The organism is Microvirga aerilata (assembly GCF_016743775.1).
Taxonomy (GTDB): Bacteria; Pseudomonadota; Alphaproteobacteria; order Rhizobiales; family Beijerinckiaceae; genus Microvirga; species Microvirga aerilata.
On record NZ_JAEQMY010000034.1, the window covers coordinates 1 to 55,443 of the forward strand.

A 55,443-nucleotide genomic window follows, 5' to 3' on the forward strand; every position below is an offset into this window, starting at 1 on the left:
GCGCGCGCCAACGAGGTGCTGCGCAACATGGTGGAGGCCGGGTTCCTCACCGAAGGGCAGATCCAGATCGCCCGGCGCAACCCCGCCACCCCGATCAACCGGGAGCGGGAGACCACCCCGGACTTCTACCTCGACTGGGCCTTTGAGCAGGTCAAGGCGCTCGCGTCGCAGAAGAAGTTCGGCAGCGAGCGGGTGCTGATCGTCAAGACGCCGCTGGACACGGCCCTGCAGCGCCACTCCGAGCAAACCCTGGAGAACATGCTGCGCCAGCACGGGCGCCAGTACAAGGTGGGCCAGGGGGCCTTGGTGGTGATGGACGTGGACGGGGCGGTGCGCACCATTGTGGGCGGGCGCGACTACGGCCAGAGCCAGTTCAACCGCGCCACCGGGGGCCTGCGCCAGCCGGGCTCGTCGTTCAAGCCGTTCGTGTATGCGGCGGCCCTGACCACCAACCCGAAGCTGCGGCCGACCTCCACCGTGGTGGACCAGCCGATCTGCCTCGGCAACTGGTGTCCGCAGAACTACGGCCGCTCCTTCTCGGGTTCGATGTCCCTGACGGCGGCGCTGGCGCGCTCGATCAACTCCATCCCGGTGCGCATGTCGCTGGAGATCGGCAAGGGCAACGCCAAGGCGGGACGCGCCGTGATCGTCGACACGGCCAAGCGCATGGGCCTGACCCACCCGCTCACGGATTCGAGCTCTCTGCCGATCGGGGCTGCCGAGGTGACGGCCATCGACATGACGGCGGCGTATGCGGTGTTTGCCAACGGCGGCAAGCGTGCCGATCCCTATGCCGCCTGGGAGGTGCGCAACTCGTCGGGCGAGGTGATCTACCGGCACGACCGGGACACGCCGCCCAAGCAGGTGCTGGACACGCGTGTGGTCCATGACATGAACTTCATGCTGAACAAGGTTGTCGAGGAAGGCACCGGCAAGCGCGCGGCACTGGAAGGAATTCCGGTAGCGGGCAAGACCGGCACCACCAACGGCTACAAGGACGCCTGGTTCGCAGGCTTCACGGGCAATCTCGTGGCCAGCGTCTGGTACGGCAACGACGATTCCACCTCCATGAACGACATGACCGGCGGCACCCTTCCGGCCCTCACATGGCATGCTGTGATGGCGGTTGCCCACCAGAACCTTGAGATCCGTCCGATCCCCGGCGCGAGCCCGGCCAATGCGAACCGTGTCGCCTCCGGCAAGGGTCCGGCGGCGGATCAGGCGCAGGCTCCGGCCCAGGCTTACCTCGCGGGTACGCTGTCGCGCAGGTCCTACGAGGTGCTCGGCGACATCGGCTCCCTGTTCCAGACGGTCGAGCGCCCCATCTGGACCGGAAAGGCCCCTGAAGCCCAGAGCAGCTCGGCTTCTGCGGATGCTCGCCGCCAAGTGGCCATGCCCTGAACATGGACACAGAGGTTACCTTGACGAACGCCCCGGCGGCCGCCTCGATGCACGCTTCATCGACCCCACAGGCAACTGTGAAATCGAGATTCGTTCCGACCGTTTTCCTGGTGGTTTATGCGCTTCTGCTCGCCCTGGGTCTGGGGCTTGGCTCGGCCTACTGGGTCATGAACGGCAATCCGCCCTTCGGCAGCCTCCGCCTGGGACCATGGCAGGCTTGGCCCAGTCTGGGCTCCCCGGAGGCCGATCCCTACATGCGGGCCATCATTGCCCGCCGGGGGGACGTGCCGCTGGCCACGGGCGAAGGCTTAGGGTTCACGGCGAGCGCGGATAGCGAAGGGCGGGCGCTCGACGCAGGCTGCTCCTACAGCATCGGCACGGTTGCTCCCAGCGCCCGGCTGTGGACTCTGACCCTCTACGATGGGGATGGGCGCCTGCCGGTCACCGAACTCGGACGAAGGAGCTTCACCTCGGCGGAGGTGGTCAGAGACGCGCAGGACCGGTTCACCATTGCCCTGTCGCGGGATGTCCAGGCCGGCAACTGGCTTCAGCTTCCCCCTTCGGGTCCCTTTTCGGTCACCTTGCGCCTCTACGATCCTCCAGGTGCCGCCGGCGCCAATCTCGAAGAGAGCGACTTCCCCGTCATCCAGCGTCTGGGGTGTGGAGCATGAGAGGGTTCAGCCGTTTCCTGGTCGCCACGCTCTGCGGCCTCGTGATCGCAGCCGGTGTCCACATCGCCGCCATCTTCGCCAGCCCCTACCTGGCCGAGCAGGATGCCTTCGCCAAGATCCAGCCGACGCTCACGGCCGACAAGGCGCAGATCATCAGCGCTCCAGGCGGTGAGAATACATGGCTTCCCAAGCCCGACCCGGCCGTTGCGGTCGCCGCCTGCGCCTTCGATCTGCGCAATGGGCCCATGCGCGTTGCGGCCCGGACCGGATCGCTGTTCCTGTCCTTCTCGTTCCACAAGGAAACGGGCGGCGTGTTCTTTGCCGTCACGGACCGTGCCGCCGTGCGCGGCGAACTCGAGATCGTCGCCATGACGGCCCGCCAGCTCGACGAGGCCCGCGCCACGGAGGACGAAAACGAGCCCTCGCGCGACGTGAGGATCGTCGCCCCGGAGCAGCAGGGCTTCGTCATCGTGCGCGTGACCGCGCCCGCGCCAAGCCTGCGCCCGCAAGCCGAAGAGGCAGCCAAGGCCGTTTCCTGCACGGCCGAACAGGACGCATAGAGCCGATGCCCTGGCGCCCCATGACGCCGCAGGACCTGGCGCAGGTGCAGGTCCTGGCGGACGCGATACATGTGGATCATCCGGAGGATGCCGCGGTCATTGCCGAGCGCCAGCATCTCTACCCGCAAGGCTGCCTCGTGCTGGCCGAGGGGGAGAGCCTGGGTGGCTATGCGCTCACCCATCCCTGGCGGTTCGGGGAGCCGCCGCCCCTGAATACGCGGCTCGGCGCGCTTCCAGGGAGTGCGACGACCTATTACGTCCATGATGTTGCGATACTGCCGAGCGCGCGGGGCAAAGGCCATGCGGCGCAAGCCGCCAGCATGCTGATCGAGCACGCCCGTAAGGCGGGTTTCGGCAATCTGTCACTGGTGGCGGTGAACCACTCCCAGGCATTCTGGGAGGCTATGGGCTTTCGCCGGGTGGCCGTTCCGGGCATTGAGGCGAAGCTCTCGAGCTATGGGCCGGATGCGGCGCTGATGGTGCGCGATCTGGCAAGCCCTCAGGTTGACGCCTAACGGCGTCTCATCGTCATTGAAACAGCGATCGTCTACGAGCGGCGGCGTCCAGGGCCGCTCGAGGCGAGCGGTCGGGAGGGTCCTGGATTGGGAGACGGTCTCTCGTAACGGACGCCGGTGAAGAGAAGGATTTCGCCTCTGGGCTCGTTGGCGGACAATAGCGGGCGCTGCGGCCGCTCCGTACTATCCGGAAAGGCGATCACCACTCCTGGCGATCTGGTCCAGATGTCCTGCATTGTGTCCTCCTCTAACGTGCCACTGGCTGCCTCGTAGCTGACTCACAAAAAAGAGATCTATGGTTAACAGTTCGTTTCCGTCCGGCTGCGGCTGACCGAAAAAAGCTTTGCCTGACATGAAAACAACACTTACGGCCGCGCTTCTGTTCCCCATGGCCGAAGCCCGAAATCCGTGCGGATCGGGCGCATTAAAGATGCGCTAAGGAACCGGCCCTAGGCTTCGGTGCCGTTGCGTTGAAAACGAGCTGAGCATGGCGTCCTCTGCAAATCCGGATCTCTGGTCGGACCTCTCAGGTCTGGGGTCGTCGGGCGTCAACGATTCCGATGCGCGCGCCGCTCTCCTCAAGGTGAACGCTGATATGTTCGTCGCCGCGCCCGTCCGGGATCGCGACAGCATAGAGACCTTCGAAGCGCTCATGATGGGTCTTCTGCCGAGGGCGGATCACGATACCCTTGTCGATCTCGCCCGTATCCTTGCGCCCTGCCAGGACACGCCGGGATCCATTCTCGATTACCTGGTGCGGCACTCGCCGGAAGCGCGGGAGACTGTGCTGCGTCACCCTGCAAGGCAGCCGCGCCCGAATCCGCCGAGCCTCCTTGCGACCCCGGACGGGCGGCTGAAGCTCGCGTCGCAGCCGGACCTGGATTCCGGCACGATCGAGCGACTCCTGGTGCTGCACGAGAGCGCCGTCGAGGACGCGCTTGCGGCCAATCCCTCCCTGCCTCAGGCAACTGCAAGCTTCGAGGAACTCTTGCGGCGCGCCCGCCGCCGCCCTGCCCTCGCGCGTGTTTTTCTCGAACGCGCCGATCTTGCGGCAGCTGACGCAGCATCGCTTTACCTGGCGGCTGATGACAGGCGCCGCCAACACATCCGTGAACAGCTCGCCTCATCGCTCGCGCACCGGCGGGCGACCTTGTCGTTTCAACTGACGGAAAGGGATCTTGCCGGGCTCCTGGAGGCTGGCGAGGATGGCAGCGTCGGGCGTCTGGAGGCCCTGCTGACGGCGATCTTCGGGTTCCCGGCCGCAACGGAATGGCGGGCCCTCGAAATCGGCCGGCATCGGCTCCTGGCGCTTGCCTTCAAGGCTTTGGGCGTTGCCAGGCAGGATGCGATCCGGATCCTTCTCACCCTTCACCCTGCCCTTGCCTATCCTCTCTGTGCCATCAAGGAGCTGGTGCGGGAAATGCGCGACGCTCCCGGTCCCGTGGCTCTTGCCCTCGTCGAAGCGATCCTGGGCGCGCGGGCTCTCTCCGGAGAGTCGGAGAGGTCTTAAACCTCCGGGGCGACGTCGAGAAAGTGCCGGCCCGCCCGATCGTCGACCTCGACGAGCCAGAGGTCGGAGTCGAAGCGGAGTTCCCGGGTCATACGCTCCTCCACGTCGAGCGGCATCACGCCCTGCAGGATCGGGGAAAACAAGCGCTCTCCGCTGTCGTCGAGAAAGAGCTGCGGCGCGGGGCCGTAGAGATCGGCCGTGCCGTCAAGGCGGTCCACCTTCACGAAGACGGCTCCCGCCTCCGCCGCACCGCGTTTGCGCAAGGCAGCATCCACCCCTTCCACCGAGCAGCGGCGGAGATAGGCGGACACCCAGAAGTCTGAGCGGAGGCGGGACACTATGGGACAGCTATTCCTGAATGGGACGACAGCTCGCGAACGGTGCGTGCGCTGAACTCGCCCGTCACTGGCAAACGCCGGTCCTGCTCGAAGCGTTCGATGGCCTGGCGCGTGCCGGATCCCATGACGCCATCCACCTTCACGCCGTAGCCCAGCCGCGCGAGCGCGCGCTGGCCCGACAGGACGATGTCTCCCGGGTCGGGCCGGCCTACATTGGCAGGCGGCACCGGAACGGGTCCGCCCATGCGGATCATCTCCGCAATCGGATCGCGCGCGGCGGTTTTGGCTTGAGGCGGTGCGGCGGGAGCGGCCGCCTGCGGGGGCCGGGTCGTCTCCTGCGCAGGCCGGGCGGGCTGCACTGGAGCAGGTGCGGGCTGCCCCCCATTGCGGATCATCTCCGCAATCGGGCTGCGCGAAGGAGCCTTGGGCACGGCTGCAACAGGGGCAGCCCCTGTTGCAGGAGCCGGAGAAGGATGGGCCGGTGCCTCGGGATGAGCCGTCATGGACGCCTGCTCCCCCTGAGGCTGGGCCTCAGGACGCGCGGGAGGCAAGGGTTGGGCCTCGTCGGTCGCCGCTGCCGGCTCTGGCGCAAGCACGATCTCGCGGGTGTTGAACAGCGGCGCGGGATGGCGGGAGCTCTGCAGCGCCAGCGCATTCCAAGCGATGGCGCCCCCGCAGCCGGTCAGGAAGAGAGCGGCCAGAATCTGGCGCGGGTGGCTGAAGACGAAAGCCAGAGCCCGCTCGCCGGCGCCGGGCGTCCGCTGGGGCTTGGCCGGGCGCTTTTGCGTCTTTGCCGGAGACTTCCGCCGCACGACGGCAGGCAGATCGAAGTCATCGTCAGGCTGATCAACAAGAGCTTCACGCAAGAGGATCGTTCCGTGTTCGGAGGATGATGTCGTTTGGGGCCGCGCAGTCATCAAGACAAGCCCGTGGCCGGAGCACCGCTTCTTGTCTTTGTTGCGGCAAAGCCTGACAGAGGCCGCTTAAGCGAAACCTAATTGCCCGGGTCCTGGGTCGAGGCTGGGGCCAGCTGGACTGACGATCCCTCGCCGCAGCCCCGGCGCCTCTCGGATTTCCCTTTATTCCGCCGCGACTTGGCCATACCGAAGAGCAGCAAGGTTTCGTTCATCCTGTTTGCAGATTTCGCCAGGACCTTGCTACGCGCTGCGGCTTGGGCACGTTATGGTGATGCACTTCGCCACCCGTTTGGGCAAGCAACGGCCGCCATATGTTTTCGATCATTCGTTTCATTCTCATCGTCGGTGCAATTTTCTACTACTCGCCGGTTCGGCAGGGGGGCGAAGGAACGGCCGCCGTCGAGGCGTTCTTCACCCCGAAGAAGAGCGAACCGGCCGCCGCGGCGCCCCTCCCGGCCCCGGAAGGCCCAGGCCATCTGGAAACCGTGTGGAAGGCCCTTCCCGACAGCGCCAAGCAAGCGGTCGTCGACAAGATCCTCACCACGTCGGGCCTCAATCCCGTGGGCTCCGCCAAGCCGGCGGACACCCTGCGCCCGGAAGACCGGGAGCTGCCATCGTCCAAGCCGCGCAGCTGAGAAGAAGCGCGCAGCTAAAAAACGCTGCCCCCGTCGCCAAACGTCCACCCGATGGCTATATGACCGGCAGACAACGCGGGACCGCCATGCTGCCGACCATCGACGAGATCGTCTCCAATTTCGAACTGCTCGACGATTGGGAGGAGCGCTATCGCTATCTCATCGAACTCGGGCGCCTCATGGAGCCTTTGCCTGACGAGGCGCATAGCGACGCCAACAAGGTGCAGGGCTGCGCCAGTCAGGTGTGGCTCCAGACCGGCCTTGACTCCTCCAAGGGCAAGCCCGTGCTCCATCTGCTCGGCGACAGCGACGCCCACATCGTGCGCGGTCTCGTGGCGCTCCTGATCTCCCTTTACGACGGCAAGACCGCATCGGAGGCCCTGTCGACGGACGCTCTTGCCCTTTTCAAGGAACTCGGCTTATCGGAGCATCTGACGCCGCAACGGTCGAACGGCGTCAGATCCATGGTCGAGCGCATCCGCCGTGATGCGCAGATGGCTCTGGCGGCGTCCTAAACCCGCCCGCCCTCGATCACCACCGCCTTCCAGGCCAGGATGCCTCGCGAAGCCGCAGGACCGCGGGCCGCGGCCTCGATGACGTAATGCTCGGCAAGCCGTGCGAGGGCGAGCCGCACCACGATTTTTGCGGAACGGGCGGGCCATTGGCGTTCGCGCTCGATCAGCTCCAGTCCCTTCAGGAAGCCGCAAAGGTCCATCAGGAGGTCGCTGAAGTCGGCCCCCACCGCATCGAAGGCGTTTCGTAGCCGCTGGCGGGCGGCGATCATGCGATCCGTCGCGTCGGCGGGTGAGACCGGACCGCCGCTTTTCGGCATCCCATCCCAGCGCGCCGTCACGCCCGGCAGAAGGCCCGCCAGCATGATATCCGTCCGGAGCCGCTCGCCGGCCTGATAGGAGGCTTCGTCGATCATCGGCTCGCCGTTGCGGTCCCTGCGGCGGCGAAGCCAGTCTAGGGGGCTCTCATCCGCGTCGATGCGCACGCGGCTTGCTCCTGTTTCGGTCTCGACCGATGCAACGCTCGTTTCCCGGTGCTGGTGGAAAAAGGCCATGCTCGCATCCGGCGCTGCGGCCCTGCGCAGGTGCGCTTGGCCGGCTTCGGTCGGCAGCAGGCTCATGCGACCGGATGAAGGCTGTTGCCAGCGGGCAAGATCCTGGCGCACGAGAGCCTCGGCCACCGGCCGTGCGAACCGCCCCGCCCCAACCGAGATACCGGAGCGGCGCTTGTGAATAAGCACGCTCTCCTCATCGGTCGGATCGATGAAAGCCCATGTTTCCGGCAGAGCGAGCGCCGCGAGAAGACGCCGTGCGTCCTTGGGCAGGGAATCGCCGGAAGGCTGCTTCACCCCGGCTCCGGCACGCCTGCCTCTGGCCTTTGCGCGCCCTCTCGAATTCGCTTGCCCGGAGGATGATTTGCTTGCTGCGGCAATACTTTGCTGAACCGCATCGCCGTCCTCAATGTTCATGTTTTGTTCCCATAAATAAAACAACGGAGACCCAGGCCTCCATGTTCGATAGTGGGGTGATATTCCTAGTTGTCAACGAGATTCAAAACTGTTGATAACAGTGAGGATAACTCGGGTTGCGCGCGCAGCACCCGCATAAAGGCCGCAATGAATCCCCCGCCTTCGAAGGCGGGGCCGGGGCAGCCATCAGGCCGCCGAAGTCACCAATGTGCCGGGCTCCGAGCCCTGAGCGAAGGAAAAGCCCTCATCGGCCCAGCCTGTCATTCCGCCGAGCATGAGCTTGACCGGACGGCCGAGCTGCGAAAGCCTCAAGGCGGCCCGGTCCGCTCCGTTGCAATGAGGACCGGCGCAGTAGACCACGAAGAGGGTGTTCACAGGCCAAGTAGCGATGCGGTCCGCGCTGATGTCCCGGTGGGGAAGATTGAGAGCGCCCGGCACATGGCTTCGCGCATAGGCGTTCGGACCCCGTGCGTCGAGGAGCACGAAGTCCACAGGGCCGTTCAGCATGGATGCGTGAACGTCCGCACAGTCGGTCTCAAACGAGAGGCGGCTGGGGAAATGCCTGGCGGCCTCAGGGGACGCGGCGGCCGGGACGGCGGCGACGGAACTGGCTGGCATGGGAAACCTCCTTGTAGAAACCGTTGCTAAGCTTTCACCAAGGCGGCATGGTGAAAAGTGGCACTGTCGCCAACAGTCGTAAACATTATGCCAAACCGTCTTGTCGTCGCCCTCGCCTATGATCGCCTGAGCACCTTCGAATTCGGCACCGCCATCGAGGTCTTCGGCCTGCCCCGTCCCGAGATGGGGCAGGACTGGTATCGCTTCGCGGTCTGCGCCATCGAACCGGGCCCCTTGAGAGCCACCGGCGGCTTTCGCATCATGGTCGACGGCGGAATCGAGCTCCTCGAGGAGGCTGACACCATCGTCATTCCAGGCTGGCGAGGCGCCTCCGCCGAGCCGGTTCCGCCGGTGCTGATCGAGGCGCTGAGACGAGCCCATGGTCGCGGCGCGCGCCTGATGTCCATCTGCTCCGGCGTGTTCGTGCTTGCCGCAACGGGGCTGCTGTCGGGCAAGCGGGCGACCACCCACTGGCATTATGCGGAACAGCTGTCCGCAGCCTATCCCGACATCGAGGTGGAGCCCGACGTTCTCTACGTGGACGAAGGCAGGGTGCTGACCTCGGCCGGCAGCGCTGCGGGCATCGATCTGTGCCTGCATGTGGTGCGCGCTGATTTCGGCCCGGATGTTGCCAATCGACTGGCTCGCCGTCTTGTCGTGCCGCCCCATCGCGAGGGCGGGCAGGCGCAGTTCATCGAGCGGCCCGTGCCCCCGGCGCGGGAAGGTGTGCGGTTCGCGCCCCTGTTCGACCGCATGCGCGCCCGCCTTGCGGAGGAGCAGCCGATCGCGGAGCTTGCCGGGGAAGCAGGCATGAGCGTCCGCACGTTTCTCCGGCGCTTCAAGGCCGCGACAGGAATGCCTCCGGGCGAGTGGCTGCTCGCCGAGCGCCTGATCCGCGCCCGCGAGCTGCTGGAGACCACATCCTGCTCCATCGAGAGCATCGCCGGCGCGACCGGGTTCGGCTCCTCGGCCACCCTTCGCCACCACTTCCGCACCCGCCTTGGTACCAGCCCTGCTGCCTACCGAGCCCGGTTTGCACAAGGAGCGAGCCGCGATGCCGGTGGGGCCAGACAACAAAAAGCCGCCCCGGGGGGCGGCTGATGCGATCGACGGATTGCCGGGCTTAGCCGCGGGCGGAACGGCGCTTGCGGCGCTGCTGGCCGAGGCCCATTTCCTTGGCAAGCTCGGAGCGCGCCTTGGCGTAGTTGGGAGCCACCATCGGGTAATCGACGGGCAGAGCCCACTTTTCGCGGTATTGCTCGGGGGTCATGTTGTACTGCGTGCGCAGGTGGCGCTTCAGCGACTTGAACTTCTTCCCGTCTTCGAGGCAGACGATGTAGTCCGGCGTGACGGACTTCTTCACCGGAATGGCAGGCTTGGGCGCCTCGACAGGCGCTTCCACGGTGCCGCCCCCGACACGCAGAAGAGCGGAATGGATTTCGTTGATCAGGGTCGGAAGTTCGCCCGAAGGAACGGAGTTATTGCTCACGTACGCTGAAACGATATCCGCAGCCAGCTCGATGTAATTTGAAGCAGCGATGTTGTCGCTCATTTTGATTTTCTTCCTTTCCGGCCCTTCAGAACAGCTCAAAAAAGCTTTTCAACCTATATTTGAACATTCTTGTCTGAAGCAATGCTTACTTCATCCTGGAGCCGCACCGTAATTGCACAGAAATCGTGCTCGTTTGTCAGGTATGTCAAATTTTACCCCATTGCAAGATGTTCAAAAGGAAAACTTTGGAAAACTTCGTATCAACTTTCACTTTGCAATAAACCTACGCTCAAAATTTAATGGCTTGGGCCACAGGTTAAGGCTTTGGTCACACAATAATCGCGGCTGCAGCCTGAAGAAGTAGTCTGAAAGGCCCCTCTTCTTAACGCTGGCGACCTTTGCGTGCCCATTTCGGACCTGCCGTGGGAAAATCGAGTTATCTGTGCATAATCGCCCCTCCTCGCCGATCTGATCCGGATGATTTCATGACACTTGAGCGCCTCCCCTTCTCGAACTTGCCTGCTGCCCCGTCGATTCCCGCCAAACCGCATGTTTTCGACGTTCATGGCGTTCGCATTCAGGACGATTACGCTTGGCTGAAGGACGAGAACTGGAAAGAGGTGCTTAAGAACCCGGAAGTGCTGGACCCCTCCATTCGCGGCTGCCTTGAGCACGAGAACGCCTATGCGGCCGCAGCCTTCGCCGGCACGGAGGAGTTTCAGGCCCGGCTCGTCGCCGAGATGCGGGGACGCATCAAGGAGGACGATTCCTCCGTTCCCGATCCCGACGGTCCCTTCGCCTACTTCACCCGCTACCGGGAAGGCGGGCAGCATCCTCTCGTCTGCCGCCAGCCCAGGGACGGCGGGGCGGAGACGATCATGCTGGACGGGGACAAGGAGGCGCAAGGCCACCCCTTCTTCGATCTCGGCGGCGCGGAGCACTCGCCGGACCATCGCCTCATGGCCTGGGGCGCAGACATCAAAGGCTCCGAATACTTCACGATCCGGGTGCGGGATCTCGAAAGCGGCGCCGACCTCCCCGACGAGGTTCCCCATGCCTCCGGCAGCATGGTGTGGCTCAACGATTCATCGGGCTTCTACTACGTGGAACTCGACGAGAACCATCGCCCCGTCCGCGTCAGGCGCCACCTCCTCGGCTCGGGCCCCGAACAGGACCAGGTGATCTATGAAGAGAAGGATCCCGGCTTCTTCGTGAAGCTCGGGACCACCCAGTCGGATGCTTTCGTGCTCATCGAGGCGAGCGACCATGAAACATCCGAGATCTGGCTGCTCGACCGGACAGATCCGTCGGCCGCGCCGAGGGTCGTCGAGCCCCGCACGCTCCAGCTCAAATACGACGTGGAGCATCATGGAAGCAGCCTGATCATCCTCACCAACGCGGACGGCTCCGAGGACTTCAAGATCGTATCGGCTCCCGTGGCGACGCCCGGGCGGGCGCATTGGCAGGATCTTGTGCCCTACAGGCCCGGCACCATGATCCTGTCGGCCGTGGCGCTTGCCCGCTATCTCGTGCGCCTCGAGCGCGAGGATGCAAACCCGCGAATCGTGTTGCGGGAGTTCGCCACGGGGCGCGAGAAAACGGTCGCCTTCGACGAGGAGGCGTACTCCCTCGGCTTCTCTGCGGGCTACGAGTTCGACACGGATGTGATCCGCTACCACTACTCCTCCCTGACCACGCCGAGCGAAGTCATCGACTACAACCTGCGCACCGGGGAGCGCACCCTTCGCAAGCGGCAGGAGGTGCCGAGCGGCCATAACCCGGCCGACTACGTCACCCGGCGCGTGTTCGCCACGGCCCCGGACGGGGAGCAGGTTCCCGTCTCGCTCATCCACCGCAAGGAGGTCGCCCTCGACGGGTCCGCACCCTGCCTGCTGTACGGCTACGGCTCCTACGGCATGTCCATGCCGGCAAGCTTCCGCACAGGGATCCTCTCCCTGGTTGACCGGGGCTTCGTCTACGCCATCGCCCATATTCGGGGCGGCACCGAAAAGGGCTGGCGCTGGTACATGGACGGCAAGCGCGAGAAGAAGACGAACACGTTCACCGACTTCATCGCCTGCGGCGAGGCGCTCATCCAGGCAGGCTATACGTCCCGCGGGCGCATCGTGGCGCACGGGGGCAGCGCGGGCGGCATGCTCATGGGAGCCGTGGCCAATCTGGCGCCGGATCTGTTTGCGGGCATCATCTCCGAGGTGCCCTTCGTCGATGTGCTCAACACCATGCTCGACAGCAGCCTGCCTCTCACCCCGCCCGAATGGCCGGAATGGGGCAATCCGGCTGCCGACGAGGCCGCCTTCCGCACGATCCTGTCCTATTCGCCCTACGACAACGTGAAGCCGCAAGCCTATCCGGCGATCCTGGCGCTTGCGGGTCTCACCGACCCGCGGGTCACCTATTGGGAGCCCGCCAAGTGGGTTGCACGGCTCCGGGCGACGAAGACGGGCGGCGGACCGATCCTGCTCCGGCTCAACATGGAGGCGGGCCATGGGGGCGCTGCCGGCCGGTTCGACCGCCTCGAGGAGGTGGCCCTCGCCTATACTTTCGCTCTCAAGTGCATAGGGGGCTTTCAGACTTGACGCGAAGCCCTATGTCCCGTTGTACCGTATCCTGCCGCAGAAGTTGCGGCGGCGATGGGGCGTTGGGGATTTCGAGAGTAAGCGTCAATGACCGAAAGGGGCCCTTCAGAGCCGGCCGCCGATGTTGCTTCCTATGGGGAAGGCGATAAGCAGCGCCTTGCGGATCTGGAGCGCCGCGTTCGCGAGGCGGAGGATGCCCTGCGCCTGAGCAACGGCAAGTTGCGGATGGCGCTCGACATCGGCAGGATCGGCGCCTGGGAGCGCAACCTGGACACCGGCGAGATTACCGGGACTCCAACGTTCAAGGCCAATCTCGGCCTCCCGCCGGATGCATCGCTGACCTATGACGCGTTCCAGAAGCTCGTTCATCCGGGCGACGTCGAGCGGATGAACCAAGCCATGGTCTTCGCCCTCAAGACGAAGACTGATTTCAACGTCGAGTATCGCGTCATCCGCCCGGACGGTCGCATCGGGCGCGTCCTGGTGCGAGGGGGCGCGATCTTCGAAGGCGACAGGCCCGTGCGTCTCATGGGGATCACCCAGGATGTGACGGCCCGCGAGAAGGCAAAGGAGGACATGCACTCGGCCCAGCGCCGGCAGGAATTCCTCCTGAACCTCAACGATCAGCTGCGCAGCCTCGAGAGTCCTGACGCCATCATGGAGGCCACGGCCCAAAGCCTCGGGCGTTTCCTGAAGGTGGATTGCGCCGGGTATGGCGAGGTGGACGAGGAGCGCGGCATCATCCTGGTGGAACGGGAATGGTCCAAGGGCGCCATCGGCAACGAGGGCCGGGCTTACCGCCTCTACGATTTCCTTCCCACCATGATGGCGGAGCTCAAGCAGGGTCGGCCGATCTTCGTCGAGGACATCAAGACCGATCCACGCGCCGACAGCTCCGACGTCCAGGCGGCATACAGCACGATCAACGCCCGCTCGGCGCTTGCCGTCCCCCTTCTCAAGAACCAGAAGCTGACCGCCGTGCTCTACATGCATTCGTCGGAGCCCCGCGCCTGGTTCGGGGACGAGCTGTCCCTGGTCGAGGACGTGGCGGAGCGGACCTGGACGGCTGTCGAAAAGGCGCGAGCGGAGATCGAGCTGCGCGAAACCGACGCCCGCTTCCGCCTGATTGCGGAGTCGCTTCCCGCGCTCGTGTGGATCCTCAATCCCAAGACCGAGCTGCTTTATACGAACGAACGGTGGGTGACCTATTCGGGCCTTTCTCCCGAAGAGGCGCTCGGCCATAGCTGGACGCGGGCCATTCATCCCGACGACATGGCCAGGATGAGCCAGGAGCTGGTGCCGGTCGTGACCCTGCACACCCCTTACGTGACCGAGGCGCGCTACCGATCGCATGAAGGCGTCTACCGATGGCACCTGATCCAGGGCGCCACGATCCATTCCCCGACCGGAGAGTTCAAGGGCTGGGTCGGCACCAGCGTGGATATCCACGACCTCAAGGTGACGGAGGAAGCGCTCAGGGCCAGCGAAGAGCAGCTGCGCATCGCGCTGCAGGCTGCCAGGATGGGCGATTGGACCTGGCATACAGCCACCAACACCTGCACGCTCTCGCAGAGGGCCGCAGAAATTTTCGGGCTTCCCCACGGCATGATCGCGAAGGAGGAGGTGGAAAAGAGAATACATCCGTCCGACCTGCCTCGAGTGCTCGAGGAAAAGGCAAGCGCCATCCGGAACCGGACGGATTTCAGCATCGAGCTCAGGGTCAGGCGCCTGCACGACGACGCGCTCGTCTGGGTCGCGTCTCAGGGTAAGGTCACCTATAACCAGGACGGCACCGTGAGCCGTGTGACCGGCATCGTTCAGGACGTCACGGATCGCAAGCATGCGGAGGAGGGCCAGCAGCTGCTGATCCGCGAGCTGCACCACCGGGTCAAGAACACGCTTGCCACCGTGCAGGCCATCGTCGGCTCCACCGCCCGCACCGCGTCAAGCATCGACGAGTTCTACCAGGGCTTCGTCGGCCGCATCGTGTCCCTGGCCCGCACCCACAACCTGCTCACCGAGGACCTCTGGCAAAAGGCGGCGCTCGAGGATCTCGTTCAGACCGAGCTCGGCCCCTACGAGGACGAGGCGCGCAACCGCATCGCCATCGACGGCCCGCACGTGGAGCTGCCCTCGGAGGCGGCCGTGCCCATCGGCATGGCCATTCACGAGCTGACCACCAACGCGGCCAAGCACGGGGCGCTGTCCACCTTTGGCGGGCAGGTGGAGGTCAGCTGGCGCATCGTGCAGGCAGAGCGGGCGATGCTGCAGTTCACCTGGGTGGAGCGTGGCGGGCCGCGGGTGAGCACGCCCACGCGCCAGGGCTTTGTCTCGCGTCTGCTGCAGCGGGTTCTGGCCACGCAGCTTCAGGCGGATGTGGCCATGGAGTTCCCGGAGGAGGGCCTGTGCTTTTCCATGACCATGCCCATCCCAGGCGATCCGCCACTCTTCAATCCCGGCTGAGGAATGAACTAACCTTGCATTGAACCGTCACTGGCTCGAATGCTTTATTGTAGCCTGCATCTGCTGGCATTGCGGCACGAGGTGACGTAGCCTCCATAAAGGCCTAGAAAGCAGCAGAGGCAGCTCAAGAGCATCATTCATGACCAACAGGGTCGAAGTCCCGAACTTTCCAAGAGCCCTGACGCCGCAAGCCGCAGCGGAGCGGCAACCGGACCAGCAGGACAGTGGCCCGGATGCAGCCGCCCGCGAAGCCCGCTGCAACGGCGCCGCGCTGCGGCTGGCGCTCGAGATCGGAAAGCTGGGATCCTTCGAACGCGATCTCGTCACGAACGAGATGACCGCCAACGCAACCTGCAAAGCGCATCTGGGACTTGCGCCCAATGAGCCCCTGACCTTCGAGTTGCTGAAGAGGCTGCAGCATCCCGGCGACACCGAACGAATCAACCAGGCCGTTACCTATGCGCTGGCGACGAAGTCCGACTTCAACGTGGAACACCGCGTGGTGCGCCCCGACGGCTATATCGGCCGCATCCTCGTGAGAGGCACGCCGATCTTCGAAGGCGGCAGGCCGGTTCGCCTGGTGGGCGTCACGCAGGATGTGACGGAGCGGGAGCGCGCCAGGGAAGAACTCAAGGATGCCCAGCGCCGCCAGGACTTTCTCCTGAAGCTCAGCGATCAGCTTCGGAACGCCCAGGACCCCTTCGCCATCATGGAGGCGACGGCCCAGAGCATCGGCCAGCTCCTGAAGGCGGACTGCGTCGGCTATGGGGAGGTGGACGACGATCGCGGGATTGTGCTCGTCGAGCGGGAATGGTCCAGGGGGGCGATCAGCAATGAGGGCCGCGCCTACCGCCTCCAGGAATTCCTGCATGGCATGATCGACGATTCGAAGGACGGCCAGACCTTAGCCATCGCGGATATCGCGACCGATCCGAGAACGGGCTCCCCTGCCCTTCAGAGCTTCTACAGCACCATCAATGCCAGGGCGGTTCTCACGGTGCCGCTGCTCAAGAACGGCCACATCACGGCGATCCTTTACGTCACCTCGTCTGCGCCCCGCGCCTGGTCCCATGAGGATCTGTCCTTGGTGGAGGATGTGGCCGAGCGCACCTGGACGGCCGTCGAGAAGCTGCGGGCGCAACGGAACCTGCACGAGACCGAGTTTCGCTTTCACACCTTCACCCGCGCCCTCCCGGGCTTCGCATGGATCGCCACGCCGGACCTTGAGCTGATCTATTATGTAAACGAGCAGAGCTGGTTCGAATTTTCGGGTCTGTCGAGAGAGCAGACCCTGGGTCACGGCTGGCTGTCCATCATCCATCCCGAAGATCTCGCCCGGGTGATGGAGGACTCCAAGAACGCCACCGATGACGTTATCGAAGGGGAGATGCGCTATCGCTCGGCTGACGGCACCTACCACTGGCATGCGGTGCGGGTCGGCTCCCTCTGCGACTCGGATGGTACGTTCAAGGGCAAGATCGGGACGAGCATCAACATCCACAACCTCAAGGAGACGGAAGCCGCCCTGCGCAAGAGCGAGGAGCGCTTGGCCTTGGCCCAGCGCGCCGCCAGGATCGGCGTCTTCGATTGGGACGTCGCCAGCGGGGCGATCAGCTGGACGGCCGAGCAGGAACACATGTTCGGGATTGAGCTCGGCAGCTTCGAGGGAAACTACGAAGGCTGGAGCTCCCGCGTGCACCCGGCCGATGTCGCCGCGTTCGAGAAGAATTTCCGCGAGGCCATTGCCCGTAACGAACAGGAGCTGCCTTTCGCGTACCGGGTTCCTCTGGCCGATCGTTCGTTCCGCCACATCGAAGGCAGGATGATGATCCTGTATGGCCCGGACGGCAGCCCTGCGCGCATCATCGGCGTCAACATCGACGTGACGAAGCACAAGCATGCGGAGGAGCGCCAGCAGCTGCTGATCCGCGAGCTGCACCACCGGGTCAAGAACACGCTTGCCACCGTGCAGGCCATCGTCGGCTCCACCGCCCGCACCGCGTCAAGCATCGACGAGTTCTACCAGGGCTTCGTCGGCCGCATCGTGTCCCTGGCCCGCACCCACAACCTGCTCACCGAGGACCTCTGGCAAAAGGCGGCGCTCGAGGATCTCGTTCAGACCGAGCTCGGCCCCTACGAGGACGAGGCGCGCAACCGCATCGCCATCGACGGCCCGCACGTGGAGCTGCCCTCGGAGGCGGCCGTGCCCATCGGCATGGCCATTCACGAGCTGACCACCAACGCGGCCAAGCACGGGGCGCTGTCCACCTTTGGCGGGCAGGTGGAGGTCAGCTGGCGCATCGTGCAGGCAGAGCGGGCGATGCTGCAGTTCACCTGGGTGGAGCGTGGCGGGCCGCGGGTGAGCACGCCCACGCGCCAGGGCTTTGGCTCGCGTCTGCTGCAGCGGGTTCTGGCCACGCAGCTTCAGGCGGATGTGGCCATGGAGTTCCCGGAGGAGGGCCTGCGCTTTTCCATGACCATGCCCATCCCAGGCGATCCGCCACTCTTCAATCCGGACAAGTAGGTTCCCATGCTGCTCAACGCCAACCGCTCGCATCTAATCGTCGTCGATCTCCAGGCGCGCCTCATGCCGGCGATCCACGAAGGAGACAGCGTCATACGCCATGTGAACGTCCTACTTGCGGCCGCAAAGCAACTCGGCGTTCCCGTGACCGTGACGGAACAGTACCCCAAGGGGCTCGGCCCAACCGTGCCGCCGGTGCAGGAGGCTCTTCCGGGCGATGCCGTCATCCTGCCGAAAACCAGCTTTTCAGCCGTGCGCGAGCCGGCCGTCGTGGAGCGGCTTGCGTCTTTGAGGGGCAGCGGCCGGGATCAGGTGGTGGTCTGCGGAACCGAGGCGCATATCTGCGTGCTGCAGACCGTCCTGGAGCTGAGGAGCAACGGCCTGAATGTCTTCGTGGTTGCGGATGCGGTCTCGAGCCGCTCGCCCCATAGCGTCAGCGCCGCCTGCGCACGGCTGCTCCATGCGGGCTGCCACTGGGTGACGACTGAGATGGCTGTTTTCGAGTGGATGGAAAAGGCCGCGACGGACGATTTCAGGGCGCTTGCGCCGCTGTTCAAGTAGAAGCGTTCGCGCTTCCCTCGCCGCCTGCGGCGATGAACTCCTTCAGCTCCTCGAGGGATTGGAAGCGGAAGACGCCGCTTGGCGTCTGCGCCTCGATGGAGCCGTCCGAGAACATCACATATCGGTTGTCGCCGGAATTATAGGTGCCGACCACCGTGGCGGGACGCGCCTCGTCGAAAGCAGCCTCATCCTCCGGCGCCTGATCGTTCTGAATGACGGCAGGCTCCGGTTCCGGCTCACGGTCGGAAGCGGTCTCGACCGCAGGCTCCGGCCGCTCATCCACCAGGTCTGTCTCTTGGGGCTCGGGCTCGGGTGCCCGCTCATCCCTGTCGCTGTCGTAGACGTTGACGTCGCCGGCGGTCACCCGCGGCTCTTCGTCGGTGTCCTGGGGCCGCTCCGCCAGGAGGAAGTCCGGGACCTTCATGCCGCCCGTATCGTCCTCTTCAAGGGCCGGTGCGGGAGCCGGGGTCGTCCTGGGCGGGAACGGCGGAGCGGGTTCATCGGCGCGCTCATCGGCCGGCCATTGGGCCGCTCTGACGGCGCTGTCGTCCTGCTCGCGCCGTTCCTCGGCCTCGAACAGCGGGAGCGTGGGCTGAGCCTCGTCGGGACGCTCGGCCTTCTCGGTATCGGTATCGGCCTCGTCCGCCTGCGCGGCGACAAGTGCGCCGGGGAGGGTTGCAAGAGCCAGATCTCGGGAGCCTCCCGGCGCGACTGCGGCTCCTTCGTCGTGGAAGCTGCCCTGGAGACGGGAGAGCTGGGCTGCGATCTTCGAGAGCTTGGAGACTGCTGCCGCAACGCCGAGAAGGACGCCGCCGCTCGCTGCGCTGACGGTGCCGGCGATCACCATGGTCCAGCCGCGCTCGACCAGAACGATATCCCATCCGAAGAAGGCAGCCAGCAATCCGCCGACAATCATCGCACACGCGAGAGCCAGAAGAGCGATGATCATGCCGTCTCCATCATACGCAAACCCAACGAGTATCAAGGCAAAGCTATGCTTCTATAGGCAAAAGGCAACGGCAAGGGAAGCTTGGGCAGAAAAAAGTCCGGGGCTTGGCCGTTGCTCTTGGGGCGGCGGCGCTTTAACTAACGCTCAGGCGCATCGTGCGGACCCGGAAGTCCGCTTCGGGCGATGCGCAGTTAGAAGAGGGGCATCATACCAATCCCAAAAGTGGAAACCACTTCTGGGTCCGATGCCCCGGGTCGCTCAATCAAAGGAGACGCCGATGTCCTTCACTCTGCCCGAACTGCCTTATGCCTACGATGCCCTGCAGCCCTACATGTCTCGTGAGACCCTGGAGTTTCACCACGACAAGCACCACGCGGCTTATGTCAACACCGGCAACAACCTGCTGAAGGGCACGGAATTCGAAGGCAAGAGCGTCGAGGAGGTCGTGACAGGCTCCTACGGCAAGAACCAGCCCCTCTTCAACAATGCCGGACAGCATTACAACCACATCCACTTCTGGATGTGGATGAAGCCGAACGGCGGCGGCGCGCTTCCCGGAAAGCTCGAGAAGAAGATCGTCGAGGATCTGGGCTCGGTCGACAAGATGAAGGAAGACTTCATCCAGGCCGGCGTCAGCCAGTTCGGCTCGGGCTGGGCCTGGCTTGCGCTCAAGGACGGCAAGATCACCGTCATGAAGACGCCGAACGGCGAGAACCCGCTCGTCCATGGCGCGCAGCCGATCCTGGGCTGCGACGTGTGGGAGCATTCCTACTACATCGACTACCGCAACCGCCGTCCCGACTACGTGAAGGCCTTCCTCGACAATCTCGTGAACTGGGAGCACGTCGAGGAAATGTTCGAGAACGCCTCGAAGTAAGTCGACCTGTAGAGCATTTCGGCGGGCCTCTTCGGAGGCCCGCTTTCGTTGGAACGGTGCTCAGGCTCTGGCCGCCGCGACAGCCTCCGGGATCAGCTCCTCGATAGCCCTGATGCGCTCCCGGGGTGCCGGATGGGTTGAAAGCAGCGCAGGCGGCCCGCCTCTGCCATGCTGATCCATGCGCCGCCAGAGCGCCGCCGCATCGCGTGGGTCGTAGCCGGCCTTCGCCATGGTGAAGAGGCCGAGCCGGTCCGCCTCGAGTTCCTGGTTGCGGCCATAGGGCCGCACGAGGCCGAATTCGACGCCGACACCGAGAAGGGCCGCGATCTCCTGCGCGAAGGCGATATCGTTTACCTGGAGCAGAAAGCTGATGAGCTGCAGCCCCCACTGCCGCAGCGTCTCGGCAGACACCCGTTCCCGCGAATGCTCAGCCTGGAGGTGACCGATTTCATGGCCGATGACGGCCGCGAGTTCGCCATCGCTTCCGGCAACGTTGATCATGCCCTCCAGCACGCCGATCTTCCGGCCCGGCAACACGAAGGCGTTGGCCTCGGGCTGGGCGAAGACCTGCACCTCCCAACGGCGAGGATCCTCGCCGGCCGCAACGAGAAGCCGCCGGGCGATATCGGCGGTTTTCTTTTGCGCCGCAGCATTCCTTGAGATCGGCATGCGCTCCTGCAGCCTGCTCCAGGTCTGAAGGCCAAGGGACTCGACGGTTTCGTCCGACACCACATAAGGCGCGACCCGGTCGCACCCCGCCAGAGCCGGAGCAAGCGCCGCGCAGGCCATCAGGCGCAAGGCCGTTCGGCGGGTGGGCGCCTCGGGGCAGGAGGAACCATGATAGGACAATCTGCAGAGACACATGGCGTTGAACCACTTCCAAGGTTATTTCACATAGGGTGGGCGCATCATCCAACAATGTTCGGAGAAAGCGTGATCCTTCGCTCCTCCAAGAGGCGACCGAAGGCCTCCGACTTCAGATAGTTCAACTCTTCCACCCGGCTCTCCACGGCGGGATCGAGCCCTCGCAACTCATCGTCAGCATATCCTGGGTGACACATGACGACAGGCTTCGACGCCAGCCTTGAGAACCCGTCCTCGAAAACGCGGCTCGCCGGAACCGAGAGATCGAGCGGAGCAAAGCCCGAGAAGCCGTCATTGGTGTGGAAGCCTGCCGCATAGGCACTTCGGGCAAAGCCCAGTGCGAGCGCCTTCACAACAAGAGCCTTGCCGCGCCCGACGGGGCGACGCAGGATCGCCGCGGCCTTGTCCGTTGGATCGCGCAGCCAGATGCGCCCGGCATACCCCCTTTCCTTCAGAATCCCGAGGAGGAGAGGCCTGATGACCGGAAGCACATGGACGTGCTGATGCCCGTCGACGAATGCCGGCGGCCTGCCATGGATGTCCACGAAGGCGTCGAGCTGACATCCGATCTCCCGGGCGATCTCATCCGCCGGGAGCTGCCGTCTCACGGCTCCAGCCAGCAGTTCCTTCAGAGGCGGAAACGCGCCCGCCGGCGCAACACGCGGCATGGCGCTCAGAGGCGAGCCCGTCGTGAGGTTCAGGTGAAGACCGACGGCAATCCTGTCCTCCAAAGCCCTCAGGTCGGGCGCCGCCCGGCGCCAGCCGGGCATGTTGGTCATCGCTCCCGTTGCGGAAAGACGGCCGATTTCCGCAAGCTCCACGATGCCCCGGCTCACGCCGTCGCTCAGGCCGAAATCATCGGCGCAAAGCACAACGGAATGGGGCGGACGCATGAATCACTCTTATAATCGGGTTTGCCGCACCCTAATCCTCTTGAGCAAAGCTGCAAACTCGGCTCTTGATGCGGCCCGACAATCAAGGGTTCCTCCAGTGGCGTCGCCTAAGCTCAGCGTCATCATCCCGGTCCACAACGAGAGCGCCAATATCGCGCCTCTGTGCGAGCGCCTTCTTCCCGTGCTCGACCGGATCACGTCCGCCTGGGAGGTGGTGTTCGTCGACGACGGCAGCCGGGACGACACCCTGGACATCATCAAGGGCATCGGCCGGGGCGAGCCGCGGATCGGAGCCGTCTCCTTCAGCCGCAATTTCGGCAAGGAGATTGCCATTGCGGCAGGGCTCGACCACGCCACGGGCGACGCGGTGGTGATCATGGATGCCGACCTGCAGCATCCCCCTGAGATGATCGAGGCCTTCGTGGAGCGCTGGCGGGCGGGCTATATGATGGTCTACGGCCAGCGCACGGACCGGACCGACGAGACCCGGGTCAAGCGCGGCTTCGCCCAACTGTTCTACCAGCTGTTCTCCCGCTTCGGCGAGATCCCCCTGCCGGAAGGCGCGGGCGATTTCCGCCTCATCGACCGCAAGGGGGTCGACGTTCTGAGGACCCTCGGCGAGCGGGCGCGCTTCTCGAAGGGTCTCTATGCCTGGATCGGCTTCAAGGCCACGGGCGTGCCCTTCGTGGTGGAGGAGCGCCGCCACGGCGCCACCAAATGGAGCTTCCGAAAGCTCGTTCGCTTCGCCTTCGACGGCATCGCCGCGTTCTCCACCGTGCCGCTGCGGGTGTGGACCTATATCGGCTTCCTGATCTCGTTCCTGGCGATCGCCACCGCCGTGTTCTTCACGGTGCGGACGCTCCTGTTCGGCACGGACCTTCCCGGCTTCCCGAGCCTGATCGTCTCCGTCATGTTCTTTTCCGGCATCCAGCTCATGTCGCTCGGCATCGTCGGCGAGTATGTGGGCCGCATCTTCGCCGAGGTGAAGCGGCGGCCGCTCTATGTGGTGGCCGAGCGGATCGGCGGCGCGGCGGAGGTGTCAAGCGACCTCGTTCCCGATCACTTCCGACTGCGCCGGGCCTGACCGATGTTCCGAAAGATTCTCTCCGTCGGCGGCTGGACCCTGGTCTCCCGTCTCACCGGCTTCATCCGCGACGTGGTTCTGGCAGCCGTGATGGGCGTGGGGCCGATAGCGGACGCCTTCGTGGTCGCCTCCCGCATCCCGAACCACTTCCGGGCCATCTTCAGCGAGGGCGCCTTCAACAGCGCCTTCCTGCCCGCCTATGCGCGGGTTCTCGAGACGGAAGGCGCCTCCCCGGCCCGGTCCTTTGCCAGCCGCATCAGCACCCTGATGCTGATCGTCCAGGTCGTGCTGCTGGCGCTTGCCCTTGTGGCCATGCCGGTGGTGGTGACGCTGCTCGCCCCAGGCTTTTCGGACGATCCGGCCAAATTCGACCTGGCGGTGACGCTGACCCGCATCACCTTCCCGTATCTGCTCTTCGTCACCCTGGTGACGATCCTGTCCGCGATCCTCAACGCCCATGAGCGTTTCGCTGCGGCAGCGGCGGCGCCCGTGCTGCTCAACGTGTCCGTGGTGGCGGCGCTGGCCCTCGCCTTCCTGTTCCCGAATGCCGGGCATGCGGCCGCCTGGGGCGTCACCGTCGCGGGCGTTCTCGAACTGCTGCTGGTCTGGGTTGCGGCCAGGAGGCTCGGCGTTGCACCCAGCCTCGAGGCCCCGCGCCTGGATCCGGCCATGAGGCGCTTCTTCAAGACCCTGGGACCGGCCGTGATCGGCTCGGCGGGCGTGCAGCTGGCCATGTTCGCCGACACGATCATCGCCTCCTTCCTGCCCACGGGAGCCGTGGCGTCGCTCTATTATGCCGACCGGATCTACCAGCTGCCGCTGGGTGTGATCGGGATTGCGGCCGGCACCGTGCTGCTGCCCGAGATGAGCCGCCGCATCGCCGCGGGCGACCCTGCGGGTGCGCACGGGGCCCAGAACCGGGCGGCGGGCCTGACGCTTGCGCTGGCCGCCCCCTTCGTCGTGGCCTTCATCACTCTGCCCGACCTCATCATGTCGGCCCTGTTCCAGCGCGGCGCTTTCGATGCAGCCGCAGCCCAGCGCTCCGGTGCGGTGCTGGCCGCCTATGCGGTCGGCCTGCCGGCAGCGGTCCTGATCCGTTCCGCCGTTGCCAGCTTCTACGCCCGCTCGGACACCGTGACGCCGCTCATCGCCTCGCTCTCGGCGGTCGCGGTCAACGTGGCCCTGAAGATCGTTCTCACCGGCCCTTATGGCGTCGTCGGCCTGTCGCTTGCCACCGCCATCGGCATCTGGGTCAATCTCGGCCTTCTGGTGCTCCTGGCTGTTCGCAGGAACTGGATGGACCCAAGCGGCACCCTTGGCCGCACCGCCGCGGCCGTTGCGGTGGCAAGCCTGCTTCTGGCGGCGTTCGCCTGGTATGCGCCCATGCCCCTGGAGGGCTGGACGGCGCTCCTGCCCGCCTGGCGCAACGAGGCTCTGCTAGCAGCTCTCGGCGCGAGCGGCGCCCTGATTTATGGCGGCGCGCTGCTGGCCGGGCTCAAGGCACTCGGCGTCAGGCTGCAGCGCCGCTGAGCTATCGGAAGGTGAACAGCTCACGTTCCGTCGCAATGCCCCGCAGCCGGTGACGGCCGAGAGACCGGACAGGCACGGGGCTCACGGACGCCACGTTGTCGGATAGCACTACCGCGCAGTCGAGGGTGTTGCAGAGCGCCTCCATGCGGCTTGCCTCGTTCACGGCGGGCCCGATCACCGTAAAGTCGAGGCGGCCGGCGGCTCCGATATTGCCGTAGAAGACGTCGCCGCAATGCAGCGCGATATCGAGGCTCAAGGGCGTCTCGCCGGCATGGAGCCGGTTCACGGCATCGTTGCGCTCTAGCGCCGCCTCGGCTGCTCGGATCGCCGCCGCGCAGGCGCTCTCGCGGGAGCGCTCTTCCGTGATCGGGAAAGCCGCCAGAAGACCGTCGCCCAGGAACTTGAGCACCTCGCCCCCCTGCTCCGCCACCGGGTCCGCCATGGCCTCGAGATGGTGGTCGAGCCGGGCGATCAGATCCTGTCCGGCCGTGTCGGCTAGGGAGGTGAAGCCCCTGAGATCGGCAAACAGCAGGGCCGCCGTGATCGTCGTGCCGATCCCGCGCCGGATTTCGCCGCTGAGCACCCGCCGACCCGCCGAGAGGCCCACATAGGTGTCGAGCATCGTCACCGTGAGGTCGAAGAGGGTGATGCGGTAGGCAGCCAACCCCAGGAGGGGCAAAAGCCCATCGATCCGGGCCACCTCCTCCGGCCGGAAGCCCTCGGGCCGGCTGCAGGAGAAAGAGATCCCGATGCCCCGCAGGTCCGGGGCGCTCGCGTTCTCGAAGCTGAAGAGGCGCGCCAGGTAATCCGTGCCGCCTTCACGCTTCACATCCTTGAAGACGCCGAACCGCTCCGCCTCCGGGCCGTCGACCCGCCAGTAGCAGCCTGTCTGCTCGGTTCGCATCATATAGGCGAAGGGGCTCAGCTCGAAGGCGTCGGCGTTGCGCTCGTGCGACACGCCTTCCACCACCGTGCCGGCCGAGCGGGTCCAGACATGGGTGTAGACGCGGATCGTCGGGTTGACGGTCGGCAGCGCCAGATACACCCGGACCAGAGGAACGCCCTCTGCCGTCAGCCGCTCCACGAAGCCGGAGAGCAGCGACGCCAGATCGGACCCGCGCAGGCCCTGTTCGATGATCCAGTCCTCGAGATTCGCCATGAGGCGCAGTCTAGCATTCCGCCGAGGAATGTCTCGGTGGGATCGGGAAGCCGGCTACCGGCTCGCGTGGCGCGAGGCTCCGCCCGTCCCAGCGATCTCCGTGAGGAGCTTGCGCCGCGCGGCGATCGCGAAGGGCCGGGTCTCGTCCGCGATCTCCACGAAGGAGCCGGGGCCGCCGATGACGTTCTGACCGTAGTAATCCTCGAGGGACATGCCGCCGGGCCCTCCCGGGCGGCCGCTGCCGGGGCGGCGGATGGCAAGCGCATTGATGGTGAAGCCCTTGGCCAAGGCGTCCGCTCTTGCCTGTTCCAGGGGCCTGCCGTTCATGTTGGGTCCATCGCCCGACACGTCGATGACCTTGCGGGTGCCCTCATGGGCGTTGCCTTCGACCAAGCGCACGGAAAAGTCGATGGCGTTGGAGATGGAGTTGTAGCCGGTGGCGCCACGGGGAGCGGCTATGAGCTTGTCGGCAAAAACCTTGGCGCTCGCCCCGTCGCGGATCACATGCCAGTCGACGATGAGCACCTGCGAGCTCGGACCGCCCCATTCCATATAGGCGACCGCAATGGCCCCGACGGGACCGTCCTTGATGCCGTTCAGCACGTCCTGGCTGGTGAGCGCATCGGCCCATCCTTTTCGCTGAAGCCGCAGTTCCTCGGTGTCGATGGAACCCGAGCCGTCCGCCGCGAAGACCAGTTCCAGGTCGACGGATTCGGCCTGGGCCGAGGCCGTCAGGAGGCTGAGGGCAAGGAGGCTTCTAAGGGCAAGGCGCATCGCGGTCTCCAGCGTTGGGCACAATGCTGGAGCCATTTAGGGCGCGGAGCGGCAGAAGCTGCGGTTCTGCCGGATCACAAAGTTGTTGGACCCCTTCTCGCGCCGTTCCTTACCGGAGCGTATCGATGGGAAACCACATGCTGAGGGTGTGGGTGGATCCCCTTCCCTCGCTGACGCTCGCCGGGGATGACAGCGGAGCGCTGGCCTTGTGGCGCTGACCTTGGTGTCATTCCCGGCCGCAGCGAAGCGGAGGGGAGGGAATCCATACCGCAGGATACGCAGGTGGATCCCCTCTCCTCGCCTTGGCTCGCCAGGGGCGACGGAGTGGCTTACCGAGCCTTCAGCAGATCCGCCACGTCGAGCAGAACGAACTCGTTGTCGTCCTGCTTCGTGGGCTCGCGGCTCGATGAGAAGGGCAGATTGTTGTCGTTGCCGACGATGATGTGCCGCTCGTCGACCACCTCCACGTTCTCGATGGTGAAGAACGGGAAGGTCAGAACCGTGTCGTTGAGGGGCTTCTTCGCCTTCTTGTTCGGATCGGCGATCTGCATCAGGTCGATGTAGCCGATCTTGCGAACCGGATTGCCCACATTGGCATCCGACAGCTCGATCTTCACGATCCGCTTGAACTTCGCAGGCTCCTGGAAGCAGTCGGGGCGCTTCTGCCCCTGAGGACATGCCTTGTCGGCGGTGCCCTCGCCGTTGTCGCGCTCGATAATGAGGCCCGTGGTGCCGTCGATCATGTTGAAGTCGCCGATGGCAAGCCCGTTCTGGTCGAGCACGTATTTCCAGTGGCGGCCGGTCCACTTCTCCTGGGCCACATCGAATTCGAGGATTCGCAGGTACTCACGGCCGTCCACGGCTTCCCACTGCTTTCTCTCGGCATCCCAGACCGGGCCTTCGAGCAGGGCGTAGAGGAACTTGCCGTCCTTGGAGGCCGCCATGCCCTCATAGCCCTTCGAGCGGCGCACCGTGAAATTGACGGAGCCGGTGGGAACGGCGGGCGTCGTCACGGCATAATGGTCGGGCGAGCGGGCAGGCTTGCCGTCGACCAGGGTCTCGTAAACCGCCTCGATCCTGCCGGAGCGGTCGGCCTTGATCAGGAAAGGCCCGAACTCGTCCGCAATCCAGATCTTGTCGCCGACCGGCTGGAAGCTCTCGATGTCGAAGTCGGATCCGGTGAGGTAGCGCTTGTCGGTGGCCTCGTTGGCGATGCGGAACGGAACCCGCTTGTCCGGATCGTGCAGGAAGACCGTCTCGAGGCGCTCGACCGTGCCGCCGGCCCAATCGAGGCGGTGACGGTTGAGGTACAGCATCGAGTCGGGGGACGTGGCCTTGGAGCCGAAGCCGTTGTCGGTGATCACCCAGAAGGTTCCGTCTCCGACCGACTTGATGCCCGAATGGCCCTGGAGAGGCTGACCGCGGAAGGGCAGCTTCACGCCGGTCGGTCGGTCGCCCGACGTGCCCTCGACGGTTCCAAGAGCCTCGACGCGCTTGCCCGTGGTGAACTTGCCCGAAACCTTGAGATCGGCGGGAGCATCCGCAGGCGCATCGACGAAGCTTTGCGCCGGAAGAACCGCGTGACCGGCGAGCAGGGCGGGGAATTGCTGCTGGGCGAGAGCGCTCGTTCCGAGCAGCAGGGACAGCGGCAGAGCCGCGAGAAGACGGACAGACATCCAAGAACCTCTTTGCTTCTGTAAGCAAGGCTGCTCTTGCAGGAGCCCAATGTCTGTCCGTTGACGGTTTGATGACGGCTGTCTGACAGCCGCGTCCTACTCTGCGTTATGCCGCCTTGCTGATGCTCTGGCCATGAGCGAAGGCCCAGTAGAGTTCGCGGGCGCGGCGATAGAACGGCCCCGGCTGCAGGTCCCTGGCATCGATGCGCAGCACCGGCATGACCTTGGAGTAGTTGCCCGAGATGAAGATCTCGTCGGCGCCCGCGAAATCCTCATAGCGCAGGGTGCTCTCGACCACGCTCACGCCGTCGTCGCGCAGCAGCTGCATCACGCGCTGGCGGGTGATGCCGTTCAGGAACGTGCCGTTCGCATAGGGCGTGTAGACCACGCCGTCCTTTGCCATGAACACGTTGGAGGTGGCCGTCTCGGCCACGTTGCCCAAGGCGTCGCAGACAAGAGCGTTATCGAAGCCCTTCTCCTTCGCCTCGCGGAGCACCCGGGCGTTGTTGGGATAAAGGGCGCCGGCCTTCGCGTCGGTGGGCATGGATTCGAGCGTCGGGCGGCGGAAGCTCGACTTCATCACCGAGAGGCCGCCGGGCACCGGCATGGGTGCTTCGAACAGGGAAAGGCAGAACTGGGTGGATTCCGGGTCCGGCGCGATGGTGGCAAGGCCCTCGGCCTCGCCCCAATACATGGGCTTCACATAAAGCGCGGTGTTCGGAGCAAACTTCTTCACGCCCTCGCGCACCAGTTCCACGATGGCCTGAGGTTCCATGGTGGGCTTGAGGCCGATGGTGAGCGCCGAGCGGTTCACGCGCTCGCAATGCCGGTCGAGATCGGGCGCCACACCTTCGAACACCCGCGCCCCGTCGAACACGGAGGAGCCAAGCCAGGACACGTGGGAACGGGGTCCGATCAGGGGCGGATTGCCCTCGTGCCACTCGCCGTTGAACCAGTTCCAGGTCTGTGAATACCAAGCCACGTGACTGCATCCTTATGGGTCAGAAGATCTGCCCTATCGAAACCCCTGCGCCTGCAGCCGTCAATCGCTTGACCCTTCGTCAAGTCATAAAGACTTGTGATGATTTCCATGATGCAGGCTGATCATTAGACGGATTGCCACCGGAAGGCCGGAGTGAGAAGCTTGCGGCATGGCGCTTCCTGCGATCACTGCTCCCGAGACGAAGGCCGTCATCTTCGACGCCTACGGCACCCTGTTCGACGTGCATTCGGCCGTTGCCCGCCATATGGACAAGGTCGGACCCGATGCGGCGCGCTTTTCGGAGGTCTGGCGCTCGAAACAACTCGAATATTCCTGGGTGCTGTCGCTGGCCGGCCGCTATGAGCCCTTCTGGACCCTGACCGAGCGGGCTCTCGATTTTGCCTTCGCTCGATTCCCGGACATCGACCCTTCGCTCAGGCAGCCCCTGCTTGAAGCGTACCGCACCCTCGACGCCTATCCGGAGGTGCGGGGGACGCTCCGCGCCTTGCGCTCGCGAGGCCTGCGCACCGGCATCCTGTCGAACGGCGATCCGGGCATGTTGAACGCAGCGGTCGGATCCGCCGGCCTTGCCGGCGATCTCGACGCGGTGCTGTCGGTGGATGCGGCACGGGTGTTCAAGACCAGCCCGCGCACCTACGCACTCGTGCTGCAGGCCCTTTCCGTCGATGCGGACGAGGTGGTGTTCGTGTCGTCCAACCGATGGGACATCGCCGGCGCTGCCGCCTTCGGGTTCACCCCCGTCTGGGTGAACCGCCTCGGGCTTCCGGACGAGTACCCGGAGTTCGCGCCTGGCGCGGTTGTTCCGTCGCTCCACCTGCTGGTTTGAAGCACTCCACTGCTGTTCCGGGCTCCGCTACGCGGTTCCGGAACGACAGTGGAGTTCAAAGACTACTTCGACAGGGCCGCCAGGATGCGGGCCCACGAACGCGTGCCCTTGTGGAAGCTCTTGAGGTCGTATTTCTCGTTGGGGGAATGGATGCGGTCGTCGTCGAGGCCGAATCCGACGAAGAGCGTGTCGAGGCCGAGGGTGCGCTTGAAGTCGCCGCCGACCGGGATGGAGCCGCCCATGCCGATCACGATGGGATCCTTCTGCCACTCGTCATGGAGCGCGGCCTTCGCGGCGGTGATGGCCGGGAAGTCGTGCGGCAGGGCCAGCGCCCGCGAGCCCTTGTGCTTGATGAACTCCACCGAGCAGTCGGACGGAATGCGCTCGCGCACGAAAGCCTGGAAGTTCGCCGCGATCTTTTCCGGGTCCTGGTCGCCCACAAGGCGGAACGACACCTTGCAGCTGGCCTCCGACGCGATCACCGTCTTGGTGCCTTCGCCCGTATAGCCACCGATGATGCCGTTCACGTCGCAGGTCGGCCGGGACTGGATCTGCTCGATGAGCATGCGGCCCTTCTCGCCGGCGGACTTCTTGAGACCGACCTGGCCCAGGAACTCCTCCTCCGTGAGGTTCAGCCCCCTCCACTGATCGAGAACCTGGGTGGGGGTTTCGGGCACGCCCTCATAGAACTCCGGGATCGTGATGCGGCCGTTGTCGTCGTGAATGGCCGCAATGATCCTCGAGAGCACGTGGATGGGGTTCTGGGCCGCGCCGCCGAAACTGCCCGAATGCAGGTCGCGGTCGGCGCAGCGGACGATCACTTCCTGGTAGACCATGCCGCGCAAGGAAGACGTGATGGCAGGCGTGTCCTGGTCCCACATGCCGGTGTCGCAGACGAGCGCCACATCGGCCTTCAGCTCGTCCTTGTTGGCCGCGATGAATTCAGGCAGGAACTTGGAGCCGTCCTCCTCCGCGCCTTCGACCAGGAAGGTAACCGTAATGGGCAGCGAGCCTGTCTCCGCCTTCCAGGCGCGGCAGGCCTCCACGAAGGTCATCACCTGCCCCTTGTCGTCCGAGGAGCCGCGGGCGCTGATGACCTTCCGGCCATCGGGAAGCGTGGCGATCTTGGGCTCGAAGGGCGGCGTCTCCCACAGTTCCAGCGGATCGACCGGCTGCACGTCGTAGTGCCCGTAGAAGAGCACGTGCAGCTTCGCCTCGCCCTGGGCATGGCCCACCACGGCCGGATGGCCGCCCGTCTCGCGCAACGACGCCTCGATGCCGATGCTTTTGAGCTCGTCGACAAGCCACTGCCCGGCCGTGCGGCAATAGTCCTTGTAAGCAGGATCCGTGGAGATCGACGGAACTTCGAGCCACTGGAACAGACGCTCCAGGGAGGAGTCGAGGTCGGAGTCGATACGCTGCAGAACTTGGTCGAGATGGGACATGGGAAACATCTGCCTTGTGGAGGAGGTTCCCCAAGAGGTACTCCCATCACGCCGTTGATCGCAAGCACGGGATTGCGGCTCAGGATGAGACTAAAGGCTTCGTCATGTAGACACGCCGGAAGCCCTTCTCCTGCGCCCGATGGGTCTCTGCAAAGCCCAGGCGCTCATAAAGACGGATGTTCTCGATCATGGCCTCGTTCGTGTAGAGCCGAATGGCCTTGAAGCCGCGCTCGATGGAGATCCTCTCCGCAAAAGCGATCAGCGCACGTCCATAGCCGCGTCCCTGCATATCCGGATGGACGGCCACATTGTCGAGGAGCATGGCTTCGTCTTCTGGCAGAAGAACCAGCATTCCGGCGAGCTTACTCCCGCTGAAAAGAACATGGACGCACCGCTTCTCGATAAGAGCGGAATAATCGTCGATCATCGGTCCCGGCTTTTGACCGATGAGCGGAATGTACCCTGCATAGGCGACGGCGGCGAGCGCCTCGACGGCGGCAAGATCCTCGGGAGAGGCCGGGCGAATGTCGAGCATTGTCAACAACAAACAGGTTGTCGGATGTCGCTTACCGCCTCAGCAATCCCCCGAGAGTTCCGCGCACGATGGCGCGGCCGATGGAGCTGCCCTGGCGGCCGCCGATGGATTTGCCGATTTCCGCCGCGAGGTTGCCGACCGTCTGGTTGACGATGGTGCGCGTGACCTCGCGCGTCACGCGCTGTCCGACCGTCATGGAGCCCTTGCGTTGGGTGCCCGCGCCAAAGAGGCCGCCGAGCATGTCGAGGATTCCGCCCCCGCCCTCCGCAGCCTTGGCGTCGGTGGCTGCCTGTTCCGCGCGCTTGGCCAGCATCTCGTAGGCCGATTCCGGATCGACGGCCTGGTCGTATTTTCCCCGCATGGGGCTTGCGGCCAGAATCTGCTGGCGCTCGGAGGCATCGATGGGACCCACCTGGGCCATGGGCGGCGCGATCAGGGTGCGCTCCACCATGGATGGCGCGCCCTTGCCCTCAAGGGTCGAGACCAGGGCCTCGCCGACGCCGAGCTGGGTGATGGCCTTCTCGGTGTCGAAGCCCGGGTTCTGGTGGAAGGTCTGGGCCGCCACGCGCACGGCCTTCTGCTCGCGGGGCGTATAGGCGCGCAGGGCGTGCTGGACCCGGTTGCCGAGCTGCGCCAGAACGCTCTCGGGAACATCGACCGGGTTCTGCGTGATGAAATAGACCCCGACGCCTTTCGAGCGGATGAGCCGCACGACGCGCTCCACCGTCTCGACCAGAGCCTCGGGGGCGTCGCTGAAGAGCAGATGCGCCTCATCGAAGAAAAAGACGAGCTTGGGCTGATCCACGTCGCCCACTTCCGGCAGCTCCTCGAACAGCTCCGACATCAGCCACAGGAGGAAGGTGGCGTAGAGGCGCGGATTGCCCATCAGCTTGTCCGCCGCCAGGATGTTGACGACGCCGCGCCCGTCGCGATCCGTGCGCATCAGGTCCTTGATGTCGAGGGCAGGCTCCCCCAGGAACTCGTCGCCCTGCTGGTTCTCCAGCACCAGAAGCTGGCGCTGGATCGTCCCGATGGTGGCTTTCGACACGTTGCCGTAAGCGGTCGTCAGCTCGCCGGCATTCTCGGCGATCAGCTGGAGCAATGCGCGCAGGTCTTTCAGGTCGAGCAGCAGGAGCCCCTGCTCGTCGGCGATGCGGAAGGCGATGTTGAGCACGCCCTCCTGCGTGTCGTTCAGATCGAGCAAGCGGGAGAGCAGCAGCGGCCCCATCTCGGAGATGGTGGCGCGCACCCGGTGCCCCTGCTCGCCGAACAGGTCCCAGAACACCACGGGGAACTTGTCGGGCACGTACTCGACGCCGATGTCCTTGGCCCGCTTGACGAGGGGCTCCTTGCCGTTGCCGGGCGCGGCCATGCCGGAGAGGTCGCCCTTGATGTCGGCGGCGAAGACCGGAACGCCCGCGTTGGAAAACCCTTCCGCCAGCACCTGAAGCGATACGGTCTTGCCGGTGCCGGTAGCCCCCGTGATCAGCCCATGGCGATTGGCGAGCCTCAGATCGAGATATTCCGGCTTTGTGCTTTTGCCGATGAAGATCTTCCCGTCCGCGAGCATCGTGTGTCTCCAGGTTACCTTTAAGGATCTTAGACGCCTTGTGGCGAGTTTCCACTCTCGAGCTTCTTGATTTAATAGTTTAGCACTGAACTATCCGTTCCATCGCAGCCCCAGGAGAATCACATGGAAGAACTCATCACCCGCGTGACGCAGAAGACCGGCCTCGATCAGGCGACGGCCCGCAAGGCCATCGGGCTGATCCTCGGCTACCTGCAGAAGGAAGGGCCGCAGAACGAGGTCAACCAGCTTATCGAGGCGATGCCGGGCGCCATGGACGCCATCGAGCAGGCCAAGACCGGCGCCAGCGGCGGCATGATGGGTATGATGGGCTCCATGGGCGGCGGCGTGATGGCGCTGGGCGGCCAGCTCATGGGCGCAGGCGTTTCCATGGGCCAGATGCAGCCGCTGGGCAAGGAGCTGTTCGCCTATGGCCGCGAGAAGGCTGGCGAGGACGTGATGGGCCCTATCGTCGGCTCGATCCCCGGCCTGTCGCAGTTCGTCTGACCGTAGCGCATACCGCCATCCCGGGGCTGCGGAGCAGAACCCGGGATGGCTTGACCCTTGTGGCGCCGGAACCCTCCTCTCCCACAAGGTAGAGGGAAGCACGCGCGTTTCCTTAGAGCGATCCCGGATCGCCAGACGGCACCCGAGGCGACAGCTCGCCTGCAATGACCTCGCCCTTTAGGGCATTCCCACCGCCCGCCCGACCCGTTATCGTCCCGGGCATTCACGCTGCCTTCTCCCGACGGGATAACCCATGGACGATCTGACCCTAGCCTCCGATTTCCCATCCGCCACCCGGGAGCAGTGGCTCGCGCTGGTCGAGGGCGTGCTGAAGGGTGCTGATTTCCAGAAGAAGCTCGTCGGGCGCAGTCACGACGGCATCCCGGTCCAGCCGCTTTATCAGAAAGCGGAAGAAGCCTCGCCGGTCGCTCGCGAGCAGGCCGGGCGCTGGCGGGTATCGCAGCGGATCGACCACCCCGATCCGGCGAAGGCCAATGAACTCGCCCTCCTCGACCTTGAAGGCGGCGCGGATGCGCTGACCCTGGTGACCCACAAGGCGCCGGCATCCCGTGGGTTCGGTGTGCGGATCGGCTCCATCGAGGATCTCGACCGGGCGCTTTCCGGCGTCATGCTCGATCTTATCCACCTGCGGGTCGATGCCGGTGGCCATGGCCGCCAACTCGCAGCCCTGACGCTCGCCCTCGCTCAGCGGCGCGGACACCCGCTGTCCGATCTCTCCCTTGATCTCGGTCTGGATCCCGTGGGCGCCATGGCGGCTCAGGGCCGGATGTCGGCGTCCTGGGATGCTGTGGCGCAGCGCATGGGCGACACCCTCGGCCTTCTCGCCGACCAGGGATTCCACGGCCGTGCGTTCCTGGCGGATGGGCGCGTCTATCATGAGGCGGGCGCCAGCGAGGCGCAGGAACTCGCGGCCGTTTTGGCCACGGGCTTGAGCTATCTGCGCGCCCTGGAGTCCCAGGGCCATTCGCTCGATGCGGCGCGCAGCGCGCTCGCCTTCCTGCTCGTCGCCGATGCGGACGAGTTCTTCACTGTCGCCAAGCTGCGGGCGCTGCGCCGGCTCTGGGCGAGGGTCGAGCAGGCCTGTGGCCTCACCCCGAAGCCGATCCGGCTTCATGCCGAGACCGCCTGGCGCATGACCACGCGGCGGAACCCTTGGGTGAACATGCTGCGCACCACGATCGCGGCCTTCTCGGCCGGCATCGGCGGAGTGGATGCGGTCACGGTGCTGCCCTTCACGGCAGCGCTCGGACTGCCCGACGCCTTTGCCCGCAGGGTGGCGCGCAACACGCAGGCCATCCTGCTCGACGAGGCCAATCTGGCCCGCGTGGCCGATCCGGCCGCCGGCGCGGGCGGGTTCGAGGCGCTGACCGATGCGCTCTGCGAAAAGGCCTGGGGGTTGTTCCAGGAGATCGAGCGCGAAGGGGGCATCCTGGAAAGCCTGAAGAACGGCGCCTTGCAGGCCCGCGTCGCCGCCGTGCGCGCACAGCGGGAGAAGGCAATCGCCACTAGGAAGGAGCCGATCACCGGCACGAGCGAGTTCCCGAACATCCACGAGGCGCCCGTTGCCGTGCTGCTGCCGATCCCGGAGCCGGCGAAGGGCGCCGAAGCGCCACCGCCCTCCTCCGCGCCTGCGGCGGAGACCTCGTTCCCGTCTCTCGTCCGGATGGCGGCAGACGGAGCAGGCCTGTCCCAGCTCGCCGGCACCGCGTCCGGTCCCTCGCCCGTGGCCGTCGCGGCCCTCCCCTCCAGCCGCACTGCCGAAGCCTTCGAGCGCCTGCGCGATCTCTCCGATGCCTATCTGGCCAGGACCGGCGCCCGACCGAAGGTGTTTCTCGCCAATTTGGGGCCGATCTCAGCTTTCACGGCGCGCGCCGGCTTTGCCAAGAACCTCTTCGAGGCCGGTGGGATCGAAGCCCTCATGAACGACGGCTTTTCCGATCAGGAGACGCTTCGGCACGCTTATCTCGCCAGCGGGGCGGCGCTGTCCTGCATCTGCTCGACGGACGAGATCTACCGCACGCATGCAGCCCAGACGGCGGAAACCCTGCGGGGTGCCGGATCGCGCCTCATCCATCTGGCCGGACGCCCGGGCGACATGGAAGGCGAGCTCACCCGCGCCGGGATCACGGCCTTCGTCTATGCCGGATGCGACACCCTGGAGGTTTTGAATCGGGCGCTTGAAAAGGCCTGCTCCTGAGCATTGCTGTCCGTGCGCTCCGCGGCTTAACGCCATAGGAACAAGCCCCAAAACCTTCACGTTGTTTCATCCAATTCACCGCAGGTGATGGAGTGTTCAATGCGAATGACAACCTGGCTTGGGGCAGCGGCGGCAGCCATCGCGTTTGCCTCGCAGGCCCAAGCACAAACAAACCGTTTCGACGGCAACTGGAGCGTGGAAGTGGTGACTGAGCAGGGCGCTTGCGACCGCGCTTACCGCTACCCGGTGATCGTCCAGAACGGCCAAGCCCGTTACGGCGGCCCGGAAAGCTTCAACGTGAACGGTCAGGTCCGGTCGAACGGCGCCGTCGCCGCCAGCATCTCGCGTGGCCAGGACCGTGCCAACGTGACGGGGCAGTTGTCCGGCAATACCGGCCGCGGCACCTGGACGACTTCCGGCGGGCGGGTCTGCTCCGGCTACTGGAACGCCGAAAAGCGGGGCTGACGGCCCCTACGATGCTCCGATAGCCTCCCGCAAGCGGATGCCCTAGAATGAGGCTCAATTCGATCTGTACCATTCGGCAAGGGCGTCCGTTTCAAAGGCCATGACCAGCATCCCGGATTTTTCGAGCGTTGCTTTTGCAGACGCTCCCCTGGCACCCTCCTCGCAGACAGCACCGGAGTCTTGGCTGACGCCGGAGGGCATTGCCGTCAAGGGATCCTACGGGCCTGAGGACCGCGCCGGCCTCGACTTCCTCGACACTTATCCGGGCATCGCGCCGTTCCTGCGCGGCCCCTACCCCACCATGTACGTGAACCAGCCCTGGACCGTGCGCCAGTACGCGGGCTTCTCCACGGCCGAGGATTCCAACGCCTTCTACAGACGCAACCTCGCGGCAGGCCAGAAGGGCCTCTCGGTCGCCTTCGATCTCGCCACCCATCGCGGCTACGATTCCGACCATCCCCGCGTTTCGGGCGATGTGGGCATGGCGGGCGTCGCCATCGACTCGATCTATGACATGCGCACCCTGTTCGCCGGCATCCCGCTCGACCGGATGAGCGTGTCGATGACCATGAACGGCGCGGTGCTGCCAGTTCTCGCGCTCTACATCGTAGCCGCGGAGGAACAGGGCGTGCCGCCGCAAAAGCTGTCGGGCACGATCCAGAACGACATCCTCAAGGAATTCATGGTGCGCAACACCTACATCTACCCACCCAAGGGGTCGATGCGCATCATCTCGGACATCTTCGCCTACACCTCGGCCAACATGCCGAAGTTCAACTCCATCTCGATCTCCGGCTACCACATGCAGGAGGCGGGAGCGACCCAGGATCTGGAGCTCGCCTACACGCTCGCCGATGGCGTCGAGTACATCCGCGCCGGCATCCAGGCGGGGCTCACCATCGACCAGTTCGCGCCGCGCCTCTCCTTCTTCTGGGCGGTGGGCATGAACTTCTTCATGGAGGTAGCCAAGATGCGGGCGGCCCGCCTCCTCTGGGCGAAGCTCGTGAAGGGCTTCAACCCGCAATCCGAAAAATCGCTCCCCTTGCGCACCCATAGCCAGACATCCGGCTGGTCGCTCACCGCGCAGGACGTGTTCAACAACGTCACACGCACCTGCATCGAGGCGATGGCGGCAACGCAAGGCCACACTCAGTCGCTGCACACCAATGCGCTGGACGAAGCGCTGGCCCTGCCCACCGACTTTTCCGCCCGCATCGCCCGCAACACGCAGCTGTTCCTGCAGCAGGAGAGCGGCACCACGCGCATCATCGATCCGTGGGGTGGCTCCTACTATGTCGAGCGCCTCACCTATGAGCTGGCGCAGAAGGCTTGGGCTCACATCCAGGAGGTGGAGAGCTTAGGGGGCATGGCCAAGGCCATCGAGGCGGGCATCCCGAAACTGAAGATCGAGGAGGCGGCCGCCCGCACCCAGGCGCGCATCGATTCCGGCCACCAGAAGATCATTGGGGTGAACTGCTTCAAGTCATCCGAGGAAGCCTCCATCGACATCCTGAAGGTAGACAACGCCGCCGTGCGCGCAAGCCAGATCGAGAAGCTCGGGCGCCTGAAAGCCGAGCGCAGCCAGGCCGATGTGGATGCGGCGCTGAACGCGCTCTCGCAGGTTGCTGCCTCTGGCGAAGGCAATCTTCTGGATCTGGCCGTCAAGGCCGCCCGCGCCAAGGCGACGGTGGGCGAGATCTCGGATGCGCTGGAAAAAGTCTGGGGCCGGCACCGGGCCGAGATCAAGTCGATCTCGGGCGTCTACAAGCGGGAGGTGGGCATGGCATCCCCAGCCGTGGAGCAGGTTCGCCAACTGGTGGAAGACTTCGAACATGACGACGGGCGCAGGCCGCGCATCCTGGTCGCCAAGATGGGTCAGGACGGGCACGACCGCGGCCAGAAGGTGATCGCCTCGGCCTTCGCCGATCTGGGTTTCGACGTGGATATCGGCCCGCTCTTCGCAACCCCAGCGGAAGCGGCCCGACAGGCCATCGAGAACGACGTGCACATCATCGGCGTGTCGTCGCTGGCCGCCGGCCACCTGACCCTGGTGCCGGAGCTGAGGAGCGAACTCGCCAAATACGGCCGCGAGGACATCATGATCGTGGTCGGCGGCGTGATCCCGCCGCAGGATTTCGACGCGCTCTATCAGGCAGGAGCCTCCGCGATCTTCCCGCCCGGCACCGTGATCGCCGATGCGGCCGTCAGCCTCCTCGGCGACCTCAACAAACGGCTCGGCTATGGGCCGAAGCAGGCGGCGGAGTAAGAGCCGTTCCGGGCAAATTGTCGCTATACCCATATGGCAACGGTTGATAGACCAATTCTGAATTACACCTCATTATGCCCAAGCTAACTGCAAGGAATCCTCGTCTTGCAGTTCCCTGAGGGTGTTGCACATAGTGGGGGGCTTCTATGTCTATCGATCTCGAAGGGTATTCGCTCAGCTTTTCCGACGAATTCACCGGCAGCTATCTCAATACATCCGTTTGGGGCACGAAATACTGGTGGGGCGGACGCACGCTCGCCAGCAACGGCGAATTGCAATACTTCGCCGACCGCTCCACCCAGGTCATTCAGCAAAATCCTGACGTGGATCCGTTCAGCATCTCATCCGATCCAAAACAGGCTGGCGACGGCATCCTGACCATCACGGCCAGCCCTTCCCCAGATACCCGCCTGACCGATGGCCTGCCTTACGTCTCGGGCCTCATCAACACTTACGGCACCTTCTCCCAGACCTACGGCTACTTCGAGATCTCGGCGCAGGTACCGTCGGGCCAGGGGCTGTGGCCCGCCTTCTGGCTGCTGCCGCAAAGCGGCAACTGGCCGCCGGAGATCGATGTGCTGGAACTGCTCGGTCATGCCCCGTCGACCTACTATGTCGGATCGCACTGGAAGGACGCAGCCGGCAAGCACACCTTCGACACGCAGGATGTCGCGACAGGGATCGATCTCTCGCAGGGCTTCCACAGCTACGGCACGCTTTGGACCGCGGACGCGATCACCTTCTATCTCGACGGCACCGAGGTCTACTCCATGCGGACGCCGCCTGGGATGAACGAGCCGATGTATCTGCTCGCCGGTCTTGCGGTCGGCGGCAACTGGCCGGGCGCTCCCGACGAGACAACCCAGTTTCCGGCAGAATTCCAGATCGACTACATCCGCGCTTATGCGCGCAGCATCAAGCCGACGATTTCGGGCAACGAGGATCCCAACTCGCTGGTCGGCGACAAGGTATCGACCGCCCTCAACGACATCATCTTCGCCTATGGCGGACGTGACACCCTCGAAGGACTGAAGGGCAACGACACCTTGTCCGGCGGCAAGGACGCGGACATCTTCGTCTATCAGGCGACCTCAACCGGGAACGACGTCATTCTCGACTTCGATGCCGCCGGCGGCGACGTGGTGCGCATCACGAAGGCCATCGCCGGCCAGAAGAACTTTTCCGGCCTTTACCGGATGATCAAGGACAATGCCGAGGGCGAGGCGGTTCTCAAGCTCGCCGATGGCGGCTCCATCACCTTCGATGGCGTCAGGAAGGCCCAGCTCAGTTTCGACGACTTCTTCATCGCGTGAGGATGAGCCCTCGGGCGGTCGCTCAGGACCGCTCGATCGCCCGCTTCACCACCTGCTGCACTTCCGGGTTCGACAGGAACAGGTCGTGATTGATGATGCCGCCGCCGAACTCGGAGGCGTCGGCCACCCGCACGCCCAAGGCCTCGAGCCGGTCGCGATCCGCCGCTCCCGCCCGCACGATGCCGCCGGCCAGACGGCTCGACACCGCGAGCGCCCGGTCGTTGGTGGAGCTGATCACGGTGATCTTCTTCGCATCCGGCCCCAGCTTCTCCAGCCCGCGGGCGAAAAGGTCGATGTCGATGTCGGGGGCTGCCATCACCACCGCGCCGATGCGCTCCATGGCGTTCTCGCCGCCCGAGGCCCGCAGCATGCGCAAGGTCTCGAGCGTCAGCAGCGTGCCCATGCTGTGCGCCACGATATGGATGCGCCCGCCGCTCGGGGTCTTGGCGATGGCGGCGAGAAGATCCTCCAGCGCATCGCGAGACCACATGGCGCTCTCGCGGTCGGCCACGTAGCTGAAGGTGGAAGCCGCCGACGGCCAGGTGAACAGGCCCGTGACGCCGGCGAACTTGATGCCCTCGGACAGATCGATGGTGGAGGTCGCGGCCGTCTCGAAGCTCTCCTTGTAGCCGTGGATATAGAGCAGGAGGTTGTGCCCGAAGGCGGCTTGGGCAAAAGCCTGCGCCGCATTGCTTTTGTCCACCGCATCGACCTTTGCGATGCTCCAGCTGCCGCGTCCCATGAGAGAACTCGACGGCGGGGTCAGGCGCGCTTCGGCGAAGATCAGGTCGGCGGAGCGCTCGCTGCTGAACCAGGGTTTGGCTGGCGGATCGCCCACCGGAAGCCGGGTGGTGGCCACCAGCAGCTTCGGATCCCGCGACAGGCCCGCCTGCGGCGACGTTGGGCTCGTGAGGACGGAGTCGTCCCCAAGGCATCCTGAAAGGGCAAGGCCTGCAAGGCAGGCGAGGGCAAGGCGGGGAATGGGAGAAGGCATGAGGCCGTGAGCTGCGAGGAAAGGATCGGGCAATGCTGTTTTGTCCTGGATCGTGGCATGCGCAAGGCAGAGGCCCGCCAAAGCCGCGCTCGTTGCGGAAATAGGGTAACCCAATGGTGAACGAGGACGGCTGCGCCTCACCTTGAAGCCGTCCGGCGGCGTACGTACCTTGCCAGGATGCTCCTTGTCCTCTCCCGCACTCTCCTTGTGATCGTTGGCCTTTTCCTTATCCCCCTGGGGGCTCATGCACTCTGGTGGGCCCTGCGCGAGGATGTCGCGCCGAGCTGGCGCGCCGCCGACTGGTCGAGCGCGAAGCTCCTGCCCGCCGCGTCGGAAGCCCCTCAGGCCATGGTGGCGGTCTATGCGGCACGCGTCGGCCGCTGGCGCGGGATCTTCGCCCATCACACCTGGGTGGTGGTGAAGGAAGCCGGGGGCCGCCAATACACCCGCTATGACAAGGTCGGCTGGGGGAGCCCGGTCCGTACCAACGGCTGGGTGCCGGACGGGCGCTGGTTCGGCAATGCGCCGCATCCTGTCGTGGTCATCGAAGGAGCGCAGGCCGAACGGCTGATCCCGCAGGTCCGACAGGCGGTGGCGAGCTACCCTTACTCCACCTTCGGCGCCTACAACGCCTGGCCGGGTCCCAACTCCAATACTTTCGTGGCCCATGTGATGCGCTCCGTGCCGGAACTCGGCGCGGCCCTTCCGCCGACGGCGCTCGGCAAGGATTGGCAGCCCTGGCGGGACATCGTCGGCCTGACCCCGAGCCGGACGGGGATCCAGCTCTCTCTGGGCGGTTATGCGGGCATCGCGCTGGGTTGGGTCGAAGGGCTCGAAATCGATTTCATGGGCCTCGTCGCGGGCATCGACGTGCGCCGCCCGGCCATCAAGATCCCTGCTTGGGGACGAATCGGCATGGACCCGATCACCTGGTGAAGGCGCCGCCCCGACACCCTCAGTGAGCGCATCGGGCTCTTGCGGGCGATTGTCCCTGCCGCGCACGAGACCTATGCTCGACCAACCGAGGCTCATGAGGCGCAGCCCCGGAGGGGAGCCGACATGCTCACAGGTCAGCTTGCACTGCTTGTCGCCGCCGTGTTCTCCGGCGCAGCCCTCTACATCAATGTTGCCGAGCAGCCTGCGCGCCTGGAGTTGGACGACCGATCCCTGCTGACCGAGTGGAAACCGGCCTACAAGCACGGCCTGGCCATGCAGGCCCCTCTGGCGATTGTGGGATTCCTGCTCGGCCTTGCGGCGTGGTGGCAGTCCGATCACGCGGGCTGGGTTCTCGGGGCATTGCTCATGGTCGCAAACTGGCCGGTGACCTTCTTCGCTATCATGCCCACGAACAACAGGCTCATGGCGATCGATCCTGCATCGGCAGGCCCCGAGAGCCGAGCCATGATCGAGCGGTGGGGCCTGCTTCACGCAGCTCGCACCGCGCTTGGCTTTGCGGCCTCTCTCGCATTCCTCTGGGCATCCCTGTCCTGAACAGACGCCCGAACGCCTTCAACCTGGTGACAGGGTCCAAAAACCGGGTCCACATTTTTGCACGATGCGATAAAGCTCTCTGATGACCGGAGGCCCGCAGAAAAAGATCGACATTTCGGCCGAAGCCGTCGCGCGGGGCGACCGCGCTGCGCTGGCGCGCGCCATCACCCTGATGGAATCGCGCCGTCCCGACCACCGGGAGGCGGCGCGGTCGCTGCTGCAGGAGCTGATGCCCCGCACCGGCCATGCCGTGCGCATCGGCATCACCGGCGTTCCGGGGGTGGGCAAGTCCACCGCCATCGACACGCTGGGCTCCCTTCTGACGGAGAAGGGCCACAGGGTGGCGGTGCTCGCGGTCGACCCCAGCTCTACCCGCACCGGCGGCGCGATCCTGGGCGACAAGACCCGCATGGCGAAGCTGGCGGCGGACCAGAACGCCTTTATCCGCCCCTCTCCCTCCTCGGGCACGCTGGGCGGAGTTGCGGCCAAGACGCGGGAAACCATGCTGCTCTGCGAGGCCGCAGGCTTCGACGTGATCCTGGTGGAGACGGTCGGCGTCGGCCAATCGGAGACGGCGGTGGCGGACCTCACCGACTTCTTTCTCGTCCTGATGCTGCCGGGCGCAGGCGACGAGTTGCAGGGGATCAAGAAGGGCATCCTGGAACTTGCCGATATGATCGCCGTGAACAAGGCGGACGATGCGGGATCAAAGGCGAAGGCCGCGGCTGCCGAGTACAAGGCGGCCCTTCATATCCTGACCCCGGCTTCCGCTACCTGGACTCCGCCTGTGGTGACGATCTCAGGTTTGACCGGCCAAGGGCTCGACGAGCTGTGGGGCAAGGTCCTGGACCACCGCAAGCGCCTGGAAGCCACCGGCGAACTGGCCATGAAGCGGCGGGCGCAGGACTCCAAATGGATGTGGGCTTTGGTTCACGAGCGCCTGCATGAGCGGCTCCACCACGATCCCGCCCTGCGCCAGCGCATCCCTGCCATCGAGAGGGCCATCGCGGACGGCACCCTGTCGCCCAATGCGGGAGCAAGCGAGATCGTGCGGCTGCTCGGGATCTAGGCGCCTCTTACGTGGCCGCATGCGTCGGCTTGAAGCTTACGCCTGCAGCTCAGGGCTGACCCGGATCTGCCCCAACTCGATCCCATTCCAGTTCTTGAGAACGGGCTGCGCCAGCGCCCCGACGGTTTTGCGCTCGTCTTCGCTCAAGGTGAGGAAGCGCAGGGCAAGCGCCGCCATCATGGCCTCGGCTGCGCGCGCATTGCCGTCCTCGGCCTTCAGGGCGATGCCGTAGCCGAGTTCCGGGAAAGCCCCGCAATAAACGCCCTCGGCTCCCACCTTCACGAAGGCGCGCTCCCCAAGGCATTCCATGAGCTTCGTGTCGAACCGGCCCGTGCCGGCAACCATGAAGGGATGGCGCGCAACGGCCTTGCGGATCCGCGCGGCGGCGGCCCTGCCCTCACCCGGCAGGCCAATGCCGGTGCCGAAGCGGGCGAAGCCGAAGGCGAGGGAGGGGAGCGGGATCGCATAGGTTGGGATCGAGCAGCCGTCGATGCCGCTCTTCTCCACCGTGTGACAGGCGCCCGTGATATCCTCCAGGGCTTCGCGCACGCTTCTCTGGACAGGATGATCCGCCGACACGTAGCCCTTCGGGCTCTCGTTCAGCCCGCAGGCCAAGCAGATGAAACCTGCATGCTTGCCCGAGCAGTTGTTGTGCAAGGCGGTGGGACTGCCGCCCTTGGCCGCCAGGGCCCGGTTGGCGGCCTCGCCCATGGGCCAGTGCACCCCGCATTCGAGGCAGCCGGCGTCCTGCCCGGCCTTGACGAGCATGGATTGCGCAGCAGCCACATGCTCCGGCTCTCCCGAGTGCGACGCGCAGGCCAGGGCGATCTCCTCGTCGGAGAGGCCGTACTTGTCGGCAATCCCGCTCTCGACCAGGGGCATGGCCTGGAGCGCCTTGACGGCCGAGCGCGGAAAAACGCGCCGGTCCACATCCCCGATCGACAGGACCGTGGCGCCCTCGGCGTCCACCACCGAGACGCTGCCCCGATGGCGCGACTCGACCAGGTTTCCGCGTGTGACTTCGACAAGAAATGGATTGTCCATCAATGCCCCGTTAGAAAAGCGGCGGTGTTGTGGAGGCACTGGCCCAAGAAGTCAAAGGGGACGTTGTTGCAAAACGGCCAAAACGTAACCCTTATATCCCTCTAAGCCGGGTTGCAGTGGGGCCGCAGGCACCCTAAACCCAAGGTTCGAACAAACAGGGAGCTCCTGATGCGTGTCGCGATGATCGGAGCGGGCTATGTGGGCCTGGTCTCCGGCGCCTGCTTTGCCGATTTCGGCCACGACGTCTGCTGCGTCGACAAGGATCCGGCCAAGATCGAAGCTCTCAACCGAGGGGAAATCCCGATCTTCGAGCCCGGCCTGGCCGAACTCGTTGCAAAGAACGTGCGCGAGGGCCGCCTGACCTTCACCACCCACCTGCCGGAAGCGGTCAAGAGCGCCGAGGCGGTGTTCATCGCGGTGGGCACCCCATCCCGGCGCGGCGACGGGCATGCGGACCTGTCCTATGTCTATCAGGCCGCCCGCGACATTGCCGCCGCCATGGACGGCTACACGGTGGTCGTCACCAAATCGACGGTGCCGGTGGGCACCGGCGACGAGGTGGAGCGGATCATCCGCGAGACCCGCCCCGATGCGGATTTCGCCGTGGTGTCGAACCCCGAATTCCTGCGCGAGGGCGCCGCCATCGCCGACTTCAAGCGCCCGGACCGGATCGTGATCGGCACCGAGGATCAGCGCGGCCTGAGCGTCATGAACGACCTCTACCGCCCGCTCTATCTCAACCAGTCGCCGCTGCTGGCCATGTCCCGGCGCACGGCGGAGCTGACCAAGTATGCGGCGAACGCCTTTCTCGCCACCAAGATCACCTTCATCAACGAGATCGCCGACCTGTGCGAGCAGGTGGGCGCCAACGTGCAGGACGTGGCTCGCGGCATCGGGCTCGACAACCGCATCGGCTCGAAGTTCCTGCATGCGGGCCCCGGCTATGGCGGCTCGTGCTTTCCCAAGGATACGCTGGCGCTGATCAAGACCGCCCAGGATTACGAGGCGCCGATCCGCATCGTGGAAACGGTGGCGGCAGTGAACAGCCAGCGCAAGCGCGCCATGGGCCGCAAGGTGATCGCAGCCTGCGGCGGCTCCGTGCGCGGCAAGACCATCGCGGTGCTCGGCCTGACCTTCAAGCCCAACACCGACGACATGCGCGATGCGCCGTCCATCGACGTGATCACCGCCCTGCAGGACGCCGGCGCCCGGGTGAGGGCCTACGATCCGGAGGGCATGGACGCCGCCATGGCCATCATCACGGATGTCCATTATGCCAGGGACGCCTATGACTGCGCCCGCGATGCGGACGCCCTGGTGCTGGTCACCGAATGGGATACGTTCCGCGCCCTCGACCTCGTGCGCCTGAAGGCCGCCATGGCCTCGCCGGTGGTAGTGGACCTGCGCAACGTCTACCGGCCCGACGAGATGCGCCGCCATGGCTACACCTATGTGAGCGTCGGTCGCACCTGAACCTCCCGAGGGAGATCAGGGATTAGGCCGATCTCCCTCGGCACTTTGAAACGGCTTACTGGAGTGCCCCATGCAGACCTTCTTCGTCGAGATCAAATGCAAGCTCGGCAAGACCTATGCGGTCGCAAACGCCCTCGCCGACCGGGAGATCGCGTCCGAGATCTACTCGACGGCGGGCAACTACGACATCCTGGCCAAGTTCCATGTGGATGACGGGGTCGATATCGGCCACTTCATCGCCGAAAACGTGCAGATCATCCCCGAGATCGCCGATACGCACACGATCATCACGTTCAAGGCGTTCTAGAGCATCGTACGGAACAGTGGACCCGGTTTTCCGCGCCTAACGATGCTCTTATCTTTGGAAGAAGCATCGGCCTGCCCATGTGATGCAGATCACATCGCGCTGGATCTGGCAGAGATAATCTCGAAGCTCCTTGGAAGGAGGAGCCGATGTCATCTCACATGGATTGGCAGCGAATCTACGACTTTTGGTTTCCTGTGGATCTCTCGGATGCCGATATCGGCGACCATTGGCGGATGCTGACCTGGTGGATGCGCGGTGGGGCCAATGCGGAACTGCTCAAGTTCGAACCCGTAGTCCGGGCGGCCAAGGCAGGGCGTCTCGACAGCTGGTTAGCGACGCCACGCGGGCGGCTCTCTCTGATCATCGTTCTGGACCAGTTTCCACGGGGCCTGTTTGCAGGAACCCCCGAGGCCTATTCCGCCGATCCACAGGCCTTGAGGATCGTCGAGGACGGCTTCGGGAACGGGCATTTCGAGGCCCTGACAGATCCCTATGAGAGGTTCTTCTATTTCCTCCCCTACGCTCATGCGGAGGGTCCAGACCATTTGCAACGCACGAGGCGCATCGTGGCCATCTCGGAGCAAGCTGTGGATGAAGCTCCCGAGCATCTCAAGCCCGTCTGGCAGTTCTCTCTCAGCCAGGCTCGGGCGAACTTCGAGGTGATCTCCCGCTTCGGCAGGTTCCCGCACCGGAACCCGGTCCTTGGACGGACCTCCTCACCGGAGGAATTGGTCTATCTGGCGAAGGGTGACTTCGTCCACCTGCGCTCGCCGCTTGTTGCATCGTCGTCGGCGATCAGCGCGATCGGGTGAGGCTCCAAGCCCGTCTGCTTGTTGTTGAGCAGGGCGGGAAAACGTCATGCGGCCACAGAGCATGCGGCGCGAACAAAAAAGCAGCCGGCTCCTTGCGCCGGCGGCTTTCGATTGGGGTCGGAAAGTTTTATCGAACGACCGGGCCTGCTTCAGCCGTGCGCTCGATCGGGCGCGTGATCTCGGCGAGATAGGGGCCGATGCCCTCGTAGCGGTCGAGGCGGCGAACGATCTTCGAATCGATCTTGTTGTAGAGCTCGGCGACGCTGACCGGGCGGCGCTTGCGGCCTTTGCCCTCCATGAACAGGCCCGTGTTGGCCCTGGCCGCCTTCGGGAAAAGCTTGGAGGCCTTCATGTTCGGGTCCTGGTCCAGGACTTCGAGGAAGCGGACGGCGCTGGAGGCACCGAGGAAATGGGCGAGGTAGAGCTCGGCCTCGGCCAGTTCCCGCTCCCCTTTCGCCTGCAGGGCGCGCTCCACGTCCTTGATCAGCTCGCCTGCCATCAGGGCCGAGAAGTAGGGATCCGTGCGCAGGCTCATGATCCATTCGCGGTCCTTGCCGCTGACCACCAGTTCGCCATCGACGGATCGAATGGCTTCCGCCGCTGCGGCGAAGCCGTAGTCGGCGGCATGCACGCGGACAGTTTCCAGCCAGGTGCTGTCGATGAACTGAAACAACCCTTGCGCGGAAGAGGTCCGCGCCTTCGCCTCGGGCGAGAGGCTGGATTCCACGTCGGCCAAGGTCATCATGTAGACCGGATCGACGCCGGTCGCGTGCGCGGCCTTCAGGATAGAGTGAACCAGCCAGCGCGGAATGTTGCGCCCGTTGAACGGAATCAGCTCGTCCGGATCTCCGGTCACGTCCTCCGCCGTCTGCGGGGCTGGCTTGGCAGGCCTCGATTTGCCCAGGGAGAATGCGCCGTCCAGGATGGCCTTGAACAGGCCCGGATCCTTGGTGAGCTTCGGCGTGAAGGCCACGGAGGCGGTGACAACCGGCTGCTCCGGCAGGGCTGAGCGCTTCTCCAGAAGAGCGCTCGGCAGGGTGGCGACGGCGGCAGGGCCGGCCGTTACGGCCTGAACACCCATCATGCAACCGAAGGCAAAGGCAAGGCGAAGTGAACGGCGGCTCCGGCCAGGCTTGCGCAGATCCGCAACAGGTTGCGGCACCGCGCATAGCAGCGTTCTCGCGTTACTCATCATCACTTGTTCCCGCTTGGCCCGACCGGACGATCGAGCCTTCCCTTGTTTCATTGTGGGACAAGGGTTGACCGGTAGATGTGACGAGAATCGGTCAGCTTGACCGTAAGAGTCAGATTTTGTTTACCCAAAACGAGGTTTTTCCCCAGGAAGGGGAATAATTTTCTGGATATTTAGGAGGATGATTGTGCGACAAGTTGTGCATTCGTCCGCTCGAGGCGCTTCGCCAGCTCGCGCATGATCGCCAGCGACATCTGCGGAAATTGGGCCAAAAGCTCCAGAAACACCCGCTTGTCGATTCGCAGGGCCGTCGTGGGTTCCGATGCCATGATCGTCGCCGAACGGGGCGTATCGGACAGAATGCCCATCTCGCCGACGAGGGCGTTGCTCCCCAGCTCCGCCACCTGAATGTCGCCCCCCGGGGTGTTGAGAAGCACGCTCGCCCTCCCGTCGAGGATCACATAGGCCGCGTCCGAAGGATCTCCCTGCGAGAAGAACCGCTGACCGTCGGAGAACTGCACCCGCTCGCTCGTGAAGGCGAGAAGCTTCAGGCGGGCGGGGTCCACGTCGCGGAACATCGGCACCTGCCGCAAGGACTGAACCTCCGTTTCAAGGGTCATGCCACCTCTCCTGCTATTCTCTGGGCGGCCTCCGGCTCGGGGCTGGATGCCCGGGGAGCCGGCTCGGCCGTCTTTTGTGTGATGATTTGTCCATCGCGGAAGCGCATCTGAACATCGAAATCGTTTGCCTGTCGATCATTGGGCAGCACCATGAACAGGCTTTGTTGCTCGAAGAGCCCGAGGAGCAGCTGGAGCATCTGCTGGCTCCGCGCCTCGTCGAAGGGCGCCAGCGCGCCGTCGATGACGAGGATGTCCGGACGCTTCACGAGGCAGCGCACGAGATTGACGCTCGCCCGCTCCTGCGCCGACAGCAGCCTGCCCGCCGTGCCGACCTGGTGATCGAGGCCGATGCGCTCCACGTCCTCCAGGAGGTCGAACTCGCGGACGATGGTGGCGATGGCCTCCGCAACCCGCACCCGGGAGTTGGCGACCTGATAGCTGATGCGCCCGAACAGGAGGTTATCCCTCAGCGGGGCAGCCGCGCAAACCCTGTCGGGATCGTAGAACTCCACCCCCGCCGCATCTGTCTTCTCCAGGATCTCCCGCACGAGCCCTCGCGCCTCCACGATCCGGCTCATCATCCTATCGTCGAGCAGGCCGAGGCGGTGCCGGGCCTCGATATAGGCCAGCGGCAGGGAGAGAAGACGCGTCCGGTCCTCCCGCTTCAGATTGGTGTCACCCCTCGCCTGCCGGCGCAGCATGGCCCCGAATTCCGTGAGCTCGTCCGCCCCGATGAAGGAAAACTGTTCGAAAAGGGAATGCCCCGGAGGCAGCCCCTCGAAGATCTCCGCCATGGTCTCCGCGATCTGCAGGCCCATGCGCACGAGGTCGTCGGTCAGCCCCGCTCTGTCCATGGCGCTGCGGAATTGCGCGTTCTCCGCCAGGTTGCGTCCCCTGAACTCATCCGAGACGGGCACCCCGAATAGCAGGTTCTCGGCGATGGTGGCCTGGGTATTGTAGCGGCCCGGATCGAAAGGCTCGACCAGATCGGACATGCCGTTGGACTGGAAGGTCTCCCGCAGGCGCTGTCGGGCCTCGACGAGGCGCTCGGCGAGTGCGGGGTGGCGCTCGGGATCGATCCGGCCCGCCAGCCCGAACAGGTAGATCGTGTCCCCCATGCCGACGCGGTTGAGCAGATCGAGGAGAATCCTGTCGAGTTCGCCTTCGTTTTCTGCACCGACCCGCTCGTAGTCGATCCACTGGTCGGCGATGCTCTCGATCGGATTGCCGGTCCGTATCGCTTCGGCGATCCGGCGATCCATCTCCCGCTTATCCTCCGCCGACCGGCTGATCGGCTTGGACCGGAGACCGTAGATCAGGTTCTCCCGAATGCTGCCGGGAAACAGGATCGGGTCCACGCCCGCATAGGCGATCCGGCGCCCGACCACCGACGCGGGCAGCTGAATCAGGTCGCGCTCGTTGATGCGTACCTGGCCGCTGAACTCCTGCATGCGCCGAGCCAGGATGCGGGCCATGATGCTCGCTGCCGCGCCGCCGTTGGAAATCAGCGCCACGCTGGCGGGCAGCTCGAACTGGAACCCTCCCCCCTCGATGATCATGTCGCCGTGGGGACCTGCGACGCGAATGTCCTCGCCCACAAGGGATCCGGTGAGAGGCTGGTCCTCCTCCGCGTCGCGAGCTTCGAGCAGCGGCCCCAGGCGCTCCTCGGCGAAATGCTGGGTGACCTGATCGTATTTCACCTGCACGTCGAGCCGCTGCTGATCCCAGTCGATCAGTTCCTTCAAAGGCGGCGGCAGCTCGCGATAGGCGCCGATGACGGCCACCAGCTGACCGATGTCGAGGGTGCCGCGCAGGGCGAAATAGCCGCCGATGGCGTAGAAGAAGAACGGGGTCAGCTGCGCCAGGAAGTTATTGAGGGATTTGACGAAGAATTTCCGGTTGTAGATCTTCAGCCGGATGGTGAAGAGCGTGAAGAGGCGCTGGCCGATCTCCGCCCGCTCCCAGCTATGGGCATTGTGGACGTGAACGACCTCGATCCCGTCAAGGACCTCGGCGATGCGGCCGGCGAGCTGGCGGGAGGCGAGCTGGCGCTGCTTGCCCAAACGAAGCAGCTCGCGCCGCAGGCGCGGAATGATGGTGAACTGCACCGCGATCACCGCAAGGGCGATCATGCCGAGCCAGATATTCTGCAGCATGATGAAGGCAAGCGCCGTGATGGCCTGCATTCCAAGGAAAATAGGCGTGATGAAGGCGTCCCCGATGAAGCCGCCGATGGGTTCGACCTCATCCTTGATGATCGTGGCCGTCTCAGAAGATTTGACGGTGCGCAGGGCCTCCGGCGTGAAACGCAGCACCATGGAAAACAGGTCGAAGCGCATGCGCCTCAGCATCCGCTCGCCCAGAATGCCTTTGGAGACGTTGATCCAGTATTTGAACCCGCCGTTGATCACGACGAAGAGCAGGAACACGGACGACAGGCCGAAGAGCAGGCCGACGCGCCCGACCTGAAAGCCCTCGAAGATCTCGAAGGAGCCGCCGCCCAGCCAGTCCGGCCACGCGAAATCAAGGTTGAGGAAGGGAGCGGTGGCATTGCCGTCGCGGAAGGCCTCGCCCTGGATGGCCTGGTTCACGATCTGGCGAGGCAGATCCAGGGACATGAAATAGAACGGCAGAGAAGCCAGGACGACAGCGCAGACGATCAGCTGGTCGCGCTTCGAGTGTGTCCAAATATACCGGAAGAGGCTCTTTTCCATTGCCCAACGGTTACCACTTCTATACCCCTGGATGAACTTCTTTCCGATCTTGGGCACTGCCTTTTTGACCGGTGGGGACCATAGAAGGTAGAGAAGGGCGATGCGTCGTCAATCGATGCGCCCGCCCGACCCTAAGAGGCAGCCGCATGGCAGACCTGGTGATGGACTTGAGTCAGGACGCAGGTCCTCTCCCGGCGAAGCCTGAGCGCTCCGGCGGAACAAGGGTTCTGATCTACAGCCATGACACCTTCGGCCTCGGGCACCTGCGCCGCTCCCGGGCGCTTGCGAACGCTATCGTCGAAGACCGGCCGGACACCTCGGTGGTCATCATCTCCGGCTCTCCGATCATCGGCAATTTCGAGTTCGGCAGCGGCGTCGACTATATCCGCATCCCGGGCGTCACGAAGCTGCCGGATGGGGACTACCGCAGCCTCAACCTCAATGTGAACCTGGACGAGGCGGTGGGCCTGCGGCAGGCGCTCATCCTCCAGGCAGCCAAGGCGTTCAAGCCGGACGTGTTCATCGTCGACAAGGAGCCGACCGGCTTTCGCGGCGAGGTCGTGCCCGCCCTCGAATACCTGAAGGCGGCAGGCTGCCGTCTTGTGCTGGGCATCCGCGACGTGATGGACGAACCGGCGCTCCTGGTGCCCGAATGGGAGCGCAAAGGCGCGAAGGAAGCGCTGATTCGCTATTACGACGAGATCTGGGTCTATGGCCTGAAAGACGTCTATCAGCCGCTCAAGGCCCTGAACCTGCCGGCCGATGTGGATAAGCGCATCACCTATACGGGCTATCTGCGCCGGGATGTGCCGCCGACGCCCTCCCTGACCAGATACCCCAAGATCACCAAGCAGCCGTTCATCCTCGTGACCACCGGCGGCGGCGGCGACGGCGACCACCTGATCGATTGGGTGATCTCGGCCTACGAGGCCGATGCGGGGCTGGAACAGCCGGCCCTGATCCTGTTCGGCCCGTTCATCGACCGGGACAAGCGCGGCTCCTTCGTGGAGCGCATCGCCAAGCAGCCGAAGCTCGACGTGATGTCCTTCGACAACAAGATCGAATGGTTGATGAAGAAGGCGGACGCCATTGTCGCCATGGGAGGCTACAACACCTTCTGCGAGGCCCTGTCCTTCGACAAGCGCACCCTCATCGTTCCGCGCACCAAGCCGCGCCTCGAGCAGTATATCCGCGCCGTGGAGGCGGAGCGGCTCGGTCTCGTGCGCATGCTCAGCGACTACGAGGAGCCGCCGACCCCAGAGCGCATGGCCGACGCCCTGCGCAGCCTGTCGGCGCAGCCGCGCCCGTCGGAAGTGACCATCCCGGGCCTGCTCGACCGGGTCAAGGAGCGGCTCAAGGCCCTCACGGACCCTGAAGCCTCGTCCGCCCCTGCCTATCGTCAGGCGGCCGAGTAAGACTTCAGATGCTCCCCTCGACATCAGCCCGGCGGATCGCCGTTGTCGTCAAAGGCTATCCACGCCTTTCCGAAACGTTCATCGCCCAAGAGATCCTCGCTCTCGAAGAACGTGGCCTGCCGCTCGAGATCTGGTCCCTGCGCCACCCGACGGAGCGGGCCGTCCACCCCATGCACAAGAAGATCAAGGCGCGGGTGAGCTACCTGCCGGAATATCTCTATGAGGAGCCCCTGCGCGTTCTGCGCGGCGCCCTCTGGAGCCTGGGGCAGACAGGGTTCTGGCCGACGATCCGGGCCTTCCGGCGCGACTTGAAGCGCGACTTCACGGCCAACCGGGTGCGACGCCTGGGCCAAGCCTTCGCCATGGCGCGGGAACTGCCCACCGACGTTCGGCACCTGCACGTGCACTATCTCCACACGCCTGCTTCCGTGGTTCGCTACGCGGCCCTTCTGACCGGCCGCACCTGGACCTTCTCGGCCCATGCCAAGGACATCTGGACCACGCCCGATTGGGAGAAGCGCGAGAAGATGCAGGAAGCCCTCTGGGGCGTGACCTGCACGGCCCAAGGCGCCGCGCATCTGCAATCCCTGTCCTCGCCCGAGCAGGTTGCCCTGGTCTATCACGGCCTCGACCTCTCCCGCTTTCCAACGCCGCCCAGCCACCGCCCGGCACGGGACGGCACCGATCCGCAGGACCCGGTGCGCATCGTGTCCGTGGGCAGGGCTGTGGCGAAGAAGGGGTTGGGGGACCTCATCAAGGCACTGGCGGCCCTGCCGGGGGATCTCCATTGGCGCTTTGCCCATGTGGGCGGTGGGGAATTGCTGAACAGCCTCAAGAAGCAGGCCCAGGAGGCAGGCATCGCCGACAAGGTGGCCTTCCTGGGCTCCAAGGCCCAGCCCGAAATCATCAGCCTCCTGCGGGAGGCCGATCTCTTCGTCCTGCCATCCAAGGAGGCGGCCTCCGGTGACCGGGACGGGCTGCCGAACGTGATCATGGAAGCGGCAAGCCAGAGCCTTGCGATCGTGGCGACGGATTTTGCCGGGATCCCTGAATTCATCCAGAGCGGCGCGGAAGGGGAGCTCGTGCCGCCGGGCGACTGGGAGGCTCTGTCTAACGCCCTCAACCTTCTCGCCCGTGATCCGCAGCGACGCGACGCCTTGGGCAAGGCTGCCTTCGAGCGGCTGCGGCGGGACTTCTCCATGGAAGGCGGGATCGACATGCTGGAGGCACGTCTCCTGACCGCGACCGGCAATCGAGAGAACCAACCGGAACGGGTGTGACCGTCGTGAGGCCCGTTGCGTTCTATGCCCCGCTGAAGAGCCCGAACCATCCCCTCCCCTCGGGCGACCGGACCATGGCGCGCCTCTTGATGAAGGCCTTTGGGCGGGCAGGTTTCGCGCCACAGCTGGCAAGCGAGTTGCGCACCCTGGACAAGACGGGGGACCGACAACGCCAGGAAGGCCTTCGGCAAGAATCGACGGAGGAAGCCTCTCGGCTCATTGCCCATTACGAGGGTTTGCCGGATGAGCAGCGCCCCTGCCTGTGGTTTACCTATCACGTCTACTACAAGGCGCCGGACTGGATCGGCCCTCAGGTGGCTGACGCTCTTGGCATTCCCTATGTGGTTGCGGAAGGCTCACGAGCCGCCAAGCGTGCTGGAGGGCCGTGGGCGCTTGGCCACGAAGGGGCCGAGGCGGCCCTCGATCGGGCCGGTGCGATCCTCGTCATGACGGCCCATGACCGGGAAGCGCTCGAGGCCGGCAGGCCGCAACATCAGGCCTTGATCGACTTTCCGCCCTTTATCGACGTGCAGGATTGGCCCGGATCAAGCGCCCGTTCAGACGATGAGGCGGATCCCTGCCTCCTCACGGTGGCCATGATGCGGGAGGGTGACAAGCTCGCCTCCTACCGCATCCTCGCCGCTGCTCTCCACAACCTTCGGCACCTCCCCTGGACCCTCGACGTCGTGGGCGACGGCGAAGCGCGACACAAGGTGGAGCGCCTGTTTGCTCCCCTCGCGCCACGGGTGCGCCTGCATGGAAGGATCGACAGCAAGGCGGACCTCAAGGCGCTCTATGA

The 55,443-nt window shown here is 64.9% G+C and carries 50 protein-coding genes; 30 read left to right on the forward strand and 20 right to left on the reverse strand.

What is annotated here, in order from left to right; translation table 11 throughout:
- The 5 genes from JKG68_RS19240 to JKG68_RS19260 all read left to right on the forward strand — a co-directional run.
- Positions 1-1,401 (forward strand): transglycosylase domain-containing protein (locus JKG68_RS19240; protein ID WP_281399161.1); only part of this gene is annotated, 1,401 nt, incomplete at its 5' end.
- A gap of 77 nt (positions 1,402-1,478) precedes the next feature.
- On the forward strand, positions 1,479-2,072 hold the full coding sequence (locus JKG68_RS19245) for a DUF1214 domain-containing protein (RefSeq protein WP_202062786.1): 594 nt from the start codon (positions 1,479-1,481) through the stop codon (positions 2,070-2,072).
- Complete coding sequence (locus JKG68_RS19250) at positions 2,069-2,632, forward strand: DUF1254 domain-containing protein (protein ID WP_202062788.1); 564 nt, start codon at positions 2,069-2,071, stop codon at positions 2,630-2,632. Before JKG68_RS19245 ends, JKG68_RS19250 begins: the two co-directional genes overlap by 4 nt.
- A gap of 5 nt (positions 2,633-2,637) precedes the next feature.
- Entirely contained in the window at positions 2,638-3,147 is a 510-nt protein-coding gene (locus JKG68_RS19255) for a GNAT family N-acetyltransferase (protein ID WP_202062790.1), read from the forward strand.
- 487 nt (positions 3,148-3,634) lie between these two features.
- A complete protein-coding gene (locus JKG68_RS19260) occupies positions 3,635-4,657 on the forward strand; it encodes a hypothetical protein (RefSeq protein WP_202062792.1) in 1,023 nt (340 codons plus the stop codon).
- Here the strand turns inward: JKG68_RS19260 and JKG68_RS19265 are convergent.
- Entirely contained in the window at positions 4,654-4,995 is a 342-nt protein-coding gene (locus JKG68_RS19265) for a DUF1491 family protein (protein WP_202062794.1), read from the reverse strand. The genes JKG68_RS19260 and JKG68_RS19265 overlap by 4 nt on opposite strands.
- The gene (locus JKG68_RS19270) at positions 4,995-5,861 is read right to left on the reverse strand and encodes a peptidoglycan-binding domain-containing protein (protein WP_202062796.1); all 867 of its coding nucleotides are present in this window, start codon (positions 5,859-5,861) and stop codon (positions 4,995-4,997) included. The genes JKG68_RS19265 and JKG68_RS19270 overlap by 1 nt, the downstream gene beginning before the upstream one ends.
- Positions 5,862-6,223: 362 nt before the next feature.
- On the opposite strand from JKG68_RS19270, the gene JKG68_RS19275 reads away from it, so the two are divergent.
- Entirely contained in the window at positions 6,224-6,547 is a 324-nt protein-coding gene (locus tag JKG68_RS19275; RefSeq protein ID WP_202062798.1) for a hypothetical protein, read from the forward strand.
- Positions 6,548-6,606: 59 nt separating this feature from the next.
- Positions 6,607-7,062: a SufE family protein gene (locus JKG68_RS19280; protein ID WP_246515601.1), complete on the forward strand. Its 456-nt coding sequence runs from the start codon at positions 6,607-6,609 to the stop codon at positions 7,060-7,062.
- On the opposite strand, the gene JKG68_RS19285 is transcribed toward JKG68_RS19280, so the two are convergent.
- Positions 7,059-7,907 (reverse strand): DUF6456 domain-containing protein, encoded by an 849-nt coding sequence (locus tag JKG68_RS19285; protein ID WP_202062800.1) that lies wholly within the window; start codon positions 7,905-7,907, stop codon positions 7,059-7,061. The genes JKG68_RS19280 and JKG68_RS19285 overlap by 4 nt on opposite strands.
- 306 nt (positions 7,908-8,213) lie before the next feature.
- On the reverse strand, positions 8,214-8,645 hold the full coding sequence (locus JKG68_RS19290) for a rhodanese-like domain-containing protein (protein WP_202062801.1): 432 nt from the start codon (positions 8,643-8,645) through the stop codon (positions 8,214-8,216).
- Positions 8,646-8,732: 87 nt separating this feature from the next.
- Here JKG68_RS19290 and ftrA point away from each other — a divergent pair, with 87 nt between their 5' ends.
- Positions 8,733-9,746 (forward strand): transcriptional regulator FtrA, encoded by a 1,014-nt coding sequence (gene ftrA / locus JKG68_RS19295; protein WP_202062803.1) that lies wholly within the window; start codon positions 8,733-8,735, stop codon positions 9,744-9,746.
- Between the two features lie 22 nt (positions 9,747-9,768).
- Here ftrA and JKG68_RS19300 read toward each other — a convergent pair whose 3' ends face one another.
- Positions 9,769-10,197, reverse strand: a complete 429-nt coding sequence (locus tag JKG68_RS19300) for a Ros/MucR family transcriptional regulator (RefSeq protein ID WP_202062805.1) — start codon at positions 10,195-10,197, stop codon at positions 9,769-9,771.
- A gap of 425 nt (positions 10,198-10,622) precedes the next feature.
- On the opposite strand from JKG68_RS19300, the gene JKG68_RS19305 reads away from it, so the two are divergent.
- From JKG68_RS19305 to JKG68_RS19320, 4 genes are all read left to right on the forward strand, one after another.
- Positions 10,623-12,734, forward strand: coding sequence for a S9 family peptidase (locus tag JKG68_RS19305; RefSeq protein WP_202062807.1), 2,112 nt, complete (start codon positions 10,623-10,625; stop codon positions 12,732-12,734).
- Positions 12,735-12,821: 87 nt separating this feature from the next.
- Complete coding sequence (locus tag JKG68_RS19310) at positions 12,822-15,197, forward strand: PAS domain-containing protein (RefSeq protein WP_202062809.1); 2,376 nt, start codon at positions 12,822-12,824, stop codon at positions 15,195-15,197.
- A gap of 139 nt (positions 15,198-15,336) precedes the next feature.
- Positions 15,337-17,721 carry a PAS domain-containing protein gene (locus JKG68_RS19315; RefSeq protein ID WP_202062811.1) on the forward strand — a complete coding sequence of 795 codons (2,385 nt, stop codon included), beginning with the start codon at positions 15,337-15,339 and terminating at the stop codon, positions 17,719-17,721.
- Positions 17,722-17,727: 6 nt separating this feature from the next.
- On the forward strand, positions 17,728-18,282 hold the full coding sequence (locus JKG68_RS19320) for a hydrolase (RefSeq protein WP_202062813.1): 555 nt from the start codon (positions 17,728-17,730) through the stop codon (positions 18,280-18,282).
- Here JKG68_RS19320 and JKG68_RS19325 read toward each other — a convergent pair.
- The gene (locus JKG68_RS19325) at positions 18,275-19,231 is read right to left on the reverse strand and encodes a hypothetical protein (protein ID WP_202062815.1); all 957 of its coding nucleotides are present in this window, start codon (positions 19,229-19,231) and stop codon (positions 18,275-18,277) included. The two genes, JKG68_RS19320 and JKG68_RS19325, sit on opposite strands and share 8 nt — an antisense overlap.
- 277 nt (positions 19,232-19,508) lie before the next feature.
- On the opposite strand from JKG68_RS19325, the gene JKG68_RS19330 reads away from it, so the two are divergent.
- Positions 19,509-20,108, forward strand: coding sequence for a superoxide dismutase (locus JKG68_RS19330; RefSeq protein WP_202062817.1), 600 nt, complete (start codon positions 19,509-19,511; stop codon positions 20,106-20,108).
- A 60-nt stretch (positions 20,109-20,168) separates the two neighbouring features.
- Here the strand turns inward: JKG68_RS19330 and JKG68_RS19335 are convergent, their stop codons facing one another.
- Complete coding sequence (locus JKG68_RS19335) at positions 20,169-20,957, reverse strand: M48 family metallopeptidase (RefSeq protein WP_202062819.1); 789 nt, start codon at positions 20,955-20,957, stop codon at positions 20,169-20,171.
- A gap of 59 nt (positions 20,958-21,016) precedes the next feature.
- Positions 21,017-21,865 carry a ChbG/HpnK family deacetylase gene (locus tag JKG68_RS19340; protein WP_202062821.1) on the reverse strand — a complete coding sequence of 283 codons (849 nt, stop codon included), beginning with the start codon at positions 21,863-21,865 and terminating at the stop codon, positions 21,017-21,019.
- Positions 21,866-21,962: 97 nt separating this feature from the next.
- Here JKG68_RS19340 and JKG68_RS19345 point away from each other — a divergent pair, with 97 nt between their 5' ends.
- A complete protein-coding gene (locus tag JKG68_RS19345) occupies positions 21,963-22,949 on the forward strand; it encodes a glycosyltransferase family 2 protein (protein WP_312890875.1) in 987 nt (328 codons plus the stop codon).
- Between the two features lie 3 nt (positions 22,950-22,952).
- The gene (gene murJ, locus JKG68_RS19350; RefSeq protein ID WP_202062825.1) at positions 22,953-24,479 is read left to right on the forward strand and encodes a murein biosynthesis integral membrane protein MurJ; all 1,527 of its coding nucleotides are present in this window, start codon (positions 22,953-22,955) and stop codon (positions 24,477-24,479) included.
- 1 nt (position 24,480) lies between these two features.
- Here the strand turns inward: murJ and JKG68_RS19355 are convergent, their stop codons facing one another.
- The 4 genes from JKG68_RS19355 to JKG68_RS19370 all read right to left on the reverse strand — a co-directional run bounded on the left by JKG68_RS19355 (position 24,481) and on the right by JKG68_RS19370 (position 29,070).
- Positions 24,481-25,638 carry an adenylate/guanylate cyclase domain-containing protein gene (locus JKG68_RS19355; RefSeq protein ID WP_202062827.1) on the reverse strand — a complete coding sequence of 386 codons (1,158 nt, stop codon included), beginning with the start codon at positions 25,636-25,638 and terminating at the stop codon, positions 24,481-24,483.
- A gap of 54 nt (positions 25,639-25,692) precedes the next feature.
- Positions 25,693-26,412 (reverse strand): DUF1194 domain-containing protein, encoded by a 720-nt coding sequence (locus JKG68_RS19360; RefSeq protein WP_202062829.1) that lies wholly within the window; start codon positions 26,410-26,412, stop codon positions 25,693-25,695.
- Positions 26,413-26,741: 329 nt separating this feature from the next.
- Positions 26,742-28,088 (reverse strand): esterase-like activity of phytase family protein, encoded by a 1,347-nt coding sequence (locus JKG68_RS19365; protein ID WP_202062831.1) that lies wholly within the window; start codon positions 28,086-28,088, stop codon positions 26,742-26,744.
- 106 nt (positions 28,089-28,194) lie between these two features.
- On the reverse strand, positions 28,195-29,070 hold the full coding sequence (locus JKG68_RS19370; RefSeq protein ID WP_202062833.1) for a branched-chain amino acid aminotransferase: 876 nt from the start codon (positions 29,068-29,070) through the stop codon (positions 28,195-28,197).
- 169 nt (positions 29,071-29,239) lie between these two features.
- Between JKG68_RS19370 and JKG68_RS19375 the strand changes: the two genes are divergently transcribed.
- Positions 29,240-29,917 (forward strand): haloacid dehalogenase type II, encoded by a 678-nt coding sequence (locus JKG68_RS19375; protein WP_202062835.1) that lies wholly within the window; start codon positions 29,240-29,242, stop codon positions 29,915-29,917.
- 62 nt (positions 29,918-29,979) lie between these two features.
- On the opposite strand, the gene JKG68_RS19380 is transcribed toward JKG68_RS19375, so the two are convergent.
- From JKG68_RS19380 to JKG68_RS19390, 3 genes are all read right to left on the reverse strand, one after another.
- Positions 29,980-31,362 (reverse strand): M20/M25/M40 family metallo-hydrolase, encoded by a 1,383-nt coding sequence (locus JKG68_RS19380; RefSeq protein WP_202062837.1) that lies wholly within the window; start codon positions 31,360-31,362, stop codon positions 29,980-29,982.
- Positions 31,363-31,441: 79 nt separating this feature from the next.
- Positions 31,442-31,897: a GNAT family N-acetyltransferase gene (locus JKG68_RS19385; RefSeq protein ID WP_202062839.1), complete on the reverse strand. Its 456-nt coding sequence runs from the start codon at positions 31,895-31,897 to the stop codon at positions 31,442-31,444.
- A 31-nt stretch (positions 31,898-31,928) separates the two neighbouring features.
- Positions 31,929-33,467, reverse strand: coding sequence for a helicase HerA-like domain-containing protein (locus tag JKG68_RS19390; protein ID WP_202062841.1), 1,539 nt, complete (start codon positions 33,465-33,467; stop codon positions 31,929-31,931).
- Between the two features lie 123 nt (positions 33,468-33,590).
- Between JKG68_RS19390 and JKG68_RS19395 the strand changes: the two genes are divergently transcribed.
- The 5 genes from JKG68_RS19395 to JKG68_RS19415 all read left to right on the forward strand — a co-directional run bounded on the left by JKG68_RS19395 (position 33,591) and on the right by JKG68_RS19415 (position 40,233).
- Entirely contained in the window at positions 33,591-33,971 is a 381-nt protein-coding gene (locus tag JKG68_RS19395; protein ID WP_202062843.1) for a DUF2267 domain-containing protein, read from the forward strand.
- A gap of 253 nt (positions 33,972-34,224) precedes the next feature.
- Positions 34,225-36,189 (forward strand): methylmalonyl-CoA mutase subunit beta, encoded by a 1,965-nt coding sequence (locus JKG68_RS19400; protein WP_202062845.1) that lies wholly within the window; start codon positions 34,225-34,227, stop codon positions 36,187-36,189.
- Between the two features lie 99 nt (positions 36,190-36,288).
- On the forward strand, positions 36,289-36,654 hold the full coding sequence (locus JKG68_RS19405; RefSeq protein WP_202062847.1) for a hypothetical protein: 366 nt from the start codon (positions 36,289-36,291) through the stop codon (positions 36,652-36,654).
- Positions 36,655-36,754: 100 nt separating this feature from the next.
- Positions 36,755-38,920 (forward strand): methylmalonyl-CoA mutase, encoded by a 2,166-nt coding sequence (scpA, locus tag JKG68_RS19410; protein ID WP_202062849.1) that lies wholly within the window; start codon positions 36,755-36,757, stop codon positions 38,918-38,920.
- A gap of 146 nt (positions 38,921-39,066) precedes the next feature.
- Complete coding sequence (locus tag JKG68_RS19415) at positions 39,067-40,233, forward strand: family 16 glycosylhydrolase (protein WP_202062851.1); 1,167 nt, start codon at positions 39,067-39,069, stop codon at positions 40,231-40,233.
- A 22-nt stretch (positions 40,234-40,255) separates the two neighbouring features.
- Here JKG68_RS19415 and JKG68_RS19420 read toward each other — a convergent pair whose 3' ends face one another.
- A complete protein-coding gene (locus tag JKG68_RS19420; protein WP_202062877.1) occupies positions 40,256-41,227 on the reverse strand; it encodes an alpha/beta hydrolase in 972 nt (323 codons plus the stop codon).
- A 207-nt stretch (positions 41,228-41,434) separates the two neighbouring features.
- Between JKG68_RS19420 and JKG68_RS19425 the strand changes: the two genes are divergently transcribed.
- From JKG68_RS19425 to meaB, 3 genes are all read left to right on the forward strand, one after another.
- Positions 41,435-42,163, forward strand: a complete 729-nt coding sequence (locus JKG68_RS19425; RefSeq protein ID WP_312890877.1) for a DUF3750 domain-containing protein — start codon at positions 41,435-41,437, stop codon at positions 42,161-42,163.
- A gap of 123 nt (positions 42,164-42,286) precedes the next feature.
- Positions 42,287-42,718, forward strand: coding sequence for an anthrone oxygenase family protein (locus JKG68_RS19430; protein ID WP_202062854.1), 432 nt, complete (start codon positions 42,287-42,289; stop codon positions 42,716-42,718).
- 82 nt (positions 42,719-42,800) lie between these two features.
- Positions 42,801-43,787, forward strand: coding sequence for a methylmalonyl Co-A mutase-associated GTPase MeaB (gene meaB / locus JKG68_RS19435; protein ID WP_202062856.1), 987 nt, complete (start codon positions 42,801-42,803; stop codon positions 43,785-43,787).
- A gap of 36 nt (positions 43,788-43,823) precedes the next feature.
- Here meaB and JKG68_RS19440 read toward each other — a convergent pair whose 3' ends face one another.
- Positions 43,824-44,831 (reverse strand): asparaginase, encoded by a 1,008-nt coding sequence (locus JKG68_RS19440; RefSeq protein ID WP_202062858.1) that lies wholly within the window; start codon positions 44,829-44,831, stop codon positions 43,824-43,826.
- 168 nt (positions 44,832-44,999) lie between these two features.
- Between JKG68_RS19440 and JKG68_RS19445 the strand changes: the two genes are divergently transcribed.
- The 3 genes from JKG68_RS19445 (at position 45,000) to JKG68_RS19455 (ending at position 47,423) form a co-directional block, all read left to right on the forward strand.
- A complete protein-coding gene (locus JKG68_RS19445) occupies positions 45,000-46,304 on the forward strand; it encodes a UDP-glucose dehydrogenase family protein (protein ID WP_202062860.1) in 1,305 nt (434 codons plus the stop codon).
- A 70-nt stretch (positions 46,305-46,374) separates the two neighbouring features.
- The gene (locus JKG68_RS19450; RefSeq protein ID WP_114947155.1) at positions 46,375-46,611 is read left to right on the forward strand and encodes an Lrp/AsnC ligand binding domain-containing protein; all 237 of its coding nucleotides are present in this window, start codon (positions 46,375-46,377) and stop codon (positions 46,609-46,611) included.
- Between the two features lie 146 nt (positions 46,612-46,757).
- Positions 46,758-47,423 carry a DUF924 family protein gene (locus JKG68_RS19455; RefSeq protein WP_202062861.1) on the forward strand — a complete coding sequence of 222 codons (666 nt, stop codon included), beginning with the start codon at positions 46,758-46,760 and terminating at the stop codon, positions 47,421-47,423.
- A 127-nt stretch (positions 47,424-47,550) separates the two neighbouring features.
- On the opposite strand, the gene JKG68_RS19460 is transcribed toward JKG68_RS19455, so the two are convergent.
- The 3 genes from JKG68_RS19460 to JKG68_RS19470 form a co-directional block, all read right to left on the reverse strand.
- On the reverse strand, positions 47,551-48,618 hold the full coding sequence (locus JKG68_RS19460; protein ID WP_202062863.1) for a transglycosylase SLT domain-containing protein: 1,068 nt from the start codon (positions 48,616-48,618) through the stop codon (positions 47,551-47,553).
- Positions 48,619-48,788: 170 nt separating this feature from the next.
- Complete coding sequence (locus JKG68_RS19465) at positions 48,789-49,235, reverse strand: Crp/Fnr family transcriptional regulator (RefSeq protein ID WP_202062865.1); 447 nt, start codon at positions 49,233-49,235, stop codon at positions 48,789-48,791.
- Positions 49,232-51,949, reverse strand: coding sequence for an ABC transporter ATP-binding protein/permease (locus JKG68_RS19470; RefSeq protein WP_202062867.1), 2,718 nt, complete (start codon positions 51,947-51,949; stop codon positions 49,232-49,234). The genes JKG68_RS19465 and JKG68_RS19470 overlap by 4 nt, the downstream gene beginning before the upstream one ends.
- Before the next feature lie 146 nt (positions 51,950-52,095).
- On the opposite strand from JKG68_RS19470, the gene JKG68_RS19475 reads away from it, so the two are divergent.
- The 3 genes from JKG68_RS19475 to JKG68_RS19485 form a co-directional block, all read left to right on the forward strand.
- Positions 52,096-53,364 carry a glycosyltransferase family protein gene (locus JKG68_RS19475; RefSeq protein WP_202062869.1) on the forward strand — a complete coding sequence of 423 codons (1,269 nt, stop codon included), beginning with the start codon at positions 52,096-52,098 and terminating at the stop codon, positions 53,362-53,364.
- Between the two features lie 8 nt (positions 53,365-53,372).
- Entirely contained in the window at positions 53,373-54,644 is a 1,272-nt protein-coding gene (locus tag JKG68_RS19480) for a glycosyltransferase (RefSeq protein WP_202062871.1), read from the forward strand.
- The coding region (locus tag JKG68_RS19485) for a glycosyltransferase family protein (RefSeq protein ID WP_202062873.1) at positions 54,641-55,443 on the forward strand (803 nt) is incomplete at its 3' end. The genes JKG68_RS19480 and JKG68_RS19485, both read left to right, overlap by 4 nt.

Coding starts and splice junctions, on each gene's coding strand:
- JKG68_RS19250 (WP_202062788.1), top strand. CDS start 2,069: ATGAGAGGGTTCAGCCGTTTCCTGGTCGCCACGCTCTGCGGCCTCGTG.
- JKG68_RS19255 (WP_202062790.1), top strand. CDS start 2,638: ATGCCCTGGCGCCCCATGACGCCGCAGGACCTGGCGCAGGTGCAGGTC.
- JKG68_RS19260 (WP_202062792.1), top strand. CDS start 3,635: ATGGCGTCCTCTGCAAATCCGGATCTCTGGTCGGACCTCTCAGGTCTG.
- JKG68_RS19275 (WP_202062798.1), top strand. CDS start 6,224: ATGTTTTCGATCATTCGTTTCATTCTCATCGTCGGTGCAATTTTCTAC.
- JKG68_RS19280 (WP_246515601.1), top strand. CDS start 6,607: ATGACCGGCAGACAACGCGGGACCGCCATGCTGCCGACCATCGACGAG.
- JKG68_RS19290 (WP_202062801.1), bottom strand. CDS start 8,645: ATGCCAGCCAGTTCCGTCGCCGCCGTCCCGGCCGCCGCGTCCCCTGAG.
- ftrA (WP_202062803.1), top strand. CDS start 8,733: ATGCCAAACCGTCTTGTCGTCGCCCTCGCCTATGATCGCCTGAGCACC.
- JKG68_RS19300 (WP_202062805.1), bottom strand. CDS start 10,197: ATGAGCGACAACATCGCTGCTTCAAATTACATCGAGCTGGCTGCGGAT.
- JKG68_RS19305 (WP_202062807.1), top strand. CDS start 10,623: ATGACACTTGAGCGCCTCCCCTTCTCGAACTTGCCTGCTGCCCCGTCG.
- JKG68_RS19310 (WP_202062809.1), top strand. CDS start 12,822: ATGACCGAAAGGGGCCCTTCAGAGCCGGCCGCCGATGTTGCTTCCTAT.
- JKG68_RS19315 (WP_202062811.1), top strand. CDS start 15,337: ATGACCAACAGGGTCGAAGTCCCGAACTTTCCAAGAGCCCTGACGCCG.
- JKG68_RS19320 (WP_202062813.1), top strand. CDS start 17,728: ATGCTGCTCAACGCCAACCGCTCGCATCTAATCGTCGTCGATCTCCAG.
- JKG68_RS19325 (WP_202062815.1), bottom strand. CDS start 19,231: ATGATCATCGCTCTTCTGGCTCTCGCGTGTGCGATGATTGTCGGCGGA.
- JKG68_RS19330 (WP_202062817.1), top strand. CDS start 19,509: ATGTCCTTCACTCTGCCCGAACTGCCTTATGCCTACGATGCCCTGCAG.
- JKG68_RS19340 (WP_202062821.1), bottom strand. CDS start 21,865: ATGCGTCCGCCCCATTCCGTTGTGCTTTGCGCCGATGATTTCGGCCTG.
- murJ (WP_202062825.1), top strand. CDS start 22,953: ATGTTCCGAAAGATTCTCTCCGTCGGCGGCTGGACCCTGGTCTCCCGT.
- JKG68_RS19355 (WP_202062827.1), bottom strand. CDS start 25,638: ATGGCGAATCTCGAGGACTGGATCATCGAACAGGGCCTGCGCGGGTCC.
- JKG68_RS19360 (WP_202062829.1), bottom strand. CDS start 26,412: ATGCGCCTTGCCCTTAGAAGCCTCCTTGCCCTCAGCCTCCTGACGGCC.
- JKG68_RS19365 (WP_202062831.1), bottom strand. CDS start 28,088: ATGTCTGTCCGTCTTCTCGCGGCTCTGCCGCTGTCCCTGCTGCTCGGA.
- JKG68_RS19375 (WP_202062835.1), top strand. CDS start 29,240: ATGGCGCTTCCTGCGATCACTGCTCCCGAGACGAAGGCCGTCATCTTC.
- JKG68_RS19380 (WP_202062837.1), bottom strand. CDS start 31,362: ATGTCCCATCTCGACCAAGTTCTGCAGCGTATCGACTCCGACCTCGAC.
- JKG68_RS19385 (WP_202062839.1), bottom strand. CDS start 31,897: ATGCTCGACATTCGCCCGGCCTCTCCCGAGGATCTTGCCGCCGTCGAG.
- JKG68_RS19390 (WP_202062841.1), bottom strand. CDS start 33,467: ATGCTCGCGGACGGGAAGATCTTCATCGGCAAAAGCACAAAGCCGGAA.
- JKG68_RS19395 (WP_202062843.1), top strand. CDS start 33,591: ATGGAAGAACTCATCACCCGCGTGACGCAGAAGACCGGCCTCGATCAG.
- JKG68_RS19400 (WP_202062845.1), top strand. CDS start 34,225: ATGGACGATCTGACCCTAGCCTCCGATTTCCCATCCGCCACCCGGGAG.
- JKG68_RS19405 (WP_202062847.1), top strand. CDS start 36,289: ATGCGAATGACAACCTGGCTTGGGGCAGCGGCGGCAGCCATCGCGTTT.
- scpA (WP_202062849.1), top strand. CDS start 36,755: ATGACCAGCATCCCGGATTTTTCGAGCGTTGCTTTTGCAGACGCTCCC.
- JKG68_RS19415 (WP_202062851.1), top strand. CDS start 39,067: ATGTCTATCGATCTCGAAGGGTATTCGCTCAGCTTTTCCGACGAATTC.
- JKG68_RS19420 (WP_202062877.1), bottom strand. CDS start 41,227: ATGCCTTCTCCCATTCCCCGCCTTGCCCTCGCCTGCCTTGCAGGCCTT.
- JKG68_RS19430 (WP_202062854.1), top strand. CDS start 42,287: ATGCTCACAGGTCAGCTTGCACTGCTTGTCGCCGCCGTGTTCTCCGGC.
- meaB (WP_202062856.1), top strand. CDS start 42,801: ATGACCGGAGGCCCGCAGAAAAAGATCGACATTTCGGCCGAAGCCGTC.
- JKG68_RS19440 (WP_202062858.1), bottom strand. CDS start 44,831: ATGGACAATCCATTTCTTGTCGAAGTCACACGCGGAAACCTGGTCGAG.
- JKG68_RS19445 (WP_202062860.1), top strand. CDS start 45,000: ATGCGTGTCGCGATGATCGGAGCGGGCTATGTGGGCCTGGTCTCCGGC.
- JKG68_RS19450 (WP_114947155.1), top strand. CDS start 46,375: ATGCAGACCTTCTTCGTCGAGATCAAATGCAAGCTCGGCAAGACCTAT.
- JKG68_RS19455 (WP_202062861.1), top strand. CDS start 46,758: ATGTCATCTCACATGGATTGGCAGCGAATCTACGACTTTTGGTTTCCT.
- JKG68_RS19460 (WP_202062863.1), bottom strand. CDS start 48,618: ATGATGAGTAACGCGAGAACGCTGCTATGCGCGGTGCCGCAACCTGTT.
- JKG68_RS19465 (WP_202062865.1), bottom strand. CDS start 49,235: ATGACCCTTGAAACGGAGGTTCAGTCCTTGCGGCAGGTGCCGATGTTC.
- JKG68_RS19470 (WP_202062867.1), bottom strand. CDS start 51,949: ATGGAAAAGAGCCTCTTCCGGTATATTTGGACACACTCGAAGCGCGAC.
- JKG68_RS19475 (WP_202062869.1), top strand. CDS start 52,096: ATGGCAGACCTGGTGATGGACTTGAGTCAGGACGCAGGTCCTCTCCCG.
- JKG68_RS19480 (WP_202062871.1), top strand. CDS start 53,373: ATGCTCCCCTCGACATCAGCCCGGCGGATCGCCGTTGTCGTCAAAGGC.